This is a genomic window from Halioglobus sp. HI00S01, assembly GCF_001635445.1.
In the GTDB taxonomy this organism is placed as follows: Bacteria; Pseudomonadota; Gammaproteobacteria; order Pseudomonadales; family Halieaceae; genus Halioglobus; species Halioglobus japonicus.
In genome coordinates this window covers 1-57,671 of record NZ_LWEE01000413.1, presented here as the reverse complement: position 1 = coordinate 57,671, position 57,671 = coordinate 1, and the positions used below count along the sequence as shown (strand labels likewise).

General features: G+C 57.5%; 53 protein-coding genes and 3 tRNA genes (1 of these 56 running past the window's edge). 12 read left to right on the top strand and 44 right to left on the bottom strand.

The genetic code is table 11. The features are described from left to right. From A3709_RS22200 to rlmE, 19 genes are all read right to left on the bottom strand, one after another. On the bottom strand, window positions 1-312 hold the 5' end (the start) of the coding sequence (locus A3709_RS22200) for a tetratricopeptide repeat protein (RefSeq protein ID WP_066059881.1). The gene continues 1,419 nt to the left of window position 1, outside the view; the window shows 312 of its 1,731 coding nt (coding positions 1-312); it begins with the start codon at window positions 310-312; the stop codon falls past the left edge of the window. A 144-nt stretch (window positions 313-456) separates the two neighbouring features. After that, the gene (pnp, locus tag A3709_RS22195; RefSeq protein ID WP_066059879.1) at window positions 457-2,580 is read right to left on the bottom strand and encodes a polyribonucleotide nucleotidyltransferase; all 2,124 of its coding nucleotides are present in this window, start codon (window positions 2,578-2,580) and stop codon (window positions 457-459) included. A 60-nt stretch (window positions 2,581-2,640) separates the two neighbouring features. Beyond that, complete coding sequence (rpsO, locus tag A3709_RS22190) at window positions 2,641-2,910, bottom strand: 30S ribosomal protein S15 (RefSeq protein WP_066059875.1); 270 nt, start codon at window positions 2,908-2,910, stop codon at window positions 2,641-2,643. Between the two features lie 263 nt (window positions 2,911-3,173). Continuing rightward, complete coding sequence (gene truB / locus A3709_RS22185; protein WP_066059873.1) at window positions 3,174-4,103, bottom strand: tRNA pseudouridine(55) synthase TruB; 930 nt, start codon at window positions 4,101-4,103, stop codon at window positions 3,174-3,176. Window positions 4,104-4,106: 3 nt separating this feature from the next. Further along, window positions 4,107-4,502, bottom strand: a complete 396-nt coding sequence (gene rbfA / locus A3709_RS22180) for a 30S ribosome-binding factor RbfA (RefSeq protein ID WP_066059871.1) — start codon at window positions 4,500-4,502, stop codon at window positions 4,107-4,109. Window positions 4,503-4,520: 18 nt separating this feature from the next. Next, window positions 4,521-7,235: a translation initiation factor IF-2 gene (gene infB, locus A3709_RS22175; RefSeq protein WP_066059870.1), complete on the bottom strand. Its 2,715-nt coding sequence runs from the start codon at window positions 7,233-7,235 to the stop codon at window positions 4,521-4,523. A gap of 48 nt (window positions 7,236-7,283) precedes the next feature. After that, a complete protein-coding gene (nusA, locus tag A3709_RS22170; RefSeq protein ID WP_066059868.1) occupies window positions 7,284-8,777 on the bottom strand; it encodes a transcription termination factor NusA in 1,494 nt (497 codons plus the stop codon). 27 nt (window positions 8,778-8,804) lie between these two features. Further along, a complete protein-coding gene (gene rimP, locus A3709_RS22165; RefSeq protein ID WP_066059866.1) occupies window positions 8,805-9,260 on the bottom strand; it encodes a ribosome maturation factor RimP in 456 nt (151 codons plus the stop codon). 120 nt (window positions 9,261-9,380) lie between these two features. After that, a tRNA-Met gene (locus A3709_RS22160) sits at window positions 9,381-9,457 on the bottom strand. Between the two features lie 165 nt (window positions 9,458-9,622). Beyond that, window positions 9,623-10,618, bottom strand: a complete 996-nt coding sequence (locus A3709_RS22155; protein ID WP_066059864.1) for an MDR family oxidoreductase — start codon at window positions 10,616-10,618, stop codon at window positions 9,623-9,625. A 119-nt stretch (window positions 10,619-10,737) separates the two neighbouring features. Continuing rightward, a complete protein-coding gene (locus tag A3709_RS22150) occupies window positions 10,738-11,832 on the bottom strand; it encodes a hypothetical protein (RefSeq protein ID WP_156507910.1) in 1,095 nt (364 codons plus the stop codon). Window positions 11,833-11,836: 4 nt separating this feature from the next. Continuing rightward, on the bottom strand, window positions 11,837-13,843 hold the full coding sequence (locus A3709_RS22145) for a pre-peptidase C-terminal domain-containing protein (protein ID WP_066059861.1): 2,007 nt from the start codon (window positions 13,841-13,843) through the stop codon (window positions 11,837-11,839). Between the two features lie 674 nt (window positions 13,844-14,517). Further along, window positions 14,518-14,603 (bottom strand) — tRNA-Leu (locus A3709_RS22140). 8 nt (window positions 14,604-14,611) lie between these two features. After that, window positions 14,612-15,004 (bottom strand): preprotein translocase subunit SecG, encoded by a 393-nt coding sequence (secG, locus tag A3709_RS22135; RefSeq protein ID WP_066059858.1) that lies wholly within the window; start codon window positions 15,002-15,004, stop codon window positions 14,612-14,614. A 45-nt stretch (window positions 15,005-15,049) separates the two neighbouring features. Continuing rightward, window positions 15,050-15,790 (bottom strand): triose-phosphate isomerase, encoded by a 741-nt coding sequence (gene tpiA / locus A3709_RS22130; RefSeq protein WP_066059856.1) that lies wholly within the window; start codon window positions 15,788-15,790, stop codon window positions 15,050-15,052. Window positions 15,791-15,854: 64 nt separating this feature from the next. Next, window positions 15,855-17,201, bottom strand: a complete 1,347-nt coding sequence (glmM, locus tag A3709_RS22125; RefSeq protein ID WP_066059854.1) for a phosphoglucosamine mutase — start codon at window positions 17,199-17,201, stop codon at window positions 15,855-15,857. Then, a complete protein-coding gene (folP, locus tag A3709_RS22120) occupies window positions 17,194-18,024 on the bottom strand; it encodes a dihydropteroate synthase (RefSeq protein ID WP_369795178.1) in 831 nt (276 codons plus the stop codon). Before folP ends, glmM begins: the two co-directional genes overlap by 8 nt. 60 nt (window positions 18,025-18,084) lie before the next feature. Beyond that, complete coding sequence (ftsH, locus tag A3709_RS22115) at window positions 18,085-20,019, bottom strand: ATP-dependent zinc metalloprotease FtsH (protein WP_066059949.1); 1,935 nt, start codon at window positions 20,017-20,019, stop codon at window positions 18,085-18,087. A gap of 125 nt (window positions 20,020-20,144) precedes the next feature. Further along, window positions 20,145-20,771 (bottom strand): 23S rRNA (uridine(2552)-2'-O)-methyltransferase RlmE, encoded by a 627-nt coding sequence (gene rlmE / locus A3709_RS22110; protein ID WP_066059850.1) that lies wholly within the window; start codon window positions 20,769-20,771, stop codon window positions 20,145-20,147. A 92-nt stretch (window positions 20,772-20,863) separates the two neighbouring features. On the opposite strand from rlmE, the gene A3709_RS22105 reads away from it, so the two are divergent. Together A3709_RS22105 and A3709_RS22100 are read left to right on the top strand one after the other, a co-directional pair. Further along, entirely contained in the window at window positions 20,864-21,175 is a 312-nt protein-coding gene (locus A3709_RS22105; RefSeq protein ID WP_066059847.1) for a YhbY family RNA-binding protein, read from the top strand. Window positions 21,176-21,261: 86 nt separating this feature from the next. Further along, the gene (locus A3709_RS22100) at window positions 21,262-21,603 is read left to right on the top strand and encodes a hypothetical protein (RefSeq protein WP_066059843.1); all 342 of its coding nucleotides are present in this window, start codon (window positions 21,262-21,264) and stop codon (window positions 21,601-21,603) included. A gap of 70 nt (window positions 21,604-21,673) precedes the next feature. On the opposite strand, the gene A3709_RS22095 is transcribed toward A3709_RS22100, so the two are convergent. Continuing rightward, complete coding sequence (locus tag A3709_RS22095) at window positions 21,674-22,315, bottom strand: spondin domain-containing protein (protein ID WP_066059841.1); 642 nt, start codon at window positions 22,313-22,315, stop codon at window positions 21,674-21,676. A gap of 171 nt (window positions 22,316-22,486) precedes the next feature. Here A3709_RS22095 and A3709_RS22090 point away from each other — a divergent pair, with 171 nt between their 5' ends. Beyond that, complete coding sequence (locus A3709_RS22090) at window positions 22,487-23,062, top strand: YSC84-related protein (RefSeq protein WP_066059839.1); 576 nt, start codon at window positions 22,487-22,489, stop codon at window positions 23,060-23,062. Between the two features lie 90 nt (window positions 23,063-23,152). Here A3709_RS22090 and greA read toward each other — a convergent pair whose 3' ends face one another. From greA to ggt, 4 genes are all read right to left on the bottom strand, one after another. After that, on the bottom strand, window positions 23,153-23,629 hold the full coding sequence (greA, locus tag A3709_RS22085) for a transcription elongation factor GreA (protein ID WP_066059838.1): 477 nt from the start codon (window positions 23,627-23,629) through the stop codon (window positions 23,153-23,155). Further along, window positions 23,626-26,847, bottom strand: coding sequence for a carbamoyl-phosphate synthase large subunit (gene carB / locus A3709_RS22080; RefSeq protein WP_066059835.1), 3,222 nt, complete (start codon window positions 26,845-26,847; stop codon window positions 23,626-23,628). The genes greA and carB overlap by 4 nt, the downstream gene beginning before the upstream one ends. A gap of 5 nt (window positions 26,848-26,852) precedes the next feature. After that, a complete protein-coding gene (carA, locus tag A3709_RS22075; protein WP_066059833.1) occupies window positions 26,853-27,992 on the bottom strand; it encodes a glutamine-hydrolyzing carbamoyl-phosphate synthase small subunit in 1,140 nt (379 codons plus the stop codon). A 214-nt stretch (window positions 27,993-28,206) separates the two neighbouring features. Next, window positions 28,207-29,796 carry a gamma-glutamyltransferase gene (gene ggt / locus A3709_RS22070; protein ID WP_231871293.1) on the bottom strand — a complete coding sequence of 530 codons (1,590 nt, stop codon included), beginning with the start codon at window positions 29,794-29,796 and terminating at the stop codon, window positions 28,207-28,209. A gap of 155 nt (window positions 29,797-29,951) precedes the next feature. Between ggt and A3709_RS22065 the strand changes: the two genes are divergently transcribed. Further along, complete coding sequence (locus A3709_RS22065) at window positions 29,952-30,761, top strand: SDR family oxidoreductase (protein ID WP_066059829.1); 810 nt, start codon at window positions 29,952-29,954, stop codon at window positions 30,759-30,761. Window positions 30,762-30,768: 7 nt separating this feature from the next. Here the strand turns inward: A3709_RS22065 and A3709_RS22060 are convergent, their stop codons facing one another. Together A3709_RS22060 and A3709_RS22055 are read right to left on the bottom strand one after the other, a co-directional pair. Further along, window positions 30,769-31,215 (bottom strand): thioesterase family protein, encoded by a 447-nt coding sequence (locus A3709_RS22060; RefSeq protein WP_066059827.1) that lies wholly within the window; start codon window positions 31,213-31,215, stop codon window positions 30,769-30,771. After that, window positions 31,212-32,378 (bottom strand): iron-containing alcohol dehydrogenase, encoded by a 1,167-nt coding sequence (locus A3709_RS22055; RefSeq protein ID WP_066059818.1) that lies wholly within the window; start codon window positions 32,376-32,378, stop codon window positions 31,212-31,214. The genes A3709_RS22060 and A3709_RS22055 overlap by 4 nt, the downstream gene beginning before the upstream one ends. A 94-nt stretch (window positions 32,379-32,472) precedes the next feature. Here A3709_RS22055 and A3709_RS22050 point away from each other — a divergent pair, with 94 nt between their 5' ends. Then, on the top strand, window positions 32,473-33,618 hold the full coding sequence (locus A3709_RS22050) for an aromatic ring-hydroxylating dioxygenase subunit alpha (protein WP_066059816.1): 1,146 nt from the start codon (window positions 32,473-32,475) through the stop codon (window positions 33,616-33,618). On the opposite strand, the gene A3709_RS22045 is transcribed toward A3709_RS22050, so the two are convergent. Then, window positions 33,615-34,289 (bottom strand): phytanoyl-CoA dioxygenase family protein, encoded by a 675-nt coding sequence (locus A3709_RS22045; RefSeq protein WP_066059814.1) that lies wholly within the window; start codon window positions 34,287-34,289, stop codon window positions 33,615-33,617. The genes A3709_RS22050 and A3709_RS22045 overlap by 4 nt on opposite strands. After that, complete coding sequence (locus tag A3709_RS22040) at window positions 34,286-34,546, bottom strand: sel1 repeat family protein (protein WP_066059812.1); 261 nt, start codon at window positions 34,544-34,546, stop codon at window positions 34,286-34,288. Before A3709_RS22040 ends, A3709_RS22045 begins: the two co-directional genes overlap by 4 nt. 79 nt (window positions 34,547-34,625) lie before the next feature. On the opposite strand from A3709_RS22040, the gene A3709_RS22035 reads away from it, so the two are divergent. Continuing rightward, on the top strand, window positions 34,626-35,651 hold the full coding sequence (locus A3709_RS22035) for a radical SAM/SPASM domain-containing protein (protein ID WP_066059810.1): 1,026 nt from the start codon (window positions 34,626-34,628) through the stop codon (window positions 35,649-35,651). A 45-nt stretch (window positions 35,652-35,696) separates the two neighbouring features. Here the strand turns inward: A3709_RS22035 and A3709_RS22030 are convergent, their stop codons facing one another. Further along, complete coding sequence (locus A3709_RS22030; RefSeq protein WP_066059807.1) at window positions 35,697-37,997, bottom strand: TonB-dependent receptor; 2,301 nt, start codon at window positions 37,995-37,997, stop codon at window positions 35,697-35,699. A gap of 241 nt (window positions 37,998-38,238) precedes the next feature. On the opposite strand from A3709_RS22030, the gene A3709_RS22025 reads away from it, so the two are divergent. Next, window positions 38,239-40,308 (top strand): TonB-dependent receptor, encoded by a 2,070-nt coding sequence (locus A3709_RS22025; protein ID WP_082850314.1) that lies wholly within the window; start codon window positions 38,239-38,241, stop codon window positions 40,306-40,308. Between the two features lie 8 nt (window positions 40,309-40,316). On the opposite strand, the gene A3709_RS22020 is transcribed toward A3709_RS22025, so the two are convergent. The 3 genes from A3709_RS22020 to A3709_RS22010 all read right to left on the bottom strand — a co-directional run bounded on the left by A3709_RS22020 (window position 40,317) and on the right by A3709_RS22010 (window position 42,794). Next, on the bottom strand, window positions 40,317-40,982 hold the full coding sequence (locus A3709_RS22020; protein WP_066059802.1) for a PaaI family thioesterase: 666 nt from the start codon (window positions 40,980-40,982) through the stop codon (window positions 40,317-40,319). Between the two features lie 138 nt (window positions 40,983-41,120). Continuing rightward, entirely contained in the window at window positions 41,121-41,639 is a 519-nt protein-coding gene (locus A3709_RS22015; RefSeq protein ID WP_066059801.1) for a peroxiredoxin, read from the bottom strand. A gap of 12 nt (window positions 41,640-41,651) precedes the next feature. After that, window positions 41,652-42,794, bottom strand: coding sequence for an acyltransferase (locus tag A3709_RS22010; RefSeq protein WP_156507909.1), 1,143 nt, complete (start codon window positions 42,792-42,794; stop codon window positions 41,652-41,654). A 93-nt stretch (window positions 42,795-42,887) separates the two neighbouring features. Here A3709_RS22010 and A3709_RS22005 point away from each other — a divergent pair, with 93 nt between their 5' ends. Genes A3709_RS22005 through A3709_RS21995 form a run of 3 tightly spaced genes read left to right on the top strand, consistent with a single transcriptional unit; the run spans window position 42,888 to window position 45,409 of the window. Further along, a complete protein-coding gene (locus A3709_RS22005; RefSeq protein WP_156507908.1) occupies window positions 42,888-43,709 on the top strand; it encodes a sulfotransferase in 822 nt (273 codons plus the stop codon). Beyond that, complete coding sequence (locus A3709_RS22000; RefSeq protein ID WP_066059796.1) at window positions 43,706-44,593, top strand: glycosyltransferase; 888 nt, start codon at window positions 43,706-43,708, stop codon at window positions 44,591-44,593. Before A3709_RS22005 ends, A3709_RS22000 begins: the two co-directional genes overlap by 4 nt. Before the next feature lie 6 nt (window positions 44,594-44,599). After that, window positions 44,600-45,409 (top strand): sulfotransferase, encoded by an 810-nt coding sequence (locus tag A3709_RS21995; protein WP_066059794.1) that lies wholly within the window; start codon window positions 44,600-44,602, stop codon window positions 45,407-45,409. 17 nt (window positions 45,410-45,426) lie between these two features. On the opposite strand, the gene A3709_RS21990 is transcribed toward A3709_RS21995, so the two are convergent. The 6 genes from A3709_RS21990 to A3709_RS21965 all read right to left on the bottom strand — a co-directional run bounded on the left by A3709_RS21990 (window position 45,427) and on the right by A3709_RS21965 (window position 52,078). Next, window positions 45,427-46,431 (bottom strand): phytanoyl-CoA dioxygenase family protein, encoded by a 1,005-nt coding sequence (locus A3709_RS21990; RefSeq protein WP_066059792.1) that lies wholly within the window; start codon window positions 46,429-46,431, stop codon window positions 45,427-45,429. 8 nt (window positions 46,432-46,439) lie between these two features. Then, window positions 46,440-47,486, bottom strand: coding sequence for a phytanoyl-CoA dioxygenase family protein (locus A3709_RS21985; RefSeq protein WP_066059790.1), 1,047 nt, complete (start codon window positions 47,484-47,486; stop codon window positions 46,440-46,442). 76 nt (window positions 47,487-47,562) lie between these two features. Then, window positions 47,563-49,392: a sulfatase-like hydrolase/transferase gene (locus tag A3709_RS21980; protein ID WP_156507907.1), complete on the bottom strand. Its 1,830-nt coding sequence runs from the start codon at window positions 49,390-49,392 to the stop codon at window positions 47,563-47,565. A 97-nt stretch (window positions 49,393-49,489) separates the two neighbouring features. Beyond that, a complete protein-coding gene (locus A3709_RS21975; RefSeq protein WP_231871292.1) occupies window positions 49,490-50,239 on the bottom strand; it encodes a class I SAM-dependent methyltransferase in 750 nt (249 codons plus the stop codon). A 74-nt stretch (window positions 50,240-50,313) separates the two neighbouring features. Further along, window positions 50,314-51,351: a glycosyltransferase family 2 protein gene (locus A3709_RS21970; RefSeq protein ID WP_066059784.1), complete on the bottom strand. Its 1,038-nt coding sequence runs from the start codon at window positions 51,349-51,351 to the stop codon at window positions 50,314-50,316. A gap of 7 nt (window positions 51,352-51,358) precedes the next feature. After that, complete coding sequence (locus A3709_RS21965; protein ID WP_066059782.1) at window positions 51,359-52,078, bottom strand: sulfotransferase family protein; 720 nt, start codon at window positions 52,076-52,078, stop codon at window positions 51,359-51,361. A gap of 160 nt (window positions 52,079-52,238) precedes the next feature. Here A3709_RS21965 and bamE point away from each other — a divergent pair, with 160 nt between their 5' ends. Together bamE and A3709_RS21955 are read left to right on the top strand one after the other, a co-directional pair. Continuing rightward, complete coding sequence (bamE, locus tag A3709_RS21960) at window positions 52,239-52,607, top strand: outer membrane protein assembly factor BamE (protein WP_066059780.1); 369 nt, start codon at window positions 52,239-52,241, stop codon at window positions 52,605-52,607. Next, window positions 52,604-53,188: a hypothetical protein gene (locus A3709_RS21955; RefSeq protein ID WP_066059779.1), complete on the top strand. Its 585-nt coding sequence runs from the start codon at window positions 52,604-52,606 to the stop codon at window positions 53,186-53,188. The genes bamE and A3709_RS21955 overlap by 4 nt, the downstream gene beginning before the upstream one ends. Before the next feature lie 60 nt (window positions 53,189-53,248). Here the strand turns inward: A3709_RS21955 and A3709_RS21950 are convergent. The 6 genes from A3709_RS21950 to tolB form a co-directional block, all read right to left on the bottom strand. Beyond that, window positions 53,249-53,324, bottom strand: a tRNA-Lys gene (locus A3709_RS21950). 108 nt (window positions 53,325-53,432) lie between these two features. Next, a complete protein-coding gene (gene queC / locus A3709_RS21945; RefSeq protein ID WP_066059778.1) occupies window positions 53,433-54,110 on the bottom strand; it encodes a 7-cyano-7-deazaguanine synthase QueC in 678 nt (225 codons plus the stop codon). A gap of 4 nt (window positions 54,111-54,114) precedes the next feature. Continuing rightward, window positions 54,115-54,804, bottom strand: coding sequence for a 7-carboxy-7-deazaguanine synthase QueE (gene queE / locus A3709_RS21940; protein WP_066059776.1), 690 nt, complete (start codon window positions 54,802-54,804; stop codon window positions 54,115-54,117). A 29-nt stretch (window positions 54,805-54,833) separates the two neighbouring features. After that, window positions 54,834-55,778, bottom strand: a complete 945-nt coding sequence (gene ybgF / locus A3709_RS21935; protein ID WP_231871291.1) for a tol-pal system protein YbgF — start codon at window positions 55,776-55,778, stop codon at window positions 54,834-54,836. A gap of 16 nt (window positions 55,779-55,794) precedes the next feature. Then, entirely contained in the window at window positions 55,795-56,313 is a 519-nt protein-coding gene (gene pal / locus A3709_RS21930; RefSeq protein ID WP_066059772.1) for a peptidoglycan-associated lipoprotein Pal, read from the bottom strand. A gap of 56 nt (window positions 56,314-56,369) precedes the next feature. Further along, the gene (gene tolB, locus A3709_RS21925) at window positions 56,370-57,623 is read right to left on the bottom strand and encodes a Tol-Pal system beta propeller repeat protein TolB (RefSeq protein ID WP_066059947.1); all 1,254 of its coding nucleotides are present in this window, start codon (window positions 57,621-57,623) and stop codon (window positions 56,370-56,372) included. Window positions 57,624-57,671 lie beyond the last annotated feature (48 nt).

The following is a 57,671-nucleotide window of genomic DNA, read 5'->3' as shown; positions in this document are numbered from 1 at the left end:
GTCATTGGGGCGCGCCTTGATCGCGCGCGCCATTAGCGCGCAGGCATTGTCATAGTCGTTCGCCCGCATGGCCACTGACGCAGCCAGGGTAATCACCTCTGGCGACGCCTTGGTCTTTTCCAGCAGGGGCTGCAGCACCTTGGACGCGCGCGCAGTGTCGCCCAGATCCAGCGCTGTCTTGGCGATCTTGATGACGTCATTATTGGAGATTGTCTCCTGACCTGCGTTTTCAAATTCTCCGCCGGCGAGGCAGCAACGCTTGTATTTTTTTCCACTTCCGCACGGACACGGAGCGTTTCTAGAAGGCGGCATCCCGCAACCTGATGTATCCCTGGAACAAGGCTATTTTGTAATTCATTTCACGCGTGATTGCGAGCAAAAGCTGGGCAAGCAGGCACCGTAAGACATAAAAAAGGGCGTGCTATGCACGCCCTTTCGTAAACTTGCTGACTGCGCTTAGTCTTCGGCAGCGTCTTCAGCAGAATCTTCGACAGCCTCATCTTCCAGCAATTCCTTGATGGAGAGCTTGATGCGGCCGCGCTGGTCTACGTCTAGTACTTTCACCTGTACTTCCTGACCTTCGCTCAGGTGGTCAGATACATTCTCCACACGCTCATTGGCGATCTGAGAGATGTGTACCAGGCCATCTTTGCCAGGCAGGATAGTAACGAACGCACCGAAATCAACGATGCGGGCAACAGTACCGGTGTAAACCGCACCGACTTCTGCTTCAGCAGTAATCTCTTCGACCATGGCTACCGCCTTGTCGCGAGCTTCCTGATTCTGGCCGAAGATCTTCACAGTGCCGTCGTCGTCGATGTCGACAGTAGCGCCCGATTCTTCGGTAATGGAGCGGATAGTCGCGCCACCTTTGCCGATTACGTCGCGGATCTTGTCGGAGTCGATCTTCAGGGTCACCATAGAAGGCGCGTTAGGTGAAGTCACCTGGCGACCTTCAGAGATCACTTCGTTCATCTGGCCCAGGATGTGCAGACGTGCCTGCTGTGCCTGTTCCAAAGCGGTTTCCATGATCTGGGCAGTGATACCTTCGATCTTGATGTCCATCTGCAGCGCAGTAACACCTTCAGAGGTACCGGCTACTTTGAAGTCCATGTCGCCCAGGTGATCCTCGTCACCCAGGATATCGGTCAGTACGGCAAACTGATTGCCGTCTTTCACCAGGCCCATCGCAATACCTGCTACCGGCGCCTTCAGAGGTACGCCAGCCGCCATCAGCGACATAGAACCGACACAGACGGAAGCCATAGAGCTGGAACCGTTGGATTCAGTGATCTCGGATACAACGCGAACGGTGTAGGGGAATTCTTCTTCACCGGGAAGTACTGCAGCCAGACCGCGACGTGCCAGACGGCCATGACCAATCTCACGACGGCTGGTAAAGCCTACACGACCCGCTTCACCCACTGAGTAGGGAGGGAAGTTGTAGTGCAGCATGAACGGATCGCGACGCTCGCCTTCCAGCGCGTCGATGATCTGTGCATCGCGAGTGGAGCCGAGGGTAACGGCACCGATGGCCTGGGTTTCACCACGGGTAAACAGCGCAGAACCGTGAACCTTGGACAGTACGTCAACTTCACAGGCAATCGCGCGAACAGTACGGGTGTCGCGACCATCGATGCGGGGCTCGCCCGCCAGGATGCGCTTGCGCACCAGGTTCTTTTCGATCTTCTTGAACAGCTCCTTCACTTCGTCAGCTGAGGGACCTTCTTCAGTGACCAGTGCTTCTACCGCCGCGTCGCGAATTTCGCCGACGCGAGCGTAGCGCTCAGACTTCTCGGTGATGCGGTAGGCATCGCCCAGATCTGCTTTCACCTGGTTTTCAACGGCAGTCAGCAACTCTTCGTTCACAGCAGGCGCCTGCCACTCCCACTTGGGCTTGCCAGCTTCAGCGGCCAGTTCGTTGATCGCCTGGATCACGGTCTGCATTTCCTGGTGGGCGTAAAGTACCGCACCCAACATCTGGTCTTCGGTCAGCTCTTTGGCTTCCGATTCAACCATGAGCACCGCGTCTGTAGTACCGGCAACCACCATGTCCAGCTTGCTTTCAGCCAGCTGTTCGTAAGTGGGGTTGAGCATGTAGCCCGTGTCTTCGCTAAAGCCAACACGCGCACCGCCGATGGGGCCGTTGAACGGCGCACCGGAGATCGCCAGCGCAGCCGAGGTACCGATCATCGCGGGGATGTCAGGGTCGATGCTGCTGTCTGCGGACATAACAGTGCAGACAACCTGTACTTCATTCATAAAGCCGTCGGGGAACAACGGACGAATCGGGCGGTCGATCAAGCGGGACGTCAGAGTCTCTTTCTCGCTGGGACGTGCTTCACGCTTGAAGAAGCCGCCGGGGATTTTGCCTACAGAGTAGGTTTTCTCAACGTAGTGGACAGCCAGGGGGAAGAAGTCGCGACCTTCGCGCTGGGTCTTCTCCGCGACAACGGTACACAGTACTGAGGTATTCTCGACGGTCACCAGAACCGAACCAGTCGCCTGACGGGCGATGCGGCCGGTTTCCAGAGTGACGGTCTGTCCACCGTACTGGAAAGTCTTAGTTACAGGATTCACTTTTTTCTCCAATTCCAAATATGACAACCGGGGCCCCTTGGCCCCGGAAGTGGGTAATGCTTAGCGACGCAGACCGAGTCGTTTGATCAGGTCAGTGTAGCGCGCTGCATCTTTGCGCTTGAGGTAATCCAGCAATTTACGACGCTGGTTTACCATGCGGATCAGGCCGCGGCGGGAGTGGTGGTCGTGCTTGTGCGACTTGAAGTGCCCCTGGAGCTGCTCGATGTTTGCAGTGAGCAGAGCTACCTGTACTTCCGGGGAACCAGTGTCGCCTTCGCCTACCTGGTACTCATTTACGATTGCTGCTTTCTGTTCAGCGTTCAAAGCCATTTTCTATTCCTCTTGAATAATCTGCCTCAGGTGGCGAACCACCCTTCCTATAAAAAGAGCCTGTCCGTGCAGATTAACAGACAGGTTCGCGTTGCCCTCAGTGGGCAACTATCTACCAAGCACCGCAATCGGCGTCCTGCCTGATGCGCTGCACGCCCTGAAAATGCTGGCGAAACCGCGTGGGCTTTCTTGCAACTTCAGGGCTTTCATTGGCCTAAGGCCAATGCCGGCGCATCCTTGCCCCGGGTGGTGAGCTGACAATATTATTGTGCGGCCACCACTAGACGACGCGGCGCCACGCGCCCATCGTCCAATATCTCTCCAATGCCCAAAAACTCACCGGTTTCCAGAGCGACGCGCACCATACCATCACAGGGCGCGTTTGGCACCATGACCGGTTGGCCCTGGCGCATGTAATATCCACTGGACTCACTCAGCCGCACCAGCGGCATGGCCTCCAATGCGGCATCGGCCGGCATAAGCAGCTCGTCCATTTGCCGCAGCTCCTCATTCTCCTTGAGGGCTTCCAGCGTCTGCAACGTCACACTGTCATCCAGTGTGAACGGTCCTGCCTTGGTGCGACGCAGTGCGCTGACAAACGCACCACACTCAAGAGCCTTACCCAGGTCTTCGGCGATCGAGCGTACATAGGTACCCTTGGTACACTCGATATAAACATCCACTTCAGGCGCTGCACCGGGTCTGAATTCACGGAGCTCCAGCTGTTTGATTACCACCCGACGCGACTTACGCTCCACCTCGATCCCCTGACGCGCCAGCTTGTAAAGCGGCTGCCCGTCCTTCTTCAGGGCCGAGTACATCGAGGGGACCTGTTCGATCTCACCTCGAAACTGTTCCAATGCTGTCGCCACATCGCACTCACTAATGTGGCTGGCATCCATTTGCTCAAATATTTCGCCATCGGCATCGCCACTGGCGGTTGCGGTGCCCAGCGTAAACGTACTGGTATAGGCCTTGTCTGCATCCAGCAAATACTGGGAAAACTTGGTGGCCTCACCAAAGCACAGGGGTAATACCCCTGTCGCCAGCGGATCTAGGCTACCTGTGTGCCCGGCCTTGGCGGCGAAATACAAATGTTTGGCCGTTTGCAGCGCTCGGTTGGAACTCAGCCCCAGGGGCTTATCCAAAACCAGAATGCCATCAATCGGTCTGCCACGGCGGCGCCTTGCCACCGTTTACTGCTCCCCTTCGCCATCGCGCAAGCCGAGCTCTTCGTCAGCTTTGGCAGCGCGCTGGATCAGGTCTTCCAGATGTCGGCCACGGCCCACACTGGAATCGAAATAAAATCGCAGTGAAGGCAGGCGGCGCATGCTGCTATCGCGGGACAGCTGACTGCGCAAAAAGCCTGCAGCGCGGTTCAGTGCCTCGGTAGTCTCCTCTGCCTCTGTCGAGGAATTGGAATCCATCGAAGTATAGTAGACCCGGGCGTGACCGAGGTCCTTGCTGACATCGACGCCCGTGATGCTGACCATACCCACCCTGGGGTCGCGCACTTCGTGCTGGATCAGCGCCGCCAGTTCCCGCTGCAGATAATCTGCAACGCGCTGGGTTCTGGCGTATTCCTTGGCCATGACAGCTGCGGCACTCGCTTACAGCGAGCGCGCAATCTCCTTCACTTCGTACACTTCAATCTGGTCGCCGACCTTCACGTCTGTGTAGTTCTTCACGCCGATACCACATTCCATGCCATTACGGACTTCATTAGCGTCGTCCTTGAAGCGGCGCAGGGATTCCAGCTCACCTTCATAAATCACCACGCTGTCGCGCAGTACGCGGATGGGCTTGGAACGGTAAACGGTACCTTCGGTGACCATGCAGCCAGCGATCTGGCCAAACTTCGGCGAACGGAACACATCGCGCACTTCGGCAATACCCACGATTTCTTCGCGCAATTCCGGTGCCAGCATGCCTGACAGGGCCGACTTCACATCGTCCAGCAGGTCGTAGATGACATTGTAGTAACGCAGGTCGACGCCTTCGTTCTCAACCACTTTACGGGCCGAGGCATCGGCACGGACGTTGAAGCCAAACATGACTGCATTGGAGGTAATCGCCAGAGTAACGTCAGTTTCGGTAATACCACCGACACCGCCCGATACAATGTTTACCTGTACCTCGTCGTTGCCAAGGTCGAGCAGTGAAGCCTGGATCGCTTCCAGGGATCCGCGCACGTCGGCCTTGACCACCACGTTGAGGGTCTTGCGATCGCCGGCACCCATAGCTTCAAACATATTATCCAGCTTGGCCGCCTGCTGACGGGCCAACTTGGTATCGCGGCTTTTCTCCTGACGGAAGTCGGCCAGCTCACGCGCCTGGCGCTCGTTCTCTACCGCGGCGAACTGATCACCGGCGTCCGGTGTGCCATCGAGGCCGAGAATCTCGACCGGAATACTCGGGCCGGCCTCTTTAATGGGCTGCCCGTTTTCGTCGAGCATGGCGCGCACGCGGCCATATTGCAGGCCAGCCAGGACGATGTCGCCCTGACGCAGGGTGCCGCTCTGCACCAGCAGTGACGCCACCGAACCACGGCCCTTATCAAGGCGTGACTCGATCACAATACCCTGGGCAGGCACGTCGCGCGCAGCGGTCAATTCGAGCATCTCAGACTGCAGCAATACCGCGTCGAGAAGTTCGCTAATACCTTCACCGGTCAGCGCAGATACGGGGATAAACTGGACATCGCCACCCCAGTCTTCAGGGATAACATCTTTCGCTGCCAGCTCATTCTTAACGCGATCGGGGTCGGCGCCCTCTTTGTCCATCTTGTTCACGGCAACAATGAGAGGCACTTCAGCTGCGCGAGCATGGTTCACCGCTTCTTCAGTCTGGGGCATAACGCCGTCGTCTGCCGCCACGACCAGAATCACGATGTCAGTACTCTTGGCACCGCGGGCACGCATCGCGGTAAACGCGGCGTGGCCAGGAGTGTCGAGGAACGAGATCATGCCGTGATCGGTTTCTACGTGGTATGCACCGATATGCTGGGTAATACCACCGGCCTCGCCAGAGGCAACATGGCTCTTGCGGATATAGTCGAGCAGCGAAGTCTTACCGTGGTCGACGTGACCCATAACAGTAACCACAGGCGCGCGAGACTCCTCGGTACCTTCGTGCTGAGCCAGGGATTCTTCCAGGCTCTCTTCCAGAGCTTCAGAACTAACAGCTTTAACGCTGTGGCCCAATTCCTCGACGACCAGCGTGGCAGTGTCCTGGTCAATCATCTGGTTGATGGTCGCCATCACACCAAGCCCCATAAGCTGCTTGATGACTTCACCGGCCTTGATCGACATCTGCGCGGCGAGATCGCCCACAGAGATCATTTCGCCCACTTCTACTTCTACGGCTTTCTTCGCGGTGGGGAGCTCAAAGCCGTGCTTGGAATGCTCCTCGTGGGCAGCTTTCAGCTTCTTGCGGCCGCGACGGCGACCCATGCCGGACTCAGCCCGGTCCAGATCTGACAGCGAGAGATTGTGTCCGCGCTGCTTACCGCGACCCTGGGGCGCATTCCGATCAGGGCGTGCATGCGGCTTCTTCTTGCGATCCACGGTCGTTGTGGTGGGTGCATCGTGCAGACGCTTGGGACGCTTGGTAGCGTCTTTTGAGGCCGCTTCCTTGGCCTTGGCAGCAGCTTCGGCTTTCTTGCGCTCTTCTTCTGCTTTCTTTGCTTCCAGTGCAGCCTTGCGGGCGGCAGCTTGTTCAGCTTCCTGCTTCTTGCGGCGCGCGGCAGCGCGCTGACGCAAAACTTCAGGATCAATATTGGCGGGGTCTTCCTCAACCTCGGCGTCTTCAGCCGGGGCTGCAGCCTCTGCTGCAGCTGCTTCGGCTTCTGCTTCGGCGGCTTCGGCTTCTGCAGCCGCTGCCTCTGCGGCAGCTTTCTCAGCAGCCTCAGCGGCTTCGGCCGCGGCGGCTTCAGCCGCAGCAGCTTCCTCTGCAGCCTTCTCGACCGCTACTGCTTCTTCGGCCGCTGCCTCTGCTGCGGCAGCCGCTTCGGCTTCAATCTCTGCCGGGTCACGCTTCACATAAGTACGCTTCTTGCGCACCTCAACGGCCACGGTCTTTTTGCCTTGTGAGCCGGATGTCTTCAGCGTGCTCAGCGTTTTACGCTTCAGCGTAATGCGCTTGGGCGCATCGGTGGACTCACCGTGGCTGCGCTTTAAAAAGGCAAGCAGCGTCTGCTTGTCTTCATCTGAGACAGCCTCCGCGGCGTCAGTATGGGGCAGGCCGGCTTCCTTCATCTGCGTAAGCAGACGCTCGGTGGATGCTCCCACGACTTCTGCGAGTTGCTGTACTGTCACTTGCGCCATGCAATCTTCTCCTCGATACCCTGTATATGCTTGCTCGTGTCTACCGGATTACTCACCGGCCTCGGCAAACCAGGGTGCGCGTGCAGTCATGATCAACTCACCTGCACGCTCCTCTGTCATATCTTCAATGTCTGCAATGTCTTCCACGCCCTGCTCGGCGAGGTCTTCCATGGTCACGATGCCACGGCTGGCCAGGATAAAGGCCAGATGACGGTCCATGCCGTCCATGGTCAGCAGATCTTCCGCGGGCTCAACTGCGCCCAGCTGCTCTTCAGAAGCAATCGCCTGAGTCAGCAGTGCGTCCTTGGCACGCGCGCGAAGCTCTTCGGCGATGTCTTCGTCAAAGCCCTCGATAGCGGTCATTTCTTCAAGCGGCACGTAAGCCACTTCCTCGAGCGTGGTAAAGCCTTCTTCCACCAGGATTTCGGCGACTTCCTCGTCAACGTCTAGCTGCTGGCAGAACACACCAATCACCTGGCCTGCTTCCGCCTCGTGCTTCTCAGCGGCCTCTTCCAGGCTCATAACGTTAATGGTCCACTGTGTCAGCTCGCTCGCGAGGCGAACGTTCTGCCCTGAGCGACCTATCGCCTGGGCCAGGTTGTCTTCCGATACGGCGACGTCCATGGTGCCGGAGTCTTCATCGACAACAATGGATTCCACCTCGGCGGGTGCCATGGCATTAATCACCAGTTGCGCTGGGTTGTCGTCCCACAGCACGATATCGACGCGCTCGTTGTCCAGTTCGTTGGATACCGCCTGAACACGCGAGCCGCGCATACCGACACAGGCTCCGACAGGATCGATGCGCTGGTCGTTGGTTTTAACCGCGATCTTGGCGCGTGAACCCGGATCACGGGCCGCTGCGCGAATCTGAATCACTTCTTCGGAAATTTCCGGCACTTCGATCTTGAACAGCTCGATCAGCATCTCAGGGCAGGCGCGGCTCAGGATCAGCTGCGGGCCACGCGATTCTGTGCTGATTTCCTTGAGAATGGCGCGGACACGATCATTGACGCGAAACGTCTCACGGCCCACGAGCTGATCGCGGGGCAACAGGCCCTCTGCGTTGTTGCCCAGGTCTACGATGACGTTATCGCGGGTCACTTTCTTCACGCTGCCGGCAACCAATTCGCCGACCCGATCCATGTATTGCTCAACCACCTGGGCGCGCTCGGCATCACGGACACGCTGCACGATCACCTGTTTGGCAGTCTGCGCGGCAATGCGGCCAAAACCGACGTTCTCGACCACTTCTTCGTAGATGTCACCGGGAACCAGGGAGGTATCTTTCTCCGCGGCTTCTTCAGTGGTGAACTGGGTACCCAGCAGCGCCAGTTCCTCGTCGGGAACCACCAGCCAGCGACGCTTGGTGACGTAGTCGCCGGTAGCGCGGTCGATAGCGACCTCGATATCGGACTCTTCGTCGTAGCGCTTCTTGGTAGCCGTTGCCAACGCCAGCTCAATCGCCTCGAAGATAATGTCCTCGGACACGCCCTTCTCGTTGGAGACAGCCTCCGCTACCAGCAGAATTTCCTTTGTCATCTCTAGCCTCGCCAGTTCAATGCCGCGTTATACGCGGGGTTGTACACGCGCTTTTTCAATCGCGCTGTGGGGCAGCAGGTATTCGTGATCGTCTACATGGACAACCACATCCTCGCCCTCGGTCCCTTTTAGAATGCCTGTAAACTTGCGCCGTCCTTCATAGGCCGTGCGCAAGCGAATTTCTATCATCTCACCGACATACGCCGAGTACTGCTCGAGCTTGAACAGCAACCGATCCATGCCGGGTGAGGACACTTCCAGGGTGTACTCCCCCGTAATTGGGTCCTCAACATCCAGTACGCTGCTGACCTGCTCACTCACAGCGGCACAGTGATCAACAGAGATACCGTCTTCGTGCTCGATGTATACGCGCAGCAGGGTATGCCTGCCCTGAGACAGATACTCCAGCCCCCACAGCTCGAAGCCCATCGCTTCCACTGTCGGTGCCAGTAACTCCTCAATCTGTTGCGCTTTGCTCGCCATCGGGCCTCTCTCAAATTCAGAAAAAGCCCCAGGCAGGAGCTTTTTTCCACAAACGAAAAAGCCCCTAAAAAGGGGCTTTTTCGTCACGGTGCCAAAATAATTGGAGCTGGCACCATGTATTGGTAGCGGGGGCCGGATTTGAACCGACGACCTTCGGGTTATGAGCCCGACGAGCTACCAGGCTGCTCCACCCCGCATCAAAACTGTCTCGCTGTGAAAGCCCCTCGGCAATCACAATCAGGGCGGGCTCGTCATCCCGCCCCAAATTCGAGGCTGTGCATTATAGGTATCGACCCTACCCGGGTCAACCGGATTTCGGACTCTTTTTCAGGGTATTTTTGCCGGCGGCAATTGGCCAAAAATCAGGCATTTACGTCCACGATCAGACGCCCCGCCACCTCGCCCGCCAGGATGCTGGGCGCGAGCTCCAAAAGGCCGCTCATTGGCACTGTCGCGGACAGCGATGCCAGGTGCTCACGGCTCATGGTTTCAGCCAATGCATCCCATGCCCGCTGCCTGCGCGTCTGTGAGGCCATGACCGAATCTATGCCCCGTAATGTGACCCCGCGGAGGATAAAGGGCATCACTGAACTGGACAGTCCTGCCCCTCCAGCTAACCCGCAGGCTGTGACCACACCCTCGTAGCGGGTCTGGGCAATTGCTGTGGCCAACACCTTATCACCCACAGTGTCGACCACACCGGCCCAGAGCTCCTTTTCGAGAGGTTTGCTGTCGCGAGCATGATCCTGCCGTGGCACCAGGGCACTCGCGCCGAGACCGCGCAGGAAATCACCCTGCGCCTCCACCCGGCCGGTGCTGGCATGCACCTCGTAACCCAGNCCCGCCAGCAGCGATACCGCTACCGAGCCAACGCCGCCGGCTGCCCCCGTCACGAGGATCGGACCGTCTTCCGGGGTCACCCCCTGATCCTGCAAGCCCTGTACGCAAAGCATGGAGGTGTATCCGGCGGTCCCCAGTGCCATGGTGTCACTCAGGCTCATGCTATCAGGCACCCGCACAATCCAATCGGGATTCAACCGCTGCCGCTGGCTATAGCCGCCATTGTGCACCTCAGACAGGCCATACCCGTTCACCAATATCTTGTCACCGGCAGAGAACGCAGGATCAGCAGATTCGAGCACGGTACCGGCAAGATCAATGCCGCAAATCAGCGGCAGCTTACGGCAAATCGGTGCTGCGCCTGTCAGCGCCAGGCCGTCCTTGTAATTGATAGTGGAATAGGCGACTTCAACCAGAACAGGCAAATCGGGCAAATCCGCGTCACTGATCTGTTTCAGGCTGGCAACCGCCTTGCCCTCAACGTCTTCCGCCACAAGAGCATTGAATGTATTAGTCATTGGTAGAGTCCCGCGATTATCTGTGCGCTGCGCGCCTGGCAGCCGCAGACTAGCACAGATTCAGGTGGTGACGGGGGAGAGTCCAGCTTGCAGGGGAACGTTAATCCCTGACGCTGGTATCAATTAATGCTGTCGAGATAACCCTGCACAAGCGGCGAATCAAACTTTTGTCTATCCACCAGTGGTGCAAGATCTGCGGCGGCCATCCCGGTGTTTACAGCGAGAAATTCCTCTACGGTGTCTACGACCAGGGTATACCCCTCGTCCGGCACCGTCGCCGACCAGGTAACAATGACCTCAAGCCCCTCAACACCGCCGATACTCACTACAGCATTGCGACTCGCCTCTGCCATAGCGGGATTTTCCCGATCCAGCATATAGGGCGCCAGATCAACGGTAAGTTCAGGGGACTTCAACTGCTCCATCGCGGCAGTTACCGCCTGCTGGCGACCGGCAATGGAACCGTCAGAAATGGCAGGGTCAGCCGCCAGAATGTTAGAGAAGAACGGCAGCGCTCCCGGGTCATTTAGTGACGCCAACGTATTCGCAACCGAGGAGAACAGCTCAGGGGTCGTCTGCCGCTCCAAATGCACGCCGAGTGTCTCTGCCAGTTTGGCGCGTTCGACGGGCTCCCAGGGCAAGCTCGCATAGCTCTGCAACATACTGTCTACAGACTCAACTGCGAAATCAGGAGCATCCGCGCCACGATAGGTTTCGAGCCAGTCCATCACGGTTGTGAGAGACTCCAAAGTCTGGGCCTGGGCTAGAATATCAACCAATTGTTCGATGGCGTCAGAATTATAAGACTCCGACGCCAGCAACTCACCCAACGCCTGATAGTGGGCAATGTCTGGTTCAGCCTGCAGCAAAAAAACCATGTCGGCGACTAGCTCGTCAGATAGCGAACCCGACGATCGAAACGACAGTTCAGCCTGATGGATTAAATCATCCCATTCAATCACGCCAAACTGGTCCAGCGATTTGACTTCGAATCCATCACCCTGACTGCCGCTCGGCACAGGCGCAAACTCCTCGATTATCGGTGCATCAGGCTTTGAGTGGATAGAACTCTCAGCATCTGCGGCCAGTACAGCGCCGCGCACCGCTTCACGTTCATCACCACTTTGTTCGCCAAGAGAAAGCCATAGACCGCCCGCCGCTGCGACCACCACTACCGCGGCAGTAGCCGCTAATTTTCCAGATGTCATTGCCATGACGCTATTCGCAAACCAGCGTACGACTCAGCGAGTTGCCATCCTCACAGGTGATACAACAATCGGTACAGCCAGAGTTGTCATTAATGCCGACGCCCCAGGTAAAGTACTGATCGCTACTCTCGGCACCGTAACAGACCAGGCCGCCAGTCTCACAGCTGAGATAAGAAGTGTAAGTCTGATTGAGGGCTGACGTGTAATACACCCCTCCGCCAGCGGGCCACCTGAGGTTGTTGTCCCGATCGAAAAAGCGATAGTTAATCCGGTACCCGTCGTTACAACCATCGGCAATATCAAACCTGATAGACGATGTGCCGCTGTTACCGCCGCCACCAAACGGGCGAGTAGCCTGAACCGAGAAGCTCGCACTGCGGTACCCAAACACGCCTATATATACGTATTGGTTGGCGCTTCCGAGATTTACCGTGCACTCGTCAGCAGCGGTGCTGCCTCTGGCGGATACGCAGTCATTGACCTCTAGCGTAGGATAATCGCCGGCGCGCACATATAGATCGGCGTCGTTTGAAAGATTATAGAGACGCACCCTGACATCGCCGGAAGTTCGCAACCGGAAGTACTGCCAACTATCCTGGCTGACGCTACTACTGCGGACCTGATTCATGCTAATAGCGGTAAAATCCGTACTATTCTGCGGAGACTCCACATTAGCGCGCAATGAATATCCAGTTGCTCCCGAAGAGAAGCCCTTGACACCAATAATTGCTGATTGCCCGTTAGACAGGGTTACTGAACAGCTATCCGAAATAGAGCCTGGGTTATTAGATGCGCAACTGTAAGCGGATATGGTGGGATTAGTATTCCCCTTGCGCACATATAGGTCGGCATCCGCGGTTAAGTTATACAGGTCAACGGACAACTCACCAGACCCCGTAATACGATAGTAACGCCAATTGTCCTGAGTCACTGTGTTGCTGACGACCTGTCCGCTGTAGATTTGGGTAGGTGCGCCTGGCTGGAAACTAGGCAGCGTCGCCCTCAGCCGATAGTTAGCCGCCCGGAACCCATATACGCCGATAATAGCGCTCTGGCCGCCGGAAAGCGTGACATTACAGCTATCTGCCTCCGTACCTGCGCGGCTCGACTGGCAATCGAAGTTGGAAGTCGAGGGCGGGTTATTTCCTTTCTTAACATATAGGTCAGCGTCGGCATCCAGATTATCCAGCCGCACGTCGAGCCGGCCTGTACCCGCGATTCGGTAATATCTCCAAGCTCCCTGAGCAACACTGTTGTAAACCGGGACGTCATTGGAGAGCACAGTCGGAGTAAACGTGGTTTCCTGCTTGGCTTTAATGGTAAAGCTGGCCCGGCTCGACTTACCCCGGACACCCACAAAGAGCGTTTGAGGGTTGGGTCCATTGCGCATTCGGCACACTTCTGCAGCGAGTCCAGCGTTATTCGTGAAGCAACTGAAGTTATTGAGGTTCGGCTTACGGCCTCTACGCACGTAGACATCTACATCAGCCGTCATATTGAAAACAGAGATCTTCATATCACCTGCAGCGGTGATTTTATAGAAAGACCAGGAGTTAGCGGCAACATTACCGCGCCGCCCGCGGTTCTCCTGTAGCTGAACCACGGGTTGAATAACCTGGGCTCGGAGCTTGAAACTACTGCTCTGATAGCCTCGAACGCCAATAAAGACGGTTCGACGCTGGTTAAGATTGAGCACACAGGATTCAGCAAGCGTGGACCCGAGATAGGGTCGGCACTGGTACACATTGGCATTTGGCTTGGCGCCGGTTCTCACGTAGAGGTCAACATCGGCGGAGAGCTCAGAAAGATCAACCCGCAGGCGCCCCTGGGCCGTGATTTTGTAGTACTTCCAGCCAGACGTTGAAAATGAGTCGTTGACCGCTCGTCCGGCAGTCAGTACGGTGGCAGCCCCGCTGCCCTGCGCATATGCCAGCTGGGTAGCAAAGAGTTGCACAAACAATAAGAAGAAAACACTGAAGAACAAACGCACTGTTCGTGCGCCAACACTGACATCCATTTCAATCGCCCCTGTTGTATGCGAGCCATTTAGTCAGATAATGCTCGCTAATTTTTTCAAAAATAATAGCAGCAGATTCTGGCGGGTCAAACATTCATCAAAATTCTGTGACCCAGTTTTGATTGAGTACAAATATCAGCACCAGAAAATTCTCATTCACTTCCCTAGCGGCTCACGAGAAATCAACAACTACACTCGGAGGTATTGCCTGCAATCGACAGCACCCGCTATCAAGTCTCAGCTCCTCGAAGAAAGCTGGATCCACACCAGCCGAGTTCCGTAACGACTGAATCAGGGGCCCAACCCAGTCATTGTGCGGCTGTTCACAACCGACCCGCAGACAGACGCTCATAGGATCGCGAGAGCGGCAATAGCGCCGACAATGATCAATCGCAGGAAGAACATCCTTTTACTCCTATTACAACGTAATGCACAAGGCGGCCCATGGATCCTTATGGGCGCAGGCGTAACAGCATGCCACAAAATAGGAGCACCACGCGAATGCGCAACCGCGGTAGTAATAAAAAAAGGCCCCTGAATCAGGAGCCCTTTCTTTTAGATGGTGCCGAAGGCGGGACTTAACGCGCCCGGCCCGGGCCACACGAGTACTACGCGCCAGCGTAGCTGCGGTAGCAATAAAAAAGGGCCCCTGAATAGGAGCCCTTTCTTTTAGATGGTGCCGAAGGCGGGACTTGAACCCGCACGAGCATAGCTCACTACCCCCTCAAGATAGCGTGTCTACCAATTCCACCACTTCGGCGTGTCTGTTTAGTTCAGGTCGGGAAGATCCTCTTCGCCTGCTTCCTGTGCCGTTCCCACTGCAGCGGGAAGGTCTTCATCAACCACCGGCAGTTCCTCGGCTGCGGCGGGCTGCTCAGCCTGCATGCTTGCCGCGGGAATTTCAATACCCAAATCGTTGCTGGGCGCTACCGCATTGGTGGCGATCAGGGCCAGACCAAAGCTGGTGGCGAAAAACAGGGTCGTCAGCCAGGCGGTAGCGCGAGTCAGTACATTACCGCTGCCGTCGCTACCGAACAGGGTCTGCGAAGCGCCGGCGCCAAAAGAGGCTCCCATATCCGCACCCTTGCCCTGCTGCAGCATGATCAGGCCAATAATGGCCAGCGCTACCAGGAGGTGTACTACCAAAATAATCTGTTCCATTTCCTCTCAGCCCCAGCGGGCTGCTCCAATCGTTCCGTCAGGCCTTCAGCCTGCGGCCGCGATAATCGCGTTAAAATCTTCGGCCTTCAGAGCCGCGCCGCCCACAAGGGCGCCATCAATGTCATCCTGGGCAAACAGCTCGCCGGCATTACCGGGCTTCACGCTGCCACCGTACAGAATACGCGTCTGCTGCGCATCCACTCCCAGATCCTGCAGTTGCTTGCGAATAAACGCATGCATTTGCTGAGCCTGCTCTGGCGAGGCCGTCAGACCTGTACCAATCGCCCAGACCGGCTCGTAGGCGATGACCAGTCCTGCGGTACCAACGGCACCTTCAAGGCTGCCCCGCAACTGTCTTGCAACCACTGCCTCAGCCTCGCCCGATTCACGCTGGTCGAGTGTCTCACCGACACAGACAATCGGCTTTAAACCTGCCGCCGCTGCCGCCTGCAATTTGGCCGCTATCAACGCATCTGCCTCGGCGTGGTAGCTGCGGCGCTCGGAGTGTCCGAGAATCACCCATTCACAGCCCAGCTCTTTCAGCATCACTGCCGCCACATCTCCGGTATAGGCACCCGGTTCAGCATGCCAGCAATCCTGAGCGCCAACAGCAATAACGCTGTTGGCACAGGCTGCGACAGCCTGGTCCAGGTGCACGTAAGTAGGGCATACCGCGACATCTACAGTCTCAGGGACGCTCTGGGCCATCAAGCCGTTCAGCAACGTGCCGACACTGTCCCGAGAGCCATGCATTTTCCAGTTTCCTGCTACTAGCGGCCTGCGCATGCTCACCCCCGGGTCAAAAAGCGGCGGCAATCTTAACCAAGTTGCCGCGTCGTGGCAAGGCGCTTCATCCCAATACTGCCTCTACTTTTGCAGCAAGCTGAGAGCACAGCCGCTCAACCTCAGCGACATCCTCGCCCTCAACCATGACCCGTATGACAGGCTCGGTTCCGGAGGGGCGCAATAACACCCGGCCCCGCGAGCCCAGCGTTTCCTCAACTTCGGCTACAGCGACACCAATCGCCTCGTGCTCAGAGAGATCGACCTTCTGGACAATACGTACGTTAATCATAGTCTGGGGGTATTTCGTCATGCCGGCACGCAACACTGCCAGCGGCTGTCCGGAAGTCTTGATGGCATAGAGCACCTGCAGTGCAGCGACCACACCGTCGCCGGTAGTCGTGATGTCGCTACAGATAATGTGCCCCGATGATTCACCACCCAGGTGCCAGCCTTCCTGCTCCATCAGCGCTTTAACATAGCGATCACCCACCTGGGCCCTGGCGAACTGCAGCCCCTGGTCGCGCAGCGCCACCTCCATACCGAGATTGGACATCAGCGTTCCGACGACGCCCGCGTCCGAGATCCCGGTGGCGAGACGATGGCAGGCGATCACATAGATGAGCTCATCACCATCGACAAAATAGCCATTGGCATCGACGAACAAGACCCGGTCACCATCGCCATCAAAGGCGATACCCAGATCGGCCTGGTCCGCCACCACGCGCTCAGCGAGGGCAGCCATATCGGTGGAACCCACCCCTTCATTGATATTAAAACCGTCCGGTTCGGCGCCCAGGGTGAGCACCTCTGCACCCAGTTCGCTGAAGACGCTGGGAGCAATGTGGTAGGTCGCCCCATGGGCGCAATCCACGGCAATTTTCATGCCCCGAAGGTTAAAGCCCTCTGGCACGGTCGACTTGCAGAATTCAATGTAGCGGCCGGCGGCATCGTCCAGGCGAACCACCTTGCCGATCGCCTTGGAGTCGACGGTCTCCAGCGCCTTATCCAACTCCGCCTCGATCGCCAATTCTGTTTCGTCGGGCAGCTTGGAGCCTCCCGCCGAGAAAAACTTGATCCCGTTATCGTAAAACGGATTGTGTGAGGCGCTGATCACAATGCCGGCATCCGCCGCCTGGGTCTGTGTCATCAGTGCCACCGCAGGGGTCGGCATCGGTCCGAGCAGTTTGACATCCACCCCCGCAGCTACCAGGCCTGCCTCGAGAGCTGACTCGAACATGTAGCCAGACACCCGGGTGTCCTTGCCAATAATTACCGTACAGCGACCGCCACTGGATTGACGCGCAAATACCCTCCCGCTGGCCCAACCCAGCTTGAGCATAAAGTCGGGGGTAATTGCACCACTACCGACAGCGCCGCGGATGCCGTCCGTGCCAAAATATTTTCTAGTCATTCCCTTGCAAACTCCTCAGTGCGGCACACATGGCCAGCGCATCCCAGGTCGGTGCGACATCGTGGGTGCGAACTATTGCCGCCCCGCGCTCTACGGCAAGCACCGCCAGCGCCAGGCTTGCAGGCACCCGCTCGTCCACCTCCCGGTTAATCAACTTGCCGATGAGTGACTTGCGCGACAGGCCCACCAGCATTGGTAAACCTGCCGCCGCTAGGCGTGGCAGGCCTTCCAATAGCGAGAGATTGTGCGCCACGGTCTTGCCAAAACCAAATCCCGGATCCAGCAGTAAACGTTCGCGGGGGATGCCTATCGCCTCACAGGCGGCTACCCGCGCTTCCAAAAAAGCGTCGACTTCATCCACCACGTTGGCGTATGTCGGCGCCGCCTGCATCGTATCCGGCTCGCCCTGCATATGCATCAGGCAGACTGGCAACCCCGTGTCGCGCGCCGCCTCCAGTGCACCCTCGCGCTGTAGCGCCCGCACGTCGTTAATCAAACCGGCACCCCGGGCAGCGGCCTCGGTCATGAGTTGCGGACTACTGGTGTCGATGGATATCACTACGTCAAGTTCAGCGGTAATACGCTCAACCAGTGGTAACACCCGATCCATTTCTTGTTGCGCACTCACCGGCGCTGCNCCCGGGCGCGTTGATTCNCCGCCGATATCCAGTATCGCAGCGCCAGCATCGACCATGTCCCGGGCCCGCTCTATGGCCAGCTCAGGGTCCAGATGATCACCGCGAAACAAGGTACCGCCGTCGGAAAACGAATCGGGCGTGGTGTTGATCACTCCCATTACTAAGGGGCGAGACAAATCGAGCATGCGCCCGGCGCAATCAATCACCGGACGGGAGGGGGTAGATGGGTTCAAGAGAGTGCCGGCTCAGTGTTCGCCGGCGGGGCCACCAATGGTCGGGCCTGTGTCTCGGGAGTCGCCTTCATCGCTCTCAGAGGCTTCGGCGGACGGCGGCGGCGTGTTACCACCCGAATTACCGTCCCAACCTGCGGGCTCACGGGGAGTGCGCCCCGCCATAATATCGTCGATCTGCTCTGAATCGATGGTTTCGTAGGTCATCAAAGCGTCGGCCATCATATGCAGCTTGTCGACGTTCTCTTCGAGGATACGCTCGGAGATGCCGTAGCACTCATCGATGATAGAGCGCACTTCCTCGTCGATCTGCTTGGCAGTTTCGTCGGACAAGGCCTGGTGCTGCTGGCCCGCGCTGCGACCCAGGAAAACCTCTTCACCGCCCTCGTCATACATCAGCGGCCCCATTTTTTCGGACAGACCCCACTTGGTGACCATCTGCCGGGCGATCTGGGTAGCCCGCTCAATGTCATTGGAGGCACCGGTGGTCACACCATCTTTACCCAGGGTCATCTCTTCAGCGATTCGTCCGCCGAACAGACTGCAGATCTGGCTGATGATATGCCTGCGACTGTGGCTGTAGCGATCCTCTTCCGGCAGGAACATGGTCACACCGAGGGCGCGACCCCGGGGAATAATGCTCACCTTGTAGACCGGGTCGTGCTCCGGCACCAGGCGGCCGACAATAGCGTGGCCAGCCTCGTGGTAGGCCGTATTGCGCTTTTCGTCCTCGGACATAACCATGGATTTGCGCTCGGCGCCCATCATGATTTTGTCTTTGGCGAGCTCAAACTGCTGCATACCCACGGTGCGCACGTTGCCGCGCGCCGCAAACAGGGCAGCCTCGTTCACCAAGTTGGCCAGGTCAGCACCTGAAAAACCGGGCGTGCCGCGGGCAATTTTGGCGGGTTCTACATCTTCAGCCAGGGGTACTTTGCGCATGTGTACTTTGAGGATCTGCTCGCGACCGCGGATATCCGGCAGGCCCACAACCACCTGGCGGTCGAAACGCCCCGGGCGCAGAAGCGCAGGGTCAAGCACATCAGGTCGGTTGGTTGCGGCGATAACGATCACGCCGTCATTCATCTCAAACCCGTCCATTTCAACGAGCAGCTGATTCAGGGTCTGCTCGCGCTCATCGTGCCCACCACCGAGACCCGCGCCGCGATGACGACCGACCGCATCGATTTCGTCGATGAAAATAATACAGGGCGATTGCTTTTTGGCCTGGTCGAACATGTCACGCACCCGGGATGCACCGACACCGACGAACATTTCCACAAAGTCCGAACCGGAAATCGAGAAAAACGGCACTTTGGCCTCGCCCGCGATGGCCTTGGCCAGCAGGGTTTTACCGGTACCGGGTTGCCCTACCATCAACACGCCGCGGGGGATGCGGCCACCCAGTTTCTGGAAGCGGCTGGGGTCGCGGAGGAACTCTACCAGTTCCTGGACGTCTTCCTTGGCTTCATCCACGCCAGCGACATCGGCAAAGGTCGTGGAAATCTGGTCTTCCCCCAGCAGCCTGGCCTTACTCTTGCCAAAACTCATCGGGCCGCCACGGCCACCGCCGCCGCCCTGCATCTGGCGCATGAAGAACATGAATACCGCGATGATGATTAGAATCGGGAATGACGCCACCAGCAGCTGAGTCCAGACGCTTTGCTGCTCAGGCTTTTTGCCCTCGACGATCACATCGTGCTCCAACAGATCGTCAATCAGTTTGGGGTCTTCCACCATGGGGCGGATTGTCTCGAAGCGGCTGCCATCGCGACGCTCACCAGAAATGGTAAGGCCGTCAATGGTCACCTTCTGCACCTGGTCGCGCTGGATCTCGGTAATGAAGTCCGAGTACCCGACCTCTTCAGATGTGGCCTGGGGATTGAAGTTGTTGAATACTGACAACAACACTGCGGCTATAACGAGCCACAAAAGTAGATTTTTAACCATATCGCTCAACGATGTTTCCTGGTGTAGGTACGCACAGGGGCGAGAACTATATCACTGCCAATTTACTACAGTTGGGGTCGCCTGCCCATGTTTCAACCCCCCGGTTATCTTGGGATTCACGCGCTTTACCGCCCCCTGAACCCCCTGGCCACCAAATAGACCTCGCGCGAGCGGGGCCTGGAGGCCTTGGGTTTGCGGGTCAGAACCTTGTCAAAGCTCTCCCGCGTGTCACGGAAAAGCTCGTCAAAACCTTCGCCCTGGAAGACCTTGGCCACAAATGACCCGCCTGGGGCGAGCACATTGCGCGCCATATCCAGTGCCAACTCGACCAGATACATGGACCTGGGCTGATCTACGGCTGTCACACCACTCATATTAGGCGCCATATCAGAAACCACCAGATCGACCGGCGCATCGCCAATGGCGGCGAGGATCTCCTCAAAAACGGCTTCCTCGGTGAAATCGCCCTGGATGAATTCCACCCCGGCCAGGTTATCCATGTGCAAGATATCCGATGCCACAACGCGACCGTTGTGGCCTACCAGGTCAGCCGCCACCTGCGACCAGCCACCGGGGGCGCTACCCAGATCCACCACGGTCATACCGGGGCGGATAAGGCGGTCTTTTGCCTGTAATTCCAGTAATTTGTAGCAGGCCCGGCTGCGATAGCCCTCGCGCTGCGCCTGCTGCACGTAGGGATCGTCGCGGTGCTCCTTGAGCCACGCCTTACTGGAGGATTTTTTCTTGGCCATAAATAAGGTCTATAGTGGGTGTTTCGGGTCAAGGGGCCCTTGTGTACAATGCGCGCCCCTTTAATCAGCGACTATTGTACAGCGGAATCACCATGAGCAAGAAAAGCAATCAGGACATCAGACAACTGCGCGCCATCGGCCACAAACTCAAGCCCGTGGTGACTGTCGCCGGCAATGGCCTGTCTGATGGCGTGGTGATGGAAGTTGAGCGGGCCCTGGACCAACACGAGCTGATCAAGATCAAACTGGCCGTCGGTGGCAAAGACGCCAAAACGGCGGTCGGTGAAGAACTTTGCGAGCGCACCGGTGCGGAAGTTGTGCAGCGCATCGGCAACATCATTCTGGTACTGCGTCGCAGCGCAGAGCCCGACCCGCGCTTGTCCAACCTGTTACGTCCACTTTAATCCCACTTCGGCCAGATTCAGAGGTATTGCCAGCAGCGCTGATTTCGCTAAGATGGAGTAAACCCATCGCGGAGGGGCGCCACGACATGGGGACAATACTCGAGTTTCCTTCTCAGCAGGCTCAGGGCCTCGCTTTTCTCGACCGGCAGATTCGCCAACTTCTACTCGCCAAGGGCGCGGACCATGATCTCGTCGAATTCGCCGCCACAGAACTTACCCGCATTTACAGTCGCATCAGCGAAAGTGAGCAGTACAGCATCGGGATTCAACTGCCCCCGGGGCTGGACGAACACGACCGCAATGCCCTCCAGATAGAGATCAATGCGGGTCTGGAAACAATCCGCAGCGAAAATCACGGTTTGATGGTAGAACTGGTGGCTCAGTTAGTGCTCACCAAGGTGCAGCTGTTCGAACTCAGCCGTCGCTAGGGCGCCAGCGCTCCCATAGCATCAGGAAGAGCGGTGCGAAGGCAGCCGATGCCAGTCCCGACGTGAAACATCAGAAGTGTAGGTTGCTGCACCCTGACTCTGCCATTGGCCCCCGCTGACGGTCCGTGTGAATGACGGACAACATCTCGAGGCCCTCATCATCCGGGGCGGGGTCGCTGCCCGGCTCACCGCCACAGGTAGGGCCAGGCACATTGACGCAATCCTGGTCTTTCGCTTCGGTACCCGCAGAATACGCCGGCACCATGTAGGTCAGTTTGCCAGCAGTGGGCAATCGCGCACCATTGACGGCGATAAAGGTATCGTTGGTCGGCAGCAGCATGGCCGCGACAGAGAAGAACTTCTCCTGGCCTGTTGCCATTACCGTGGTAGTCACAGATTGACCGGGGCCAAGCAGTCCATCAATCGTGGTGGAATAGGCCACCCGATTGCCCAGCTCTGCGACTACGCCTGAGGTATCACCACCTTCGGCCAGGCTCTCAAGGCCAGGGCTGGCGGGCTCGCCGATTGAGAACATCATGGCGGAGCCGCGGTGAGTAGCCACCAATTGCGGCGTAAAACTCTGTGCCTGGGTCAGGTTGGTGATGGTAACCTCATAGGGTGTACCGGCAAATCCGGCAAATATCGCGCCCAGGTCCAGCGCCTGAGTGGCGGCCAGAGCCAGAGACATTGCTGCCATTTTCATTTTTGTCATGGTGCTGCTTCCTACTGTTAGTGGGTTCAACACCGAATTCGCGCCGGACACCCGAAAAGTTACATGCGTAGAAAAATTCTCTCTCATGGCCAGGGGACCGCATTGGACAAATCGCGCTGGGTGTACGATGTTAGTAACAACACCACTCCGGAACCGTGAGGAACACGCCCAATGACCCAGACCTTTAAGACACTTATTGCAGCCGCAACCCTCTTAATGCTGTCACTGCAGACGGCCCAGGCTGACGAATACGACGACGCGAAGAAAACCTTCATCAACGCCGGTGAAAGCGCCACTTATTTCAGCAACAGTTACGGCTATGCGCTGTTTCCCACCATCGGCAAAGGCGGCATGGGCATCGGTGGCGCACACGGCAAAGGCCGAGTGTACGCTGGTGGCGCCTACGTGGGAGATACCAAAATGAGCCAACTGTCGATCGGCTGGCAGTTGGGCGGTCAGGCCTACAGCCAGGTCATCTTCTTTGAGGACAAGCGCGCCTTCGATGATTTCACCTCAGGCAACTTCGAATTCGGTGCGCAGGCCACCGCCGTGGCCATTACGGCATCGGCGGGCGCCCAGGCCAGTACCGGGGGCGGCACCCAGACCAGCATTGCCGGCGGCAAGGATGACGCGTCCACTGCCTCACTGGGCTATCGAAAGGGCATGGCGGTATTCACGGTGGCCAAAGGTGGTCTGATGTATGAGGCCGCGATTGCCGGTCAGAAGTACAGCTACACCCCCAAATAGTCACAACGGCACAACAAAAAAGCCCCGGTATCGCTGATACCGGGACCTTTTTTGGGGAGTGCTCTGGCGCATGAAAGCGCCCACAGAGCGTTAGACGTGTTGAACCTCGTCGATTTCGTATTCGACCTCACCACCCGGAGCGCGCACAACAACCACGTCACCCTCTTCCTTGCCAATAAGGGCCCTGGCAATGGGTGAACCGATGGAGATCAGGTTGTTTTTAACATCAGCCTCATCCTCACCAACGATTTTGTAGCTCAGTTCCTCGTCGGTTTCGATGTTGATTAGGCTCACGGTGGTGCCGAAAATCACCTTGCCGGTCTTGGCAATCTGGGTCACATCAATAACTTGTGCGCCGGCCAGTTTGCCCTCGATCTCCATGATACGACCTTCGGTGAAGCTCTGTTGCTCCCGAGCCGCATGATACTCAGCGTTCTCCTTGAGATCACCGTGCTCACGCGCCTCGGCAATGGCATCGGAAATCCGCGGACGCTCCACCTTCTTGAGGTGCTCAAGCTCTTCGCGTAACGCGGCTTCTCCGGCCACCGTCATCGGTACGTTGTTCATGGGTTGATTCTCCCGTGCAGGTCCTGCAGCCTGCGAACTTTCTTGTCACCTTCCTCCTGCAAAGACAGGGTAATCGCCTCGGCTGCGGCAAGCGTAGTGGTGTAAAACACCCGGTGCTGCTCAGCGCTGGCGCGGATCGGGGCGGAGTCTTCAATCGCCCGACGGCCCTCGGTGGTATTGATAATAAAGTCCGCTTCGTCGTTCTTGATCATGTCAACGATGTGCGGGCGACCTTCAAGCACCTTGTTCACCCGGCGCACGTCCAGACCTGCACCTTCCAGTGCGTCAGCGGTGCCGCCGGTCGCGGCCAGGTTAAAGCCCATGCCGACCAGATCGCGGGCCACTTTCACCGCCCCGGGCTTGTCGACATCGCGCACTGAAATCAACACGGTACCGGAGGTAGGGGGCGCATCACCGCCACCCAGCTGAGCTTTGGCAAACGCGGTGGCAAAGTTTTCACCCACGCCCATCACCTCACCGGTAGAGCGCATTTCCGGGCCGAGGATCGGATCGACACCGGGGAACTTGTTAAAGGGCAGTACAGCCTCTTTCACGCTGTAATAAGGCGGCACAATCTCCTTGGTAAAGCCCTGGGATTCAAGGCTTTGGCCAGCCATGCAGCGCGCAGCCACCTGGGCCAGCGAACGGCCAATACACTTGGAGACAAACGGCACGGTACGCGAAGCGCGCGGGTTGACTTCAATCACGTAGATTTCGCCATCCTGCCAGGCTAACTGAACATTCATCAGGCCACGTACGCCCAGCTCCAGCGCCATCTGCTTGACCTGCTCGCGCATTTCGTCCTGCACTTTCGGGTCAAGACTATATGGCGGCAGTGAACAGGCAGAGTCACCGGAGTGAACACCGGCCATTTCGATGTGCTGCATAATGGCGCCAATCACGACTTCTTTGCCGTCAGACACCGCATCGATGTCAATTTCGATCGCCGATGACAGGAAGCTGTCGAGAAGCACAGGGCTATCTTCAGAGGCCTGTACTGCCTGAGTCATATAGCGCAGCAGATCTTCTTCACGATAGACAATTTCCATGGCCCGACCGCCGAGCACGTAGGAAGGACGTACCACCAGGGGGTAGCCAATTTCAGCGGCGGCCTCTACGGCCTCTTCCGTACTGCGTACGGTTGTGTTGGCAGGCTGCTTGAGTCCCAGCTTATTAATCATCTGCTGGAAACGCTCGCGGTCCTCGGCGCGGTCGATCGCATCCGGGGTAGTACCGATAATCGGCACGCCCTCTTCCTCGAGTCGCTTGGCCAGTTTCAGCGGGGTCTGTCCGCCAAACTGCACGATCACACCCTTGGGTTTTTCCAGGGCGACAATTTCCAGCACATCCTCAAGGGTTACCGGCTCGAAGTAGAGTCGGTCTGAGGTGTCGTAATCGGTGGATACCGTCTCCGGGTTACAGTTGACCATAATGGTCTCGTAACCATCCTCCCGGGCCGCCAGTACGGCGTGCACGCAGCAGTAGTCGAACTCAATACCCTGGCCAATACGGTTGGGGCCACCTCCAAGCACCAGAATCTTGTCGCGTTCGGAGGGTGCCGCTTCGCACTCCTCCTCATAGGTGGAATACATATAGGCGGTCGCCGAGGCAAATTCTGCGGCACAGGTATCGACACGCTTGTACACCGGGCGAATACCCAGCCCCTGACGGTGGTGACGAACCTTGCGCTGCGATGAATTCAGCAGCACGCCCAGACGCTCATCCGAGAAACCCTTGCGCTTAAGGCGGAACATCTGCTCGGCATCAATATCGGCCAGGTCGACGGTCTTGAGGCTGTCTTCGGTCTTGATAATGTCTTCAATCTGGATCAGGAACCAGGGATCGACGCCAGACAGTTTGTAGACTTCGTCGACACTCATACCGGCTCGAAAGGCATCACCGAGGTACCAGATACGCTCAGCACCCGGGTTGATCAGCTCAGAAACCAGCTCATCGCGATTGTCTGGATTGTCCACATCGATCTTGTGTTCAAATCCAGCTGAACCCACTTCGAGGCCGCGCAGCGCTTTCTGCAGGGACTCCTGGAAGGTCCGGCCAATGGCCATGACCTCACCCACTGATTTCATCTGGGTGGTCAGTCGGGCGTCGGCACCGTTGAACTTCTCAAAGGCGAACCGGGGGATCTTGGTCACGACATAGTCGATGGCCGGCTCAAAGGACGCCGGGGTCGCACCACCAGTAATGTCGTTCTGGAGCTCGTCCAGGGTATAACCGATCGCCAGTTTGGCGGCGACCTTGGCAATTGGGAATCCAGTTGCCTTGGAGGCCAGGGCCGAGGAACGCGATACCCGCGGGTTCATCTCAATCACCACCAGGCGACCGGTATTGGGGCACTGCCCAAACTGCACGTTAGAGCCGCCGGTTTCTACACCGATCTCGCGCAGTACCGCCAGCGAGGCGTCGCGCATGATCTGGTATTCCTTGTCGGTCAGCGTCTGGGCAGGCGCGACGGTAATCGAGTCACCGGTGTGCACGCCCATGGCGTCAAAGTTCTCAATCGCACACACTATGATGCAGTTGTCGTTTTTGTCACGCACAACCTCCATCTCGTACTCTTTCCAGCCGATCAGGGATTCGTCGATCAACAGCTCGTTGGTCGGCGACAGATCGAGACCGCGCATGCAGATTTCTTCAAACTCATCCCGGTTGTAGGCGATACCACCGCCGGAGCCGCCCATGGTAAACGAGGGCCGAATAATGCAGGGGAAGCCAATGCTATCAAGTACCTGCAGCGCTTCTTCCATACTGTGCGCAGTCGACGCACGTGGTGTTTCCAAGCCAATGCGCTTCATGGCCTCGTCAAACAGCTGGCGATCCTCCGCCTTGTCGATCGCATCTTTGGTCGCGCCGATCATTTCGACACCGTGCTCGGCGAGCACGCCGTGCTTGTCCAGGTCCAGGGCACAGTTCAAGGCAGTCTGGCCACCCATGGTCGGCAGCAGAGCGTCCGGCTTTTCGTCGGCAATAATGCGCGCCACCGTCTGCCACTCGATGGGCTCGATGTAGGTGACATCGGCCATTGACGGGTCGGTCATGATAGTGGCCGGGTTGGAGTTCACCAGGATGACCCGGTAACCCTCTTCGCGCAGCGCCTTGCAGGCCTGTGCGCCGGAGTAGTCGAATTCGCAGGCCTGGCCGATGACAATCGGGCCCGCACCGAGGATCAGGATACTCTGAATGTCAGTTCTCTTTGGCATACTGGTTACTTCCCTGCCTTGGCTTCAATGAGCTCGATGAAGTGGTCAAACAGCGGCGCTGCATCGTGGGGGCCAGGGCTGGCTTCCGGGTGTCCCTGGAAACTAAAGGCCGGCTTGTCGGTGCGATGGATGCCCTGCAGGCTGCCATCAAACAGTGACTTGTGCGTCACCCGCAAATTATCGGGCAGACTGTCTTCGTCAGCGGCGAAGCCGTGGTTCTGACTGGTGATTAACACCGTGCCGTCGTCGAGGTTCTGCACGGGATGGTTGGCACCGTGATGGCCAAACTTCATTTTGACCGTCTTCGCTCCTGACGCCAGCGCCAGCAGTTGGTGCCCCAGGCAGATACCAAACACCGGAATGTCAGTGCCGAGTATTTCCTGAATCGCTTCAATCGCGTAGGTGCAGGGCTCCGGATCACCGGGACCGTTAGAGAGGAAAATTCCGTCCGGGTTCATGGCCAGTACTTCCGACGCCGGCGTCTGGGCGGGCACCACCGTCAGGCGGCAGCCGCGATCCACCAGCATCCGCAGAATATTGCGCTTAACTCCGTAGTCGTAAGCGACCACATGCCAGGGCAAGTCGGCAGCTTCGGGCGTGGCGTGGCCGCTGTCCCACTGCCAGGATCCTTCGGTCCAGTTGTGTGTCTCGGCCGTGGTGACTTCTTTCGCCAGATCCATGCCCTTTAGGCCCGCAAAGCCTTTGGCCAGTTCCAGCGCCTTCGCCTCATCGATGCCGTCGCCGGCCATCAGGCAGCCGTTCTGGGCGCCTTTTTCCCGCAGAATTCGGGTCAGGCGTCGGGTGTCGATATCGGCGATACCGACGATATTGCGCTCCTGGAGGTATTCCGAGAGGCCCTGCTCATTGCGGTAGTTGCTCGCCAGCAGAGGTAGGTCGCGAATGACCAGGCCTGCGGCCCAGATCGCGTTGGATTCCTCGTCTTCAGCGTTGGTGCCGGTGTTGCCGATATGGGGGTATGTCAGGGTGACTATCTGGCGGGCGTATGAAGGATCTGTGAGAATTTCCTGATATCCGGTCATCGCGGTGTTAAACACCACCTCACCGACCGAAGTGCCATCGGCACCTATTGCTAAGCCTTTGAAAACACTACCATCTTCAAGGACCAAAATGGCGGGACTGGTCAAGCAAACCTCCGTCAATCAACAGTTAGAGCGGGCTGATCATGCTTAAGTTGCGCGCTCGCAAAAAAGCGAGATGGGTAACCACATCTCGCCTTTTCATAGTCAGTCAGCTCTGATTTTCACCGGGTACACGTTGCCCGCGGCGCATTGCGGGCGTGTAAAATCTGGCCGGTGATTCTAGGTGAAGTGGCCAGCGCTGTCCAGTGGGGTATGCCCGTCAATTCACTGAGGATTGTGGCATTTTGACCAATCTGGCGACTCCGCGCCCGCGCGCGTCCGCGGCGGCGCTCACCGTCCCTGCCTGTACCGCAATAGCCTGAATATCGCCCAGATTCCCCCAACTGTTGGGCTGAACCTCGTAGCCCAGCGCTTTTAGCCCAGTGAGGGTGCTGGCCGGAATGTCCCATTGATCGTGGCGAATCAGGGTTGCATCCGGGAGCTGGTGATGGAAGCGCAGGCTGTCTACGGCCTGTTGCAGGGGCATGTCAAAATCAACCAGATTGAGAATCACCTGATACACGGAAGTAAATATCGTACTGCCGCCCGGTGTACCAATCACCAATGCCGGCTGGCTGTCGCGCAGCAACAGAGTCGGTGTCATAGAGGACAGCATGCGCTTACCCGGCGCGATGGCGTTGTTGCTATTGCCCACGACACCAAACTTGTTCTTCACCCCCACCTTGGCACTGAAGTCATCCATCTGGTTGTTGAGCAGATAACCAGCGCCCGCAACGACCACGCCCGAGCCGAATTCCCAGTTGAGCGTATAGGTCAGCGACACCGCATTGCCCGCGCCGTCCAGGATGGAAAAATGGGTGGTATCCGATGACTCAAGGCCAGGAGGCACCACCTCGGCCGGCGAAATCGCCGTGGCGTTCACCTGCGCGGCGCGCGCCTTCAGGTAATCGTCGTCGAGCAACCGCGCCAGCGGCACCTGCACAAAGTCAGGATCACCCAGATACTCAGCGCGATCGGCAAACACCCGTTTTTCAATTTCGGCCAGCAGGTGCACGTAGCCCGCATCGTTGTGCCAACGATCACGAAAATGCTCTGCGGCGAAGTCGCGCATCTTCAACAGCTGCACCAGTGCGAAGCCGCCGGAACTGGGAGGCGGCGCAGACAGCACCTCGAACTCACGCCAGTGAGCGCGGATAGGCTCACGCCAGAGCGCCCGGTACTCGGCCATGTCCTGGAGCGAAATCAGCCCCCCGCTCACCCCCATTTGCGCGACCAACTGGCGGGCCAGCAGGCCGCTGTAGAAGGCGTCGGGATCAGCGGCAATTAACTTCAGGGTCGCAGCAAGCTCCGGCTGCTTGAATAACTTGCCTGCGGCCATGCTGCCGAAGTAGTCGGCGAAATTGGTTTCACCGGCATCACCTATCACTTTGTCGGCCGCCATTTGCGCCAGTGCCTCAGGCACCACAAATCCAGCCTCCGCCAACTCGATGGCAGGTGCCAGCAGTCGCGCCCATGCAAGCGTCCCATAGCGTTCGTGGGCCAGTTGCATACCCTTGACCGTGCCGGGCACGCCCACGGCCTTGCCACCCACCAGTGCCAGGCGCTGCTGGAAATTACCGCCTTCATCCAGGTACATATCACGCCGCGCACGCAGGGGCGCGCGTTCGCGGAAATCCAGGAAAGCGGGCTCACCATCAACAAAACTGGTCATGAAACCGCCGCCACCGATATTTCCCGCCTCGGGATAGGTCACTGCCAGGACAAAGGTGGCAGCGATGGCTGCATCCACGGCATTACCGCCGTCGCGCAGCACTTGCTCTGCCGCGGTCGCCGAGAACGCGTCGGGCATTGCCACCGCACCGGTACCGGCACGAACTGGCAGTGCGATAACAAATAAGATGAAAACAAGCCATGTTCGCAGTAGCATCATCGCTGGACCCGTGGTGGAAACGCTGTGACTAAGGCGCCCTAGTGTGCCCGTCTACGCCAACAAAAGGAAATAACATGGCATATTCAAACGGTAAGTGCGCTGTCGTGACCGGCGCCGGTTCGGGCATTGGCAGGGCCCTGGCCCTGCAACTTAACAGCGAAGGCTGCGCTCTCTACCTCAGCGATATCAACGAGGAGACCCTCGCCGAGACCGTATCTCTGCTGAGCAATCCAGGCCTACAATGCGACACGCAGCGACTCGATGTCGCCGACCGCGAGTCTGTACACGGCTGGGCGGAGCAAATCGCCTCCGAACGCGACAGCGTTGACATAGTCATCAACAATGCGGGAGTTGGGCTGGCAGAGACAGTTGAAGAGATGAGTTATGAAAACTTTGACTGGATGATGGGTATCAACTTCTGGGGCGTGGTCCATGGCACCAAAGCCTTCCTGCCCTTGCTCCGCCAATCTGACCAGGGGCATCTGGTCAATATCTCTTCCATCTTTGGTGTCATTGCGGTGCCCAGTCAGTCAGCTTATAACGCAGCCAAATTTGCGGTGCGCGGTTTTACCGAGGCACTGCGACAGGAGCTGCAGGACAGTAATATCCATGTCTGCTGTGTCCACCCGGGCGGCATTGCTACCAATATCGCCCGTGATTCCCGCGGCGGCAATGCAACCGCCCAGGAGCGAGATGCCAAGTTCAAACAGCATACCCGGACCACCGCCGAAGGGGCCGCAGCACAAATCATCAATGCGATTGAAAGGCGCAAAAAACGACTCCTCATCGGCAACGATGCCAAAATCGTCTCCCTGATCACGCGGCTCTTCCCGGTGCGCTACCCAGAAATGTTGAAACTGAATAAGTTACTGGACGGTATGTAGGGCTTTGCTATTCGCTGGCTGCGACCAAAATACCAGCCAGCGCCTCCCGCAACCGGGCGGGAATGGGCACAGACTTGTCGGCCGCGCGATCAACAAAGACATGCACAAAGTGGCCATGGGCCACAGCGCTCTGCTCACCCCTCTTGAAAATCGCCAAGCCGTATTGCACGGAGCTATTGCCAAGTTTATCCACTCGCAAGCCCGCCTCCAGCTTATCAGGGTAGGCGACCGGCGCGTGGTATTGGCAGCCAGAGTTCACCACATATCCAACGATGTCTCCTGCGGTAATATCCAAACCACCCTCTTCAATCAGAAAGCGGTTTGCCGCGGTATCAAAGTAAGCGTAGTAGGTGACGTTATTCACGTGTCCGTAGATGTCATTGTCAGCCCACCGGGTACCAATCGGGTAGAACACCTTGTAGTCACTACGCTGGGGAATGGGCGCTCGACTCATGCTTGCTCTCCATAGGCGACGCGGTAAATCGCCAGCGCATCGTCCAGGCTGACCTCGCGGGGGTTGTTGACCAACAGCCGTTGCTGCGCCATCGCATCCTCAGCCAACTGTTCAAGCGAGCTCTCGCTTACGCCTGCTTCTGCCAATGTGGCGGGCAACGCGACTGCGTCGATGAGCTCACGCAGGTAGGCGATCAGTGCTTGCGTGCGCGCCATGTCATCGCCCGGCACCGGCTCGCCAACAACAATGTCGGCCAGTTCTGCATACAGGTGACTGGCCGCCGGCGCGTTGAATTCCAGCACTGTCGGAAGCACCAGCGAATTACTCAAACCGTGGGGAATGTGAAAATGCCCGCCCAAGGGATAGGCCAAGGCATGTACTGCGGCCACCGGAGCGTTGGCAAAGGCCTGGCCAGCCAGGCAGGCCCCCAGCAACATTGCCTCGCGCGCTTTGCGGTTCCCGCCATCTGTCACCGCGGTGCGAATATTACGCGCCAACAAATTCAGCGCCTGGCGTGCAAGATTGTCTGATATCGGGTTTTTCAAGTGTTTCGAGGTATAGGCCTCAATGGCATGCACCATAGCGTCGACCCCGGTCATTGCAGTGACCGCTGGAGGCAAGCCGAAGGTGAGATCGGCATCCAGTACCGCGACGTCGGGCAGGAGCACAGGCGATGACACACCGGCCTTGGTCGTTTCGCCGGTGGTAATGACCGCCACCGGGGTGGCTTCTGAACCGGTACCCGCCGTCGTCGGCAATAATATCAGCGGCAGGCGCTTGCCGGTGACCATGCCCACGCCATAGATCTCGGACAGTGCCTGACTGCCACCTACAAGCACCGCAACTACCTTGGCGACATCAAGTGAACTACCACCACCAAAACCAATGACGCCTTCGGCGCCAATTTTTTTCGCCTGGTCGACGGCAGCCAGCACGGTTTCCTCAGGGGGGTCTTCACGCACCTGGTCAAACACCTGCACGTCGATTCCCGCCCCCTGCAGCGCGTCGAGCGGGGCCTGGGGAAGACCAAGGGCGATAAGCCCAGGGTCGGTGATCAGTAATACGCGACTCACACCCAGGCGCTCACATTCCTGTGCCAGTTTCAGGGCGCTGCCACCACCACTGACAATGCGACCTACCGTATTGAATTCAAATTCCTGCATGTAGCCACCTGTCTAGTTCTGGCCTGCACGCTAAATCATGCCCCGAATAGACGCAAGTATTATGATCGAAGGCCACGCTTGATAAGAACAAGTGATGAGCGTTTCCGACCTATATTCTGCAGTAGATACTCTCGCCGCAAGGTTTGACGGTAAGGCCGATGGCCCCGCGGCCTGCAGCATTCGCATTCCATTGCATCACTACAGCGACCCGAAGCGCTTTGAGCAGGAGCAGCGCGAGCTGTTTATGCAGTTGCCCCTTGTGCTGGGGCATGAGAGCCAGATTCCCGAGCCCGGCGACGCCATTGTTCAGGACTGGCTGGGCGTACCACTGATCACCATCCGCGACCAACAGGGCCACATTGCCACCTTTTACAATGTCTGCCGCCACCGCGGTATGCGCCTGGGACAAGCGGAGGGCCCGGCACAGCTTCGGTCTCTGGTCTGCCCCTATCACCAGTGGACCTACGGGCTCGATGGTGGGTTGCGCAACATTCCCCGCTGCGAGAGTTTCGTGGGCATCGACAAGGCCGACAACGGCCTCGTGCCGGTTGCGACAGAGGTGCGCAATGGCCTGATCTGGGCTCAGATCGAAGGTAATATGGACATCGATAGTCACCTAGCCGGCCTTGGCCCCGAGTTCGATTTCTTCCGCCTCGGGTACTTTCACTACTGCCAGCAAAGTGTGCGTGAGGTATCCGCCAACTGGAAACTCGTTCAGGACGCCTTTCTCGACGGGTATCATGTGACTCGCCTGCACAAGAACACCGTGGGTCCGTTCTTCCCTAACTCACTGGCAGAGACCGGCATGCTCGGCATGCACACCCGCAGCGCGGTGGCGCGCGTTGAGATTGCAGATGCGGTCGGCACTGCCGCCGAATCGCTACCGGACCTGCGGCACAATGTCACCTTCTCATACACCACGTTCCACAATGCAGTGCTGGTCTTCCAACCGGACTACATCAGCGTGGTCTGCATGTTTCCAAAAAGCGTCGACCGCACGATCTTTGTCCACTACATGCTGGTACCGGAGTTACCGGAAACGGAGGAGCGCCGCGATCACTTTGGCCGTTCGTTCCGCCTCATCGATGAGGGTGTTTTTGCAGCCGAGGATATCTTCGTGGCCGAAGGGGCACAGCGCGGCCTGCACAGCGGCGCCAACGACAGCCTGCTGTTTGGTGGACTGGAAGAGGCCGCCGCTCGCTTTCACCGCTTAATCGAGGAACAGCTGAGCGACAGCTAAGTCTCCAGAGCGGCGGGAGCATCCTTGGCATAAGGNTCGGAAAACTCCAGCGCCAGCATGCGGCGCTGATTGCCTCCGTAACTGGTTGCGTGCATCAGGCGATAGTTCCATAACAATAGGTCACCCGGCTGGCTCGCCAATACCGTGGCGGGCACTTCATCGGTATCCAGGTTCAGATCGCGAAATCCGGAATCAACATGCTGATTGAGTAACCGGGTGAACGCACTGCCCGGATGATGGCTGCCGGGAATCACCCGAATTGCCCCGGATTGCGCATCCAGTGGATCGAGATAGAGCGCCATCTTGATATTCGTAAAGGACAGGTCTGCGCCATAGGAATCCCGATGAAACTGGGTGCCGCAGTCATAGATACTGCAGTCACTGCCTCGAAACGCATAACCCTCGCCGAGCAACTCAGAAGCAATCTCACAAATTCTGGCATCACCCAGTAAACCTTCCAGATAGGCGCTTCTGGTCGTTGCATCCGTCAATATGCGACGCATACGGTTGTCATGCGTCTCGTGAACCCAGTCAACAACATCGGCCTCATGGGCTACAAAGAGGTCATCAAACTCGCGCGTCAGCTTTTCGACCTCATTGCAAAATACGCCGGGCAGGGCCAAAAAACCGAAGATGTTGAAAAACTGCTTTTGCTGCTGGGTCAGGGTCATTCAGGCTCACCTTGCTTACGTAGCTTTTTCAGCCGTGCCCGAGAGGATTTGTCGCCGCTGGCGGCACACTGTTCAAGCCAATACCGGTACTGACTATCGCTCTGTTCTACCCCGTTACCGGCGTAATACAACCTGGCGACAATGAGTTGCGCCCGCAGTTCGCCACTGTGGGCCAACGGCTCCAACACGCGGTGAGCCTCCTCGTAGCGACCCTTGTTGAATGCCCGAATACCACGGGCCAGTTCTGTCGACGACATCATCTTTACAATAGCGGACCTACAGCCCGTTCGTTATACTTTTGCCTCACGGATCAGCTCGACCAGGAAATCCAAACAGGTGAATGTCCCAGAACGTCTTATCGACGTTGAACTGACCAATCGTTGCAATGCGCTTTGCACTTTCTGCCCGCGTGATGAAACCCCGGATCAGGGCTTCATGCCGTTCGACACCTTTAAACAGGTCGTGGCGAGAGTGAAAGAGCTTGAGATTTTCCCACGTATCTCCTTTACAGGACAAGGCGAGTCACTCCTGCACCCCCAGGTCGAAGAATTTATCCGCTACGCCACTGCAGAGGGTGTGGAAGTCATGATGACGACCAACGCCAACCTGCTGACACCCCAGAGATCCCGCTCACTGCTCGATGCTGGCCTCAAGGGCATCTGCTTCAGTATTTCCGACACCGAGGAAGACTATGAACTGGTCTACAACCTCGACTTCGAGACCACGCGCAACAATGCATTGGCGTTTCTGGAGATCGCTCGGGACGAATACGCTGAGAGAAACGTGGAATCGGCGGTCAGCATCGTTATTCACGACCTCAATCAAGACAAGGTAGACGAGTACAGCGCCTATTGGCACGCCGCCGGCGTTGGTGAAACGTTCAAGTTCGAGCAGAACAATCGCGGCGGCGCCTGTGACAACAGCCACTACTTTATCGAAAGTGACCGTTTTCAGGATGAAGCACGAGAACTGCTGGCCAAGCGCAAAGTCACCACGCTCTGCTCCGCGCCCTTTTATTTCGTGTTTATTGGCTGGAGCGGCCAGTACTACATCTGCTGCAGCGACTATCGCAAGACCGACCCATTGGGCTCGGTGTTCGAGTACAGTATCGACGCCATGGACCAGGTCAAACTGGAGACATTCGCTCGCCGGCCTCAGGCCTGCGCTCAATGCAATATTGACCCGGTCAACGGCGTCCGCGAAAAGATGTTTGAAATGGAACAGGGCGAGGCCGAGCAGGCCGAGCTGGATCTGTTTATCAAACAGCAGCGCATGTTCTACCAACCACGGCTGCCCACGGATCTGGATCCGCTCAATTGGGAAGCCAGCCTGCCCTCGGGCATTATCGCCCGCGAAATCTGATCAAAAAAAAGCCCCGCAGAGCGGGGCTTTGGCATCTCTCCTACCTCAATACTCGAAGATCACTTCTGCACCGTACATACGCGGTGCCAGGTAAGTGAACGAGGTGGCGCCAATGGCGTAGCTCTCGTCGTCAGTGTCCGTGGCATTCTTGGCCCACAGCGCGAACTGGAAGTCGCCGCCGAGCATTTCCACCTGGGACAAGCTCAGGCGCACATTGAACATACCGTAGTCCTCTACCAGCACCTCACCGAAGTTGGTGTTCGCCAGGGCAAGCTGGTCGTCCTGCCAGGCGTAGTCCGCGTGCAGGCGATAATTGCCATAGCTCACCGGGATATCCCAGTCGGCCATGATGGTATAGGCATGCTCGGGCGCCCATACCAGCTCGGTGGTATCGGTGCGATCAGAACCATCCGGGAAGATCGCGTTTTTGATATCGGAATCCAGGTACGCATAGCTCGCACCGACCAGGAAGTTCTCGCCCAGTGCCCAGGTGATATCGAGTTCAAGGCCGGTAATTTCCGCCTCGCCTGAGTTGAACACTTCGACAAACTGCGGGTTAGTCACCGGGTCAGGCAGGTAGTCGAGAATAATATCCTCGATTTCCATGTAGAAGATCGCACCATTGAGGCGCAGGCCCTGGTCGAACAGCTCGCTCTTCCAGCCCAGCTCGTAAGAAGTCACGGTTTCTTTATCAAACGCCTGATTGAAATTCAGGCCATTGCGACTGGATCCGCCGGAGCGGAAACCCGTGGAGACCTTGGCGTAGGTGGACACATCGTCAGTCCAGCGATAATCGGCGATCACCGTGTAGTCAGTCTCATCCAGATCGGATGCAGACTGACCAGGACCGAAGGAATTCCAGGTCAGGCCATCGTTGGTACGAACTGCATCTCGCTGGTCATCGGTGTAACGCAGGCCCAGCGTCAGGTCGAGACGCTCGGTGGCGTTCCAGGTCGCCTGACCGAAGACCGCCCAGGACTCGTTATCAATATCCACGGCATACTCGCCAAGGTATAGCGGGAAGAACGCGCCCAGATCGGTACAAGGCGGTACATCCGGCCCAACGCCACTCCCGAACGGATCGCTACAGGGCGTGGGTGGGAAGTTGGTCAGATCCAGAGCGATGATACCTGTCTGGTCGACCACAGCACGATCAAGGTACTGCTGCTCTGTCTGGGTGCCCTCTTCATCAAAGTAGTAGACGCCGGCAACATACTGGAAGTTGTCATAGCTACCCAGCAGCTGCAGCTCCTGCGAGAACTGCTCGTGCTCAGTCACCGCCCACACTTCAAGCGAGCCTGCTCCGCCGAAGGACTGGGTAAAGTTCTGTGACGCATCGTCATCGAACTTACGATAACCGGTAATCGACTTCAGGGTCATAGCGTCGCTGAGGGCCCACTCTATCGTCAGGTTATGCCCCTGTACCTCGGTTTCGGTTTCCGGCAGGTAGTAGGCCGTTGGCTCGCCGCCGGTAGGGCTGCGCGTTTCCTCCAGGCGGCTGCGGAAAGTGTCAGTGATGGGGTTAAAGGCGGGATCGAGCCCTCCAGTCGGGCCGCCATACTGGTGATAGCCGGGCGCGGTATTCATGTCGGAGTAATCGTAGCTGTAATCCACGACCAGGCTTTCAATACCATCGTAGCGCAGCGCGATACGATAGCCCTGGTTTTCGCGCAGATAGAAATCGGTGTAATCCAGCCCGGGGATGGCATTGGCACCCTCATTGTCGACCCAGCCATCACGTCCTGAAAACGCAGCGGTAAACTTTGCTTTGAAACCGCCCATGTCATCCAAATTCAGGTGACTGATAGAGCGCCAGCTACCGTAATTGCCTGCACCGAGAACCTGCTTGAAGGCAAATTCTCCAGTGGGCTTGGCATTGATGAAGTTAACTGCGCCCGCGGTCGTATTCCGGCCATAGAGGGTGCCCTGCGGGCCGCGCAGAATTTCAATGCGGTCAAGATCAGCCAGGTCAGCAAGCAGACCGGTAGAGCGGGCTGCGTATACACCGTCATAGTAAATTCCTACTGTGGGATCCTTGGTAATCACCACTGAGTCGGTATTACCAATACCGCGGATAAACAACGCCAGGTTGTTAGCCGAGGTAGGATAAATCGGCATTTGCAGGCTGGGAGACGCCGCCCCGAGATCCTGGGCGGTAAACAGGCCCATGGACTCAATATTGTCTGCATCGTATGCAGAAATGGAGATAGGAATGTCCTGCAGCGACTCGGTGCGCTTCTGGGCGGTAACAATCACCTCTTCCAGTTGTTGCGCATAAGCGGTGTTGGCGGCCACGCTGCTGGCCAGTAATACGGCGGTGGCAAGGGTCTTGCGATGGGTGAGCATGATTCTCTCCAAGTATTTTCTATCGTTATAAATTGCGCCCTTCCTGGGCATCTCTACCTCGATCAAATATACGAGATACAACCCCTGTTCGGGTATAAATAAACTACATTCGGCGCCACACTCAGCGCAGGTAAACATAGTTGTACCTTGCTGCGACACGGGTGCGACAACATGCCACAGGCGAGCCATCACAGTGCTGGATATACTGCCCGCCCTGCTGTAATTACCATGGATTGTTCCCTTGCAACGCACTGTCCTCGCTCTAGCACTGAGCGCACTTAGCGCCCACTCACTCGCCGACCACATCGAAGAACTGGTCGTTACTGCCAATCATGACACTCGCACCATCGATATCAGTGATGAGCTGGTGATTTCTGCCGATGTAGCGCAACTGCTGAAAAAAGCACCTGGCGCCAACGTCAACAGCAACGGCCCCCTCACCGGCATTCCCCAGTACCGCGGCATGTATGGCGGACGCATAGCCACCTCCCTTGATGGCACCCAGCTGGCACCCTCCGGCCCCAACTGGATGGATCCGCCACTGTCTTATGCCCGTAACGGCTTGCTCCAGTCCCTTGAGGTATACCGCGGCATTGCCCCGGTAAGCGTTGCCCAGGAGTCTATCGGAGGGGCGATTGACGCCCGCACCGAGCGCGGCGATTTCACCGCTAGCGGCGAATTCAGTGTTGACGGCAAAATTATCGCCAGTGCACAGTCCCTCAATGGCGGCCAGCACCTCACAGGCGCGCTGTTCGCGGCTAACCGCGACCACAAATTCAATGCCGCCGCGATGCTGGAATCGGGCGATGACGCCGAGTTCAGCGGCGGCGACATCACCCCCACCGAATACGAGCGAGAGCGCTACGATATCGGTTATGGCTTCAAATCCGGTAATCACAGTGTCCAGGTCAACTATGGCTACAACGACACAGGCGATGCCGGCACCCCTGCCCTGCCAATGGATATTGAGTACATTGAAGGCGACCTTGCTGACCTGACCTACCGCTTTGAGCTGCCCGGCGAGCTGGAAGTATCTGCTGCGGTATTTGGCAGCGACCTCGAACACGGCATGACCAACTATCACCTGCGCCAGGCCCCGGCCAGCGGCATGCTGTGGCGTCGCAATATTGCCGACAGCGAAAACCGCGGCTTCAAGCTGCACTCCACGATGTACGATGATCAGGGGCACTGGAGCTTTGGCGTAGATGGATTCAGTGCCAACCACAATTCCAATATCGACAACCCAAATGCGGCCATGTTCTTCGTGGTCAACTTCAACGATGCCGAGCGTGAAGTACTCGGTGCATTCCTGGAACGCCAGCTGGAGCTCAGCGATAACTGGCGCACCGAGCTGGGCCTGCGCTACAACGCGGTCAGCATGGATGCAGACACTGTCGACGGCACCCCAGCGCAAATGATGCCCCCTGCAGCGGCTTTGCGCGACGCCTTCAACAACGCCGACCGCGATCAGACGGACCACAATGTCGACCTCGTTGCCAAGGCCTGGTATGAGGCTTCGAACACCACGAGCTTGTACGCGGGCCTGGCCCAGAAAACCCGCTCCCCCAGCTATCAGGAGCGCTATTTGTGGCTGCCGCTGGAAGCCACCGCCGGCCTTGCCGATGGCAACACCTATACAGGCAATATCGAACTCGATCCGGAAGTCTCTCGCCAGATCGAGTTCGGCATGGATTTCAGCAACACCCGCTTCACATTGGCCCCACGCATCTTCTACAGCCAGGTCGACGACTACATTCAGGGCACTACCAGCGAGATCGCCCCGGCGACCATGTTTGTGCAGATGATGAATATGATGAACGGCATGACCAACCCGGCGCCGCTGCAATTCAACAACGTCGATGCGGTCATCTATGGTTTTGACATGGATTGGGCGTGGCAGCTCTCAGATCAATGGTCGATGTCAGGCATCGTGAACTATGTTCGCGGTAAACGTGACGACATTGAGGACGAGCTCTACAGAATCGCCCCGGCCAACACCAGCATCCGTCTGAACTATGTCAACGGAAGCTGGGCTTTCGGAGCGGAGGGTGTGTTCTACAGTGCCCAGAATCAGGTCAGCGAAACCAATCGCGAACAGGAAACTGCTGGCTATGGTCTGCTCAACCTCAGCGCGAGCTGGCAAATGACCTCGGCACTGGAGCTCGCTGCGGGCGTCGACAACGTCTTCGACAAGGAATATCGCGACCACCTGGGCGGCTGCAACCGGGCGCGCAATCCCGACATCGGCATGCGTGAACGCATCCCAGGTTATGGGACCAACGTCTTCGCCCGGGTCAGCTACAGCTTCTAAGCTATTGCCTAGTCCTGCTGCCGCTGGGGCACTTCACCGAGCGGCTTCACGGGGCGGATAAACAGCCCCTCTGCGCTGGCGGTGACTTCACCGTCAACGCGCATTTCGCCACGCGTAAACTGCTTGCGACCGGTGTTATTGTCACACACCGCCCACAATTCGATAGGCCGATTGAGGGGCGTATGCTTGTGGTAACGAATGCTGAGCGTGCCAGTAAAGCCAGCGGCACCGGTAATCACATTGGCCATCGACAACAACTCATCGAATACCGCCGCGATAATACCGCCATGCACACTGTTCGGAGGGCCGGCATAAGTGGGTGAAAACAGGGCTTCCCCGCGCACCTCATCACCATCACGCCACATGCGAATCGGCGGAGATATAGGATTGCGTTTGCCGGTAATAGGGCTGTACGGCATACAGGCGGTCAGGTCATCCTCGCGCCAACCCAATCCCGGAGTGTCGCTGGCGATAGTGACGGTAGACCAGCCCTCACCCTGCTGCAGATACGGTGCCAATGCACTCATCGCTGCCTGCATATGCTCGGTGGCCTCAGCCAACACCTCATCGGGGGCCTCTGAGCATCGCAACAGGTGAATCAATTCACTGGCCTCGCGATTTACCGCCTCCACCAGGGTTTCGTCACGGGGATGTTCGTTTTCGGATAAGGGCATATCCCTACCTCGACTGCCAAATGGCCTTCAGGTTGACCCAGCCCCGGCCACGTAGCAAGCCTTGCCGCTAGATTTCACGCCGCCAGTCCAAATTAACAGGCCAGGCGGGGCTGCGCAGAGCGCGAGTCAGTAAAGCCCCTAACGTCGGGCCACGCCGAGCTCACCAAGAGTGCGGGCCATATCTTCCGCCGATGTTGCCGGTTTCACATCGCGATCGATTTTCAGCACCTTGCCATCCGCTCCAATATAGAACGTGTGACGCTTGGCAAAACCAAGCGTGTGCAACACACCATAGGCTTCCGCTGCCTGCTTTTCGGGGTCACTGAGGAGAGGAAAATCTGCACCCGTCTCGGCCGCGAAGCCCACGTTGTCCTCCAAAGGATCGACACTAGCCATAAAGTAACTCACGTCATACTCGCGAATCAGGAGGCCGTTCTGGGCCAGCGACTTACATTCAATCGTGCAACCACTGGTATACGCCTTGGGAAACCAGGCCACTACTACCGCCCGCTTGCCCCGGAAATCAGCGAGCGTGTAGGTCTTGCCATCCGACCCCTGCATGCTGAAATCCGGGGCCATGTCACCCGGGCCAAGTTCAGCGAATGCCAGGACAGGCAACAACAGCAGGGCAGCTAGTGCACAAAAAAAGTTCTTCATAATCAACTCCGGTTATAACGGAATGCGATGTTTCAGATTCAAAAAAGGTAATTCGATCAAGCGATAGGTCACATAAGAGAGCCCCACGCTCAGCAACAGCGCGGCCACAGGTAGTACGTAGGCATACCAGGATCCGATGTATGCCTCCTCCATCGGCGTCTTAATCGGGTAAATCAGATAAAACAGTACCGGCACGTGAATCAGATACAACGAGTAGGACAGCTTTCCCAACAGGGCCATCGGGCGATTTACCAGCACCGCAGCGAACCGCGGTCTGCCTAGCAGCAGCAACAGAATAATCGCCGTCCACAACAGCGCTTCATAGCTGTGATGCAGATGCCAGGCCCATTCGGCTTTCGATTCGCCAATCCGTACCGCTTCGCCAAGTACTCCGCCAAGAACTAGCCAGGCGGTAACTATCCCAGCCGTGACCAATATTCCGGTAATACGTTGCGGCCTGTCGCACAACCGGAGGTAGACGCCGGCGGCAATAACGCCCATCAGGAAAGCAGGCAATCGCCCGAACACAGACTTTGTCACCCAGTACGAGCGGATTGGACCATCCGGCCCAGGAAGCACGAACGTAGACAGATACCAGCCCAGCCAAACGACCAGGGCCCCAAAGCAAAGCACTCTAGCCAAGCCGCCGCGCCACAGTGCCAACGCACACAGCGGTAGCAGAACGTAAAACTGAAATTCCGTAGCCAGCGTCCACCAGACCACACTAAACGGAAACATGTCGAAGCCGACGAACTGGAACAGGGCCGCTTGCAGCGCAACCTCCCACTTACCGGTGACAATCGCAGCAATCAGTACCGCAACCAGATAAAGAGGCACTATGCGCAAAACGCGCGCCAATGCATAGTTGCGCACACTGGGAGCCGCAGCGCCCTCGGCGGCAGCTCGCCACCAGGGAAGGCTTAACAGAAAACCGCTCAGGACAAAAAATAGAGTTACCCCGGTATTGCCACCCAGGACATAGCCCAGACCGAACGACACACCTCCCTGATGTCGACCGAAGGTGATACCCCAAACATGGAACAGGTAGACCAGTAAAATGGCCAGCCCGCGAATGCACTCGAGCTCAAGGAGATACGTCCCCTTACCGCGCATGCCCGCGCTGAGCTCTAGCCCACCATGATCAGTTCCTGACACCTTGATTTACCCTCTCTCTTACTGGACGCTAACTCTACAGAAAATGCAGTGACTGGGGTAGACTGGATCCAGAACCAGCTCCAGTCACATAGTATGTTTAGACCTTATGCCGCCCTCGTCGACGGCACGATCGAATACCACGGTAACCAGGCAGCGTATACTCCAGACCCTATCGCCATCGGCGCAGTCGGGGGCAGCGGCACGCGCGTCCTGGCCCAAGTTCTCACAGAGGCAGGCGTGGCCATGGCAACGCCGTCTAACGAGGCGCACGATGCATTGGAATGGCCGCCCATGAAAATGATCATCAACCGCCCACGCCTGCAAAAAATTCCGCTTGATCAACGCATGCATGCGGCCTTTTGGGGGCTCGAGCAACTGCTCTATGCGCGGCGACAGGAATTAGGGCTAAGCGGCCGCGTGGGGTGGAAGGTCCCCGCTACCCATTTATGGCTGCGCGAGTTGGGGAATTACTTCCCAGGGTTCCAGTACATTCACATTCTGCGTAATGGCCTGGACATGGCCTACTCTCGCAACCAGCGTCAGTTGCGCATGTGGGGTAAGTCATTGGGCATCCACACCCACTTTGACGGCGATGGCATGGCACCGCCCCAGGATGCGCTAGAATACTGGCTGCTAGCCAATGAGAATGCCATGCGGTGTGCCGACGCCCTGCAAGGTCAATTCCTGTTAGTGCGATTCGAAGAGCTCTGCCGCGCCCCGTTCGAACAACTGGAACGGGTCTTCTCATTCCTTCGGTTGGACCTGCCGGTGGAACGACGTCGCCAACTGGCGGCATTCATAAAAACACCTCATACCTCGAATCGTTACGCTCAATACGATTGGCAGAACGATTTCAGCCCAACTCAACTCGAGCGACTCAGGGCGTTCGATTACATCCCAGGGACCTCCACATGAAACTGTCCGTCATTCTTATCGCTTACGACATGGCCAGGGAGATCCCGCGCACGCTGCAGGGACTGGCACGCGATTATCAGTTGGGGGCAGCCGACTTGGATTACGAAGTGCTGCTGGTGGACAATGGATCCCCCGAACCGCTCGACCCCCAGACATTCGCCCACGTAGATGTTCCCGTAGAACTGATTCGCATTTACGACGCCCATCCGTCTCCCGCAAAAGCCATCAATCTGGCGGCCAAGCAGGCACGCGGTGAGATTCTTTGCCTGATGATAGATGGCGCGCACCTGCTGACGCCGGGCGTATTTGAAATGACGCTCAGCACGTTCAGAGCCTTTGACGACCCTCTGGTCGCAACCCGCTATTTTTTCACCGGGCCCGATGAGCAGAATAAATCGATACTCGAAGGTTTCGACAAGTCCGCAGAAGACAAGCTATTGGCGTCGATAAACTGGCCTGAAGACGGTTATCGCCTGTTTGAAATCGGCACACCCTTTAGAGCTGGCGCCCGCACTATCACTTGGTTTAACAAGATGTTTGAATCGAACTGCATCTCTCTGAGTCGTTCCCTGTTCGACCGGTTGGGCGGCTGTGATGAGCAGTTCGATCTTCCAGGTGGTGGTTTCCTCAATCTCGACCTCTATAAGCGCGCAGCAGATGCAGCGGGCACCACTCCCGTGCAACTGGTCGGCGAAGGCAGCTTCCATCAACTGCATGGAGGAACCACGACCAACGTATCCATGGAAGAGCGCAAAACGCGCACCGAAAGCTATCGTGAGCAATATCGAAACATACGCGGCACGGATTCGGTGATGACTGAAAAAAATGTCCACTACATGGGACATCTTCCGACCGAGGCGTCAAAAATCCATCTGAAGAACTAGCCCCTGATGTTTAAGCCCTATGCCTCGCTACTGGAAGGCAAAATTGAACATGAAGCCCGGCAGGCCGTCCTCCTCGACAACCCCATCGCGGTGGGAGCCGTGGGCGGTAGTGGCACACGAATTCTCGCCCAGATTCTGGCTGAAGCCGGGGTGGCCATGGCGACTCCCTCAAACGACGCCCACGATGCACTGGAGTGGCCACCCATGCACCCGATCATTCACACTGACAAGCTGCAGAGCATGCCGCTGGAAACCCGGCTGCGAGCTGCTTTCTGGGGGCTTGAGTTTCTGCTACTGAAGCGACGCGAACAGTTGGGACTTTCCGGTCGCACGGGCTGGAAGGTCCCCGCCACACACCTGTGGCTGCGCGAGCTTGCTGATTATTTCCCTGCGATTCAATACATTCACATTATTCGCAATGGCCTGGATATGGCGTATTCAGGCAACCAGCGCCAACTCAGTATGTGGGGTGAATATGTTGGTCTGCATACACAGTTTGATGATACAGGCAGGGCAGCAGCCGGAGACGCCATGGAGTACTGGCTAATCGCTAACGAAAAGGCGATGGAGGTCGGCGCACCACTGGAAGGCCAGTTTCTGCTTGTGCGCTATGAAGCGCTCTGCCAAGCGCCCGATTCAGAACTGGAACGTATATTTTCCTTTCTGGAGCTGGATATTGATGTTGCGGAGCGCGCAGCACTGGCAGACCGCATCCGTCCAACCGCTACGCTGAATCGATTCCGCCATCATAAGTGGCGGGACGATTTCACCCAGGTGCAGTTGCAACGGCTTGAAGCATTGGGGTACCGCCCCTAAGCCAGCCGCATTGGAAGCTAGCGCGGCTGTTCCGGCGACTTACCGTAGCGCTCAAGAATCGCTTTTTCATAAAGAATCTCGTCACGCAAAGCCTCGTCGAGGTGGCCCTCTGGAAGTGCATGCAACGCTTCTCGCCAGCGCACTTCCTGGTAGTCACAGCTACGCCAGTAATACTGCAACTCATCGCTGTGCCAACCGCGATATATCTCGCTCCAGGGCAAGCAATCAAAATGCGGCTTTAGGCACGAAGGGGTCAGCTCAGCACCCGCAGGCTGATAGCGATAATCTACCGAAAGGCGCAGATTCTCTTCGCTGCTATTATCCAGCGCTCTGTGCAGCGTCAGTGACGGGAATAGAAGCACATCTCCCAGTTTAAAATCTGATGCAACCCAGCGACATTCCGCCAGGCGCTCATCTGTGACGGCCTTGCGATTGCCGGGCCCGAGGTGGAACTGCAGTGGTAACAGACCATAACGGTGCGACCCTTCCAGTATCGCTAGTGAACCCTGCTCCCGAGAGCAGTCTGCCAGTGGTATCCAGGCAGCCGTCAATTGCTCTGTACCCTGGTTATTCGGATAGTCCTGATGCGGCGGCGTCGACAACTCCGGTGCGCGAGGATAAACAAGCCGGGTAATGCTCAGAGGATGGGGAAAGGCCCCCGCCCCCAACAAATCCTGCATCAACTGCATGAGCTCAGATCGATGAGGCAAACTGTGCAGCGACTCCAGCCGCACCGTCTCCCGCAGCGTCGCAATATATTCCTCATCTCCCTCGCGATGAGGAAGTGATGCCACGCGCGCATTCAGCTGCTGCTCACCGCCCTGAATCCAACCGCGCCTTGCCAGAATAGCGGTCAACTGTTCACGCAATGCCCGCAGCGGCTCGACCGGCAGCAGAGAGCGGAAAAACAGGTAACCATCGCGCTCCATACGCTGGCGCAACCGCTCAGGGTCGCCAAGCAACGCATTAGCCTCAAAGAAGGGCGCTACGCTGTCCAGGTCCGACAAATCCCAATCGTTCATGACTACAGCTAGAAAAGCAGGGGCTGCTGCTTGGCCGGGGCCAGTGAATTGGCAAAGAACCAGGACTCCACCGCATAGCGATGGTTGACGTCCGCTGTCCCGAAGCCGGTACGGTGCAGGTTGTAGTGATCAAAAAATACCGCATCGCCTGGCCGGAAGTGCGGACGCTCAACCGCACAGTGCTCAGCCAACTCGTCGACAACACCCTGCCCGACCGTCCAGTCAAAGGGTGCGCCATGTGTCCCGGTGGGGTAAATTTCCCGGTTATTATCAGCGAGGATATCGATACCCGGAGCCTCTGCACCTTCACCACAATCCGTTAGCGACACCCACAGATTCACAGTGCGAATATCCTCACCCATAAACTGCCCGTCCTGATGCCATCCAGACTCCGCGCCGTTATTCGGAGGTACACAACGCAGTACCCATTTGCGCACCGACAGCGAGGCCGGCTCACCAAAATACGCCTGCAACAGCTCGGGCAATCCCACGCTGCGATAAAACTCCTGCATGGCAAACGCCGCCTGCGGTGAGTCCACCGCCCAAACGGATCCCGAATTAGTGTACTGATTGCCACCCAGCGTACCGAACTGCACAGGGCCGCCAGAAACCATTTCAGGCCGCGCAAACTGGCGTTGGTAGTGATCAGGGTCGCCACCCTCGGAAATGGCCTTACGCGCCTTCAGGGCCTGATCGATAAGGGTCCGGGTTGCTGCAACGCGCTCCGCATCCATCAGCCCACGTACTATCAGCCCACCCTTGCCCAGAATACCCGAGCGCAAGGCCTGCGCATCCAGATTTGCAGCTTCAATCTCAGGCAAGCCCTGGGCATCGGCAAAACGGTTATCGTGCTCAAGACCCCAGGAAATTTCTCCGTGACTGGCGGCCGCGAAACCTTCAATGGCGTAATTCAACATCTGGCGCTCGAAGACTGCCTGCCCCGCCTGGCGATTCTCTCGGGCGAGATACTCAATCGCGGCGCGGAACTCATGCTCCGCTGCCAACTGCGCTGCCGTCTGGAGTACATGCTCAATTCGACTATCGGTACCGTTCATACTTCTCTCTGCGGGCCATACGCGGCCTCATTGTTCATTGTCAACGCGCCATGCTAGCGCCCTTGTCGCTAAGTTGTTATTGACCTGGCTCAAGCAAAACCTGGTTTACCTCGTCGCACAGACCACGCGTCAGGTCTGACACACCATTGCGCGTCCAGGGATCGGCCACGTCGTCGGGCACAACCATTTCATTCACGATAACAGGTTGGCCCAGGAGACCCCCAAATGACGCCTTGCCCTGTGCGTTGGCGCCCAGGTAGGTTGGCGCAGAATAGGAATCTACCGGCGGTGGTGGTCGCGATATACGGGTGCTGGCCACTCGCTCATCGCCAATGAACAACTCCAGCACGGCATAGGCTTTACTGGGTGCAATATGGCTAACGTTAAAGTCTGCGGTCACCACCAGCGGCGTACAACGACCACTGGGCGGAGCAGCACTCTCTAACGTCAGGCCCGCCACGTCAAGATAGAGCTTTTTGCCCTGCAGCCAGAACCGCCAGTGCCCGGGCTGCTCGGCAATCATCTGTGCATCGCTCGAGTGGCTGTCGGCCGGGGTAACAGCGATGGCAAAACTGAAACCGCCCGCGCCGGGTGTGCGCTGAAAGTCTTCACCACGCAAGACCCCACCACCCGCTGCGCCGTGACTATCGAATGGCAGATCCAGGGTTCTCGCCGCCATGCGCCACTGCTGGAAACTGTCAATATTCCCGGCGAGAATGTCCGGCCGCTCAGCGGCAAAATTTTCGCTGCCCGCACTATCCGTTTGTAAATCATTGAGAACGGGGTCGCCGAGAAAATTGCGATGCACCCGCCACCGCCCGTCCGCAGACAACATCGACCAGGCAGGTTGGCTGGATGTGCCGCTGTCCCAGAACAGTGGCCGGGCGGGCAATGCCTCGCCCTCGGCCAGTGCACGCAAATCACGCTTCAGAAGGCCGGCAGGCAGATCGCTGCCCCCAGCTATCGCCATCGTAGGCAGATAGTCGAGGTAAGACACCATCGTATCGTCAGCTGTGCCACCGCCCAATCCATCCGGCCAGCGCACAATAAGAGGGGTGCGCACACCGCCCTCCTCAAAAGTCATCTTCGTGCCCGAAAAGGGCGAATTACTATCGATTTGCTTGGCTGTGCCGCCATTGTCGCTCGTGACAATAACCAAAGTGCTTTCAGCAAGCCCGACATCGTCCAACTTCTCTAATACGCGACCAATATTGCTGTCTAACTGGGCCAACATGGCTTGGTAGTGCCCCACGGGGGTGTCTACAAACCGGTCTGCAAAATCAGCGGCTGGCTGCAACGGATGGTGTGGCAGGNACAGCCAATAATTCAGAAACCAAGGTGCGTCGCGCTGAGGGGNTGATGCGACGAATATCAGCACCTCTTCCAGAAGAAGTTGAGACAAGTGGCCCTGGTACGCGCGTGGAAATTCGTTGTCCCGCTGCAGCCAGGGGTTGCTATACACCGGCCGGGCAACCTTGAATTCAGGCGGCTCATGTGGGCCTTGCAAAAAGGACTGCGAGAGAAACCCATAGAAGGTATCGAAGCCCTGAGCAAGCGGCCAGGCGGCCTGGGAGACATATCCTAAATGCCACTTGCCAACATGGTGAGTACTGTATCCTGCCTCGCGGAGTAACTCGGGTAACGTGTCCACCTCCGGAGCAATACCTGTTCCCTGGGGGCGAAAGCCCCGTCGCAGCGGTGAGGTCCCCGTCAGAATACCGGCGCGACTGGCGGCGCAGGTACTGTCGACATAATTGCGGGTATAGCGAATACCCTCGTTGGCGAGCTGATCCAATGCCGGTGTCAGGCTAACTCCAGCGTCGGGGCGATTCGCCCCCAGATCGGCATAGCCCATATCATCGACAAGAATGAACAGGATATTGGGCTTGTCGGGTATTGCTGGCAACGCTGGATCCTGCCCGCCACAACCCGCAATGAATAAGAGCGCAAACAGGACCAGAGACGAGCGCGTTAAGGCTACCAATTCAGCACACCCTGACAATTCAGGCCTGAGCGCGGTCTTCGTTACCGGCCTTGCCTTGCCCGCCTTTTTTGTTACCCCCGGCCATCGCCTTAAAGCGGTTGGCCTGGCGCCGCGTCTCTAGGAAGTGCGAGGCATGGACATACAGCTGCTTGAGCTTGCGGCGCTCTCCTTCGTCCTCAGAAAACAGCAGCTGCAGCAAAGGGTGCTCTGGTGCAGTGCGATCGCCACCAGGCTTGCGCAGCACACCGAGGCCAAAGCCGTGGTCGAAGCGGAAGGTTTCAGGGTGAGTCGCCTGCAATTCGTCAAAGTACTTCCAGGCACCGAAATCCTTGATGCGCGCCATCACATCGTGAAACAGCACAATGCCACCCGGGCGTACTTTCGGATACCAGTTGGTGAAATCCTCCTGCACAGCCTCATAGGTGTGCAGACCATCGATGTGCAGCAGATCAACCGTCTCGTCATCGAAATGATTGAGCGCCTCGTTAAAGTACATCTTCAGCAAATAGGTAATGCCGCGATAGTGGTCGCGAGCGTGTGTGGCCACATCCTGATATATCGAATCGTCATAGGCGTCTGTATGCACATCGCCTTCCCAGCAATCTACGCCATAGCACACACCTTCAATGTCGTTCTCGATCAGCGACTGACAGAAGGTAAAGAACGAGAGACCGTTATAAACCCCCAGTTCCACCGTCATTTTGGGGCGGATAGCCTCCACCAGGTCGTAGGCGAACGCCAGGTGATCCACCCAGGTACTGAAAACCATACGTTTGGGTTCAAAACGCTGAAGTGAGGGTGGGAAATAAATACTCGAGGACATAAGTTAAATCGCTTTCGTTTTCAGACTCTTCCTGAGCCTGACTTTACTACGGAAAAATTGGACGCGTCGGAATCCTGCCGTCCATCGCGCTGGGCCAGTACTGGCTCTGTTGAGGCCTGCACAAATCGCAGGACCTGATCCGGCAGCTCACCGAGAAATACCGGCGTGGACACCGGGCTTGTGTAGGCCTCGCCACGGATATCTTCGTATTGGTCCTTGATCTCTTTCATCAATGCTTCTCGCTTTGAGCGCGCCTCACCGCCAGTAGTCACGCCACCATGGAACTGGTGAAAGGTGCCCTCACCGAGAAGCACAACGTGTTCCATACCGGGGAATTCACAGGCGCGTTTGTAGAGATCGAGATTCACCAGACCCCCACCGCGGATATTGAAGCGAATATCTATGCCGCCAAGGGCAGCCCAGATATCACGAGGAATACTGATACAATTGCTCTCGCTATTCGGGCGGAAAAAGCCCGGCGCACAGGAGCCGCTAAAACAGGAAATATCGAACAAACGATAGCCTTCCAGAGGCCAGCCAATAGAGCGAATCAGGGCCCGGTCCTGCTCGACACCATAGCCCTGTTCAACAGCGTCCTGTTGCAGCTCACTGCCGATATGATAACCAGGCACGGTAACCACCGCTTTGTCATGCAGTCGGTGCCCGCGCAGAATATTGCGCACTACCCCGGGCGTCACCATGCGGGCGCCATCGATCATAACGCACACATACTGACCTCGGCTGATACCTGCCCCATGATTAATCGCATGCACCGGTGTCGGCTCGCGTTCGTGTCGCAGGTGGTACGTAAAATTATCAGGCAGGGTGCGCAGGAAGTCGGGATTCAGATTACGCTCAGATTTGTTTTCAACCACGATAACTTCGTAGTCGAGTTCACTAACCCCTTCCTGATACTGCGGCGTGAGCGATTGCAGTGTGCGCTCTGCCTGCTCAGGCATGTCGTAAACAATGACGATAAAACTGACCAACGGCCGACTCTCGTCGCGGGGAATGGCGGGTATATCGCCATTAATTATTTTTCTAAGATGCCCAAGCATCAGGACCTCACTCAGCCAGACGCTGCAGCTTTCGATACAGCCGGCGTATATTCCAGGGTAGCGGCGTCCCTTCTCCACCCTGCGCGGATTTTAGCTGCTGTTCATAGAAGGCACCTTCTCCGGCATCCAGCCCGAGATCGCATAGCACATTGCGCAGCTTTTCTTGAAATATATCCTGCGCTTCATCGAAACACAGAATGGGAAACGGCTGCTTGCGATACGCTCGCAGCAGCCGACGGTTATACTGCAGCCATAACTCCAGGCCCGTGGCCATTGGCAACTCACTGCGGTTATGGAGTGACTGGGCGACTACCATCGGATGACGGAATATGCCGATATATTGCATGTGAGGGAACAGCGATTGCCAGCCCTCCAGTGTCAGCAGCGTACGTGGATCCTTGAATCCAAAATAGTTGAACCGTGCGTACTCCTGGAATAGCCCTCTGGCGGCATTCAGCTGGTCTTGCGACCACTGGATCACGTCCACGGGCTGGTCCCAGCCGCCCCCATTGGCCATGAGCACCGCATCATTGATATCGACGATGTGCTGATTTTCGCGATTGCCCTTGAGATTGTGCGGATTCCACGTGGAATGGTCACCCAACTCCAGCCCTGCTTCCTGCATGGAGCCGGTCAGGCAGCTGGTGCCAGAGCGGTGCATACCCAGCACGCAGACAATTTTCTGCGGGGCATTGCTACAGGTCGCTGCGGCTTGTGTGCTACTCATAGTACTCGCGGAATAATCCCGGGCCTGTTTTAGGCGCGGTAATAATATTGAAAAACAACTGAAACAGTATATAGATTAGGCACTTGCGTGACTACATCCGCTCTCAGCGTGATATCCAGGCTGAGAGGGGGGTCACAACCACCATCAGGAGAGCCGTGAAATGAACAAACCCACCCACATCGCTATCGCAGCCTTGATGCTTGCGCTACTGAGCGGCTGCGCCCAGTACGACAACCGGCGCGGCGTGCTCGACAACTGGCAGGCCATCGAATCAACGACATTCACCCGGGGGGAGACCACACGCCAGCAGGTATTGAGCGCCCTGGGCCCACCCTCGCAAATTGTCGCCCTGGGGGACGAAACGGCACTGTACTACCTCTACGAACAGAGCAAGGGGCAGGGACTGGTGCTGATGGTCTACAACCGTTTCAAGCTGGACACCCAATACGATCGCGCGGTGTTCTTTTTTGATAGCGACGATCGCCTGACCGACTACGCCACTCAACTGGCCACAGGGGACGAGCGTTGATAGCGCGCCTAACTGTCCTCGCGCTGGTCGTGCTGCTGGGCGGCTGCACGCGCTGGACCTATGACCTGGGCGAGCCACTGGCGCAGACTGACGTTCCCGCGAAAGGCACCCCCCTGGGTGAGGTTATTGCCAGACTGGGCCCGCCGCTGCGATTGTCAGCGACACCTCAGGGCTATGTCATGGCGTGGGAACACTGGGTAATTGGCGAGGATTCGCTGGGCCTGAGCCTCGGCCCCCTAGGGCTCGATTTGCTGGCCCTGGACCTGGGCGCCGCCCGGGTGAGCGGCGAGTTTCTGGTGCTGCAGTTTGATCGCAATCGGCAATTGGCTGATGCGAGTTTCTCCACCTGGAATGAAAATGCCGGCCAGGGGGCGGCCCTGCAACCCTCGTTTGGACTGGTCGAGGTGGTCGATGTCAGTGACCTCACGGGCGCCCTGCCCACCCATCGCTGGGGCGCGCTGGGCCTGAAACCGTTGCCGGAGTCCCTGAACACCCATTCACCTGAGTCTGGCCAGGATGGCCTGGAACAGCGCGGCACTCCGCGCGGGGCCGGACAGCGCACGCTGGAGTACGACGACTGAGCGCAGTGCTAAATCACGGGCAAAAAAAAGCCCACCCCGTACGGGGTGGGCTTTTTTGTTTGGTGGGCCGTGCTGGGCTCGAACCAGCGACCAATTGGTTAAAAGCCAACTGCTCTACCAACTGAGCTAACGGCCCTGAATCTTGGGACACCGAAGTAGGTGGCGCCCCCAGAGAGGTGCGTATAGTAATGATTTAGCGGCAAAAAACAAGCGTTTGCCAAAAATATTTTCCGCCGTAACAAACTCAATAATACCGGGTGGGATCTGCCACCCCGGCGTCGACAAAACCCTGCTGGCGCAGTCGACAACTGTCACACTTACCACAGGCGCGGCCGTCTGCGTCGGCCTGGTAACAAGACACTGTCAGCGAATAATCCACTCCAAGGTCCAGGCCTGCCGCAATGATATCTCCCTTCCCCATATCCATTAAGGGTGTATGAATGGTCAGCTTCTGCCCCTCAACGCCAGCCCGTGTCGCCAGGTTAGCCATTGCTTCAAAGGCAGCAATATACTCCGGACGACAGTCGGGGTAGCCGGAATAGTCGACCGCATTAACGCCAATAAAAATGTCCTGGGCGCCCAACACCTCAGCCCAGCCCAGCGCGATCGACATGAACACCGTGTTTCGCGCCGGCACATAAGTCACCGGAATACCCTCGGTTTCCTCTTCGGGGACATCGATATCCGTATCAGTCAGGGCAGAGCCGCCAATGGCGTCCAAGTTCAGGTTAACCACCTTGTGCTCAACATCACCCAGGGCTGTAGAGACCCGATCGGCTGCCAACAGTTCCGCCCGGTGGCGCTGGCCATAATCGAAACTGAGGGTGTAACAGGCGTAGCCCTGGGCCCGAGCCATGGCCAACACGGTGGTGGAATCGAGGCCGCCACTGACAAGAATGACGGCGCGCTTATCACTACTCATGGTTTCAGTGTCCTGGTTCGTCGTTCCAGAGGATCTTGTGCAGCTGTAGCTGCATGCGCACTGGCAGGTTATCCTCGAGTATCCATTCGGCGAGTTCGCGACCGCTGAGCTGGCCGTGACTCGGCGACAGCAGTACCTCAGCCACGCGCGTGGCCAGCTGATACTCTTCCAGCTTAAAACGCATCCACTCGTAATCTGCCCGATCACAGATCACGAACTTCACCTGATCATGGGGTTTCAGCAACGGGATATTAGCGTAATCATTGCGCGACATTTCTCCCGAGGCCGGCGTTTTCAAATCAAGCACCGTCACCACCCGCGGATCGACGCCGGTCAGCGGCATTGCCCCGCCGGTTTCCAATGACACCTCGTAGCCCGCATCACACAACCGGATAAGCAGCGGCAGACAATTGGGCTGCGCCAGCGGTTCTCCTCCGGTGACAGTGACATAGCGCGGCTGCCACTCGGCCACCTTGGCAGCAATGTGGTCGAGCGTAAATATCTCACCGCCGCTAAAGGCGTACTCGGTGTCACAGTAAACGCAGCGCAGTGGACAGCCGGTCAGGCGTACAAATACCGTGGGCAGACCAACCGTACGGGTTTCGCCCTGCAGCGAGTAGAACATCTCGGTGAGGCGCAGTGTCGGCGTTGTATCAAGGGTGGAGTCAGTGGATTGTGGAGCGTGATCGGACATAGGAGGAGCGCGCCCTGAGGCGCGCGGAATCAGTAGTTCTGAGCAAGGAAATCCCGGGCCAGTTTGACCGCGGAACTGCTGGTGTTACCGTATTGGCTGATGACGCGCTCCATGTGCTCACGGGCGCGCTCGCGATTGCCCTTCTCGAAGTACACTTTGCCGAGCTTGTACATGGCATCCGGTGCCTTACCGTTCGTGGGGTACTGATCGAGTAGCAAGGTAAAGGCCTGCCGTGAACCTTCCAGATCACGGGGCTGCACCACCAGATAAAGCTCACCCAGCCAATAATGAGCATTGGGTGCATACTTACCATCCGGATAAGCGCGCAGGAAATCATTAAATGCCGTCACGGCCTGGTCAAACTGCTGGCTGCGAACCAACGAGTACGCCGCCTTGTAGGCCTGGGCTTCGCCGGGGATTTCCGCAGCGCCGCCACCTATAGCGCCACCCCCTACTGGAGCTGGAGCAACCTGAGTACTGCCACCGCTGGCCGTCGGGGCACTACCGCCGCCCGCACTCAGGCGCTTGTCGAGGTCGACATAGCGCTCAAGGCTCTGGGCCTTGAGAATTCGCAGTTCATTGGCCTGCTCTTCCACCATGCCGTTGAGCCGCATCACCTCCTGCTGCAACTGCTGGACCTGCAGGAACAGATTGCCGACATTGCCCTGGCCACCGACGGCCTGGGAGGTCATCTGGCTTGCCGGGGGCGGTGTCGCTGTTGACGGCGCCGCAGGGGCGCTATTAACCCCGTAGCTGGTGGCCGGGTAAGTCTGGGCAGGCTGGACGCTGTAGGGATCGCGGCTGGCCGGCGTGGCGTAAGGGTCTGACACAGCGGGCTGTGCCGGAGCCGATTGCGGTGCGGACTGGCGCCCACTGCGCTCGGCTTCCACATCCACATAGTCTTGTGCATGGGCCACAAAACAGAACGGGCTGGTCACAATGACCAGCCCGCCCGCCACAAGCCATTTGCTCATGCCTGTCATAGCGCGATTACTTCAGTTCAACGCGCCGGTTCTGTGACCAGTTGGCTTCACCGGAACCGTAGGCGTTGGGACGCTCTTCACCGTAGCTGACTGTCTCAATACGTGAGCCAGCAACACCATTCACTACCATGTAGTCTCGCACCGCGTTGGCACGACGTTCACCCAGAGCCATGTTGTACTCGCGAGTACCACGCTCGTCAGTGTGACCTTCCAGGCGAACGGTTTCGTTGTTGCCGGCCAGGTAAGAGATGTGGGCATCCAGAGCAGCGATAGCTTCGGGCTTCAAGGTGTAGCTGTCGTAGTCGAAGAAGAAAACACTACCGGCAGCAATTGCTGCGTCACGGAAGCGCTGCTGCTCTGCCTGCTGTGCAGCGAGAGCCTCTTGCTCGGCAATGCGTGCCGCCTCGGCTGCCGCTGCCGCGGCTGCTGCTTCTTCTTGCTCCTTGGAATTACCGGAACAAGCTGCCAGGAATGCTGCTGCAAACAGCAGTGTAATAGCCTTACCGGCAACAGGTAGTTGTTTCATAATACTCTTCCTTAAAAGAACTTGGTTTCTATAATCTTAGCTTCTAAAGAGCGCTATCAGCGCTCCATATAAGGTGACCATGCTGGCTCCCGCACGTCGCCCTCTCTCGAAGGCAGGCGGAACTTTACTCCCCCATCGACAGATACCGCGGCGAGTATCCCGCGACCTGCATGTTTCGTTGCGTACAATACCATGGAACCATTGGGTGCGATACTGGGAGATTCATCCAATTCAGTAGAAGTCAGCACCTGCAAACGGTTGGTCACAAGGTCGTGGATAGCAATGTGGAAACGGCCATTTACCTGGTGCACCATGACCACATTGCGACCGTCCTGGGCGACTCTGGCACGAGCGTTATAAACACCTTCATAGGTGAGTCGCTCGGTATTGCCGGTACGCATATCGTACTTGTAGATCTGCGGACGGCCACCGCGATCCGAGGTAAACAATAGTGTCCTGCCGTCCGGCGTCCAGGTAGGTTCGGTATCGATAGCGTAGTGGCGCGTCAGCCGCGTCAGTTGCTTGGTGGCGAGATCCAGCAGGTATATATCCGGGCTGCCGTCCTTGGACAGCACCATGGCCATACTGCGGCCATCCGGCGACCAGGCCGGCGCACCATTGAGGCCCTTGAAGTTGGTCAATTGCTCGCGTGCGCCACTGGACAAATTCTGGCGATAAATGGCCGGGCGCCCGGTTTCAAAAGACACATAGGAAATCTCGCTGCCATCTGGCGACCAGCCCGGGGCCATAATTGGCTCACGAGACTCCAGCAGCACAATCGGGCGGGCACCATCGGAATCCGCCAGGGTGAGGCGATAGTAGTCCTTGCCGCCCTCCACACGGGTCACAGACACGTATAACAGGCGAGTGGCAAAGGCGCCGCGAATCCCCGTGAGCTTTTCATAAACACCGTCAGCCACCCGGTGAGCAATCATGCGCGCCTCGTTAATCGGCCCGGTCTCAACACCCTGGTAAACGCGCGCCTGGCGGGTCACGTCATACAGCTCGTATTCCACACGCAAATCCTGGCCCGAGGCAGAGGAGCGACCGATCAGAATGTATTCCGTATCCAGCGCTCGCCAGTCACGGTAGAAGATGTCGCGCTCGATGCTGGGGCGCCCCAGCATCTCGGCGCGGCCCACCGGTGCGAACTGGCCGCTGCGTGCGAGATCACTGTCCACGACCCAGGCAATATCTTCCGGCGCCGGGCCAGGGCCCCCCCAGGCAAAGGGCACCACTGCAATCGCGGTGGGATCATCCACACCCTGGGTTATTTCAATTGTAAGTTGAGCCCGTGCATTCAACGCCATCAGTGCCAGAAGCACGGGCTCAACTTACAATTGAAATAACCCAGGGTG

Coding starts and splice junctions, on each gene's coding strand:
- A3709_RS22150 (WP_156507910.1), bottom strand. CDS start 11,832: ATGGCAATGACATCTGGAAAATTAGCGGCTACTGCCGCGGTAGTGGTG.
- A3709_RS22005 (WP_156507908.1), top strand. CDS start 42,888: ATGTTTAGACCTTATGCCGCCCTCGTCGACGGCACGATCGAATACCAC.
- A3709_RS22095 (WP_066059841.1), bottom strand. CDS start 22,315: ATGACAAAAATGAAAATGGCAGCAATGTCTCTGGCTCTGGCCGCCACT.
- A3709_RS22030 (WP_066059807.1), bottom strand. CDS start 37,997: ATGCTCACCCATCGCAAGACCCTTGCCACCGCCGTATTACTGGCCAGC.
- rbfA (WP_066059871.1), bottom strand. CDS start 4,502: ATGGCCAAGGAATACGCCAGAACCCAGCGCGTTGCAGATTATCTGCAG.
- carB (WP_066059835.1), bottom strand. CDS start 26,847: ATGCCAAAGAGAACTGACATTCAGAGTATCCTGATCCTCGGTGCGGGC.
- A3709_RS22020 (WP_066059802.1), bottom strand. CDS start 40,982: ATGCCCTTATCCGAAAACGAACATCCCCGTGACGAAACCCTGGTGGAG.
- A3709_RS21990 (WP_066059792.1), bottom strand. CDS start 46,431: ATGAACGATTGGGATTTGTCGGACCTGGACAGCGTAGCGCCCTTCTTT.
- secG (WP_066059858.1), bottom strand. CDS start 15,004: ATGGAACAGATTATTTTGGTAGTACACCTCCTGGTAGCGCTGGCCATT.
- A3709_RS22000 (WP_066059796.1), top strand. CDS start 43,706: ATGAAACTGTCCGTCATTCTTATCGCTTACGACATGGCCAGGGAGATC.
- A3709_RS22040 (WP_066059812.1), bottom strand. CDS start 34,546: ATGTCGTCGACAGAACTGGCCCGTGGTATTCGGGCATTCAACAAGGGT.
- A3709_RS21995 (WP_066059794.1), top strand. CDS start 44,600: ATGTTTAAGCCCTATGCCTCGCTACTGGAAGGCAAAATTGAACATGAA.
- glmM (WP_066059854.1), bottom strand. CDS start 17,201: ATGACTAGAAAATATTTTGGCACGGACGGCATCCGCGGCGCTGTCGGT.
- A3709_RS22065 (WP_066059829.1), top strand. CDS start 29,952: ATGGCATATTCAAACGGTAAGTGCGCTGTCGTGACCGGCGCCGGTTCG.
- pal (WP_066059772.1), bottom strand. CDS start 56,313: ATGAAACAACTACCTGTTGCCGGTAAGGCTATTACACTGCTGTTTGCA.
- bamE (WP_066059780.1), top strand. CDS start 52,239: ATGAACAAACCCACCCACATCGCTATCGCAGCCTTGATGCTTGCGCTA.
- queE (WP_066059776.1), bottom strand. CDS start 54,804: ATGTCCGATCACGCTCCACAATCCACTGACTCCACCCTTGATACAACG.
- greA (WP_066059838.1), bottom strand. CDS start 23,629: ATGAACAACGTACCGATGACGGTGGCCGGAGAAGCCGCGTTACGCGAA.
- rimP (WP_066059866.1), bottom strand. CDS start 9,260: ATGGCGAGCAAAGCGCAACAGATTGAGGAGTTACTGGCACCGACAGTG.
- A3709_RS22060 (WP_066059827.1), bottom strand. CDS start 31,215: ATGAGTCGAGCGCCCATTCCCCAGCGTAGTGACTACAAGGTGTTCTAC.
- tpiA (WP_066059856.1), bottom strand. CDS start 15,790: ATGCGCAGGCCGCTAGTAGCAGGAAACTGGAAAATGCATGGCTCTCGG.
- nusA (WP_066059868.1), bottom strand. CDS start 8,777: ATGACAAAGGAAATTCTGCTGGTAGCGGAGGCTGTCTCCAACGAGAAG.
- A3709_RS22105 (WP_066059847.1), top strand. CDS start 20,864: ATGAGCAAGAAAAGCAATCAGGACATCAGACAACTGCGCGCCATCGGC.
- A3709_RS22050 (WP_066059816.1), top strand. CDS start 32,473: ATGAGCGTTTCCGACCTATATTCTGCAGTAGATACTCTCGCCGCAAGG.
- A3709_RS21965 (WP_066059782.1), bottom strand. CDS start 52,078: ATGAGTAGCACACAAGCCGCAGCGACCTGTAGCAATGCCCCGCAGAAA.
- ftsH (WP_066059949.1), bottom strand. CDS start 20,019: ATGGTTAAAAATCTACTTTTGTGGCTCGTTATAGCCGCAGTGTTGTTG.
- ggt (WP_231871293.1), bottom strand. CDS start 29,796: ATGCCCGACGCGTTCTCGGCGACCGCGGCAGAGCAAGTGCTGCGCGAC.
- tolB (WP_066059947.1), bottom strand. CDS start 57,623: ATGGCGTTGAATGCACGGGCTCAACTTACAATTGAAATAACCCAGGGT.
- A3709_RS21985 (WP_066059790.1), bottom strand. CDS start 47,486: ATGAACGGTACCGATAGTCGAATTGAGCATGTACTCCAGACGGCAGCG.
- A3709_RS22145 (WP_066059861.1), bottom strand. CDS start 13,843: ATGGATGTCAGTGTTGGCGCACGAACAGTGCGTTTGTTCTTCAGTGTT.
- A3709_RS22055 (WP_066059818.1), bottom strand. CDS start 32,378: ATGCAGGAATTTGAATTCAATACGGTAGGTCGCATTGTCAGTGGTGGT.
- queC (WP_066059778.1), bottom strand. CDS start 54,110: ATGAGTAGTGATAAGCGCGCCGTCATTCTTGTCAGTGGCGGCCTCGAT.
- A3709_RS21970 (WP_066059784.1), bottom strand. CDS start 51,351: ATGCTTGGGCATCTTAGAAAAATAATTAATGGCGATATACCCGCCATT.
- rpsO (WP_066059875.1), bottom strand. CDS start 2,910: ATGGCTTTGAACGCTGAACAGAAAGCAGCAATCGTAAATGAGTACCAG.
- A3709_RS22100 (WP_066059843.1), top strand. CDS start 21,262: ATGGGGACAATACTCGAGTTTCCTTCTCAGCAGGCTCAGGGCCTCGCT.
- rlmE (WP_066059850.1), bottom strand. CDS start 20,771: ATGGCCAAGAAAAAATCCTCCAGTAAGGCGTGGCTCAAGGAGCACCGC.
- ybgF (WP_231871291.1), bottom strand. CDS start 55,778: ATGAGCAAATGGCTTGTGGCGGGCGGGCTGGTCATTGTGACCAGCCCG.
- A3709_RS21975 (WP_231871292.1), bottom strand. CDS start 50,239: ATGGTTTTCAGTACCTGGGTGGATCACCTGGCGTTCGCCTACGACCTG.
- infB (WP_066059870.1), bottom strand. CDS start 7,235: ATGGCGCAAGTGACAGTACAGCAACTCGCAGAAGTCGTGGGAGCATCC.
- A3709_RS22015 (WP_066059801.1), bottom strand. CDS start 41,639: ATGAAGAACTTTTTTTGTGCACTAGCTGCCCTGCTGTTGTTGCCTGTC.
- A3709_RS22090 (WP_066059839.1), top strand. CDS start 22,487: ATGACCCAGACCTTTAAGACACTTATTGCAGCCGCAACCCTCTTAATG.